General features: G+C 71.5%; 51 protein-coding genes and 1 pseudogene (2 of these 52 running past the window's edge). 25 read left to right on the top strand and 27 right to left on the bottom strand.

Annotated features, from left to right (window positions below):
- Positions 1-17, top strand: the 3' portion of a protein-coding gene (locus ACVN90_RS05515; protein ID WP_475101156.1) for an FAD-binding oxidoreductase. Its footprint begins 1,666 nt before the window's first position; the window shows 17 of its 1,683 coding nt (coding positions 1,667-1,683); its start codon lies off the left edge, out of view; the stop codon is at positions 15-17.
- Positions 14-919, top strand: coding sequence for a diacylglycerol kinase (locus ACVN90_RS05510; RefSeq protein WP_475101155.1), 906 nt, complete (start codon positions 14-16; stop codon positions 917-919). The genes ACVN90_RS05515 and ACVN90_RS05510 overlap by 4 nt, the downstream gene beginning before the upstream one ends.
- 16 nt (positions 920-935) lie before the next feature.
- On the opposite strand, the gene ACVN90_RS05505 is transcribed toward ACVN90_RS05510, so the two are convergent.
- Both ACVN90_RS05505 and ACVN90_RS05500 read right to left on the bottom strand, forming a co-directional pair.
- Positions 936-1,178, bottom strand: a complete 243-nt coding sequence (locus ACVN90_RS05505; RefSeq protein WP_045297433.1) for a zf-HC2 domain-containing protein — start codon at positions 1,176-1,178, stop codon at positions 936-938.
- On the bottom strand, positions 1,175-1,897 hold the full coding sequence (locus ACVN90_RS05500) for a sigma-70 family RNA polymerase sigma factor (RefSeq protein WP_475101154.1): 723 nt from the start codon (positions 1,895-1,897) through the stop codon (positions 1,175-1,177). Before ACVN90_RS05500 ends, ACVN90_RS05505 begins: the two co-directional genes overlap by 4 nt.
- 62 nt (positions 1,898-1,959) lie before the next feature.
- On the opposite strand from ACVN90_RS05500, the gene aroA reads away from it, so the two are divergent.
- The 3 genes from aroA (at position 1,960) to bcp (ending at position 4,976) form a co-directional block, all read left to right on the top strand.
- Positions 1,960-3,333 (top strand): 3-phosphoshikimate 1-carboxyvinyltransferase, encoded by a 1,374-nt coding sequence (gene aroA / locus ACVN90_RS05495; RefSeq protein WP_475101153.1) that lies wholly within the window; start codon positions 1,960-1,962, stop codon positions 3,331-3,333.
- Between the two features lie 83 nt (positions 3,334-3,416).
- Positions 3,417-4,496 carry a ribosome small subunit-dependent GTPase A gene (gene rsgA / locus ACVN90_RS05490; RefSeq protein WP_475101152.1) on the top strand — a complete coding sequence of 360 codons (1,080 nt, stop codon included), beginning with the start codon at positions 3,417-3,419 and terminating at the stop codon, positions 4,494-4,496.
- A 9-nt stretch (positions 4,497-4,505) separates the two neighbouring features.
- Positions 4,506-4,976 carry a thioredoxin-dependent thiol peroxidase gene (bcp, locus tag ACVN90_RS05485; protein ID WP_475101151.1) on the top strand — a complete coding sequence of 157 codons (471 nt, stop codon included), beginning with the start codon at positions 4,506-4,508 and terminating at the stop codon, positions 4,974-4,976.
- Here the strand turns inward: bcp and ACVN90_RS05480 are convergent.
- Positions 4,973-5,395 carry a histidine kinase gene (locus tag ACVN90_RS05480; RefSeq protein ID WP_475101150.1) on the bottom strand — a complete coding sequence of 141 codons (423 nt, stop codon included), beginning with the start codon at positions 5,393-5,395 and terminating at the stop codon, positions 4,973-4,975. The two genes, bcp and ACVN90_RS05480, sit on opposite strands and share 4 nt — an antisense overlap.
- Before the next feature lie 247 nt (positions 5,396-5,642).
- On the opposite strand from ACVN90_RS05480, the gene ACVN90_RS05475 reads away from it, so the two are divergent.
- The gene (locus tag ACVN90_RS05475) at positions 5,643-5,891 is read left to right on the top strand and encodes a WhiB family transcriptional regulator (RefSeq protein WP_018171995.1); all 249 of its coding nucleotides are present in this window, start codon (positions 5,643-5,645) and stop codon (positions 5,889-5,891) included.
- Between the two features lie 62 nt (positions 5,892-5,953).
- Here the strand turns inward: ACVN90_RS05475 and ACVN90_RS05470 are convergent, their stop codons facing one another.
- The 3 genes from ACVN90_RS05470 to ACVN90_RS05460 are packed head-to-tail and all read right to left on the bottom strand — an operon-like array spanning position 5,954 to position 9,404.
- Positions 5,954-7,438 (bottom strand): sensor histidine kinase, encoded by a 1,485-nt coding sequence (locus ACVN90_RS05470; RefSeq protein ID WP_475101149.1) that lies wholly within the window; start codon positions 7,436-7,438, stop codon positions 5,954-5,956.
- 23 nt (positions 7,439-7,461) lie between these two features.
- Positions 7,462-8,775: a CpaE/TadZ family protein gene (locus ACVN90_RS05465; RefSeq protein WP_475101148.1), complete on the bottom strand. Its 1,314-nt coding sequence runs from the start codon at positions 8,773-8,775 to the stop codon at positions 7,462-7,464.
- The gene (locus ACVN90_RS05460; protein WP_475101147.1) at positions 8,772-9,404 is read right to left on the bottom strand and encodes an SAF domain-containing protein; all 633 of its coding nucleotides are present in this window, start codon (positions 9,402-9,404) and stop codon (positions 8,772-8,774) included. The genes ACVN90_RS05465 and ACVN90_RS05460 overlap by 4 nt, the downstream gene beginning before the upstream one ends.
- Before the next feature lie 98 nt (positions 9,405-9,502).
- Between ACVN90_RS05460 and ACVN90_RS05455 the strand changes: the two genes are divergently transcribed.
- Positions 9,503-9,784 (top strand): helix-turn-helix domain-containing protein, encoded by a 282-nt coding sequence (locus tag ACVN90_RS05455; protein ID WP_475101145.1) that lies wholly within the window; start codon positions 9,503-9,505, stop codon positions 9,782-9,784.
- Between the two features lie 48 nt (positions 9,785-9,832).
- Here the strand turns inward: ACVN90_RS05455 and ACVN90_RS05450 are convergent, their stop codons facing one another.
- Positions 9,833-10,441, bottom strand: coding sequence for a hypothetical protein (locus tag ACVN90_RS05450; RefSeq protein WP_475101144.1), 609 nt, complete (start codon positions 10,439-10,441; stop codon positions 9,833-9,835).
- A 129-nt stretch (positions 10,442-10,570) separates the two neighbouring features.
- Here ACVN90_RS05450 and ACVN90_RS05445 point away from each other — a divergent pair, with 129 nt between their 5' ends.
- The gene (locus tag ACVN90_RS05445) at positions 10,571-11,011 is read left to right on the top strand and encodes an Rv3235 family protein (protein WP_475101143.1); all 441 of its coding nucleotides are present in this window, start codon (positions 10,571-10,573) and stop codon (positions 11,009-11,011) included.
- Between the two features lie 104 nt (positions 11,012-11,115).
- Here the strand turns inward: ACVN90_RS05445 and ACVN90_RS05440 are convergent, their stop codons facing one another.
- The 3 genes from ACVN90_RS05440 to secA all read right to left on the bottom strand — a co-directional run bounded on the left by ACVN90_RS05440 (position 11,116) and on the right by secA (position 15,689).
- Positions 11,116-11,472, bottom strand: a complete 357-nt coding sequence (locus ACVN90_RS05440; RefSeq protein WP_475101142.1) for a hypothetical protein — start codon at positions 11,470-11,472, stop codon at positions 11,116-11,118.
- Between the two features lie 74 nt (positions 11,473-11,546).
- On the bottom strand, positions 11,547-12,773 hold the full coding sequence (locus ACVN90_RS05435; RefSeq protein ID WP_475101141.1) for a pyridoxal phosphate-dependent aminotransferase: 1,227 nt from the start codon (positions 12,771-12,773) through the stop codon (positions 11,547-11,549).
- An 81-nt stretch (positions 12,774-12,854) separates the two neighbouring features.
- Positions 12,855-15,689, bottom strand: a complete 2,835-nt coding sequence (gene secA / locus ACVN90_RS05430) for a preprotein translocase subunit SecA (protein WP_475101140.1) — start codon at positions 15,687-15,689, stop codon at positions 12,855-12,857.
- A gap of 236 nt (positions 15,690-15,925) precedes the next feature.
- Between secA and ACVN90_RS05425 the strand changes: the two genes are divergently transcribed.
- From ACVN90_RS05425 to ACVN90_RS05395, 7 genes are all read left to right on the top strand, one after another.
- Positions 15,926-16,855: an efflux RND transporter periplasmic adaptor subunit gene (locus ACVN90_RS05425; RefSeq protein WP_475101138.1), complete on the top strand. Its 930-nt coding sequence runs from the start codon at positions 15,926-15,928 to the stop codon at positions 16,853-16,855.
- Positions 16,852-17,679, top strand: a complete 828-nt coding sequence (locus ACVN90_RS05420) for an ABC transporter ATP-binding protein (protein WP_475101137.1) — start codon at positions 16,852-16,854, stop codon at positions 17,677-17,679. The genes ACVN90_RS05425 and ACVN90_RS05420 overlap by 4 nt, the downstream gene beginning before the upstream one ends.
- Entirely contained in the window at positions 17,676-18,884 is a 1,209-nt protein-coding gene (locus ACVN90_RS05415) for an ABC transporter permease (protein WP_475101136.1), read from the top strand. The genes ACVN90_RS05420 and ACVN90_RS05415 overlap by 4 nt, the downstream gene beginning before the upstream one ends.
- Before the next feature lie 22 nt (positions 18,885-18,906).
- Entirely contained in the window at positions 18,907-19,524 is a 618-nt protein-coding gene (locus ACVN90_RS05410; protein ID WP_475101135.1) for a PadR family transcriptional regulator, read from the top strand.
- On the top strand, positions 19,521-20,240 hold the full coding sequence (locus ACVN90_RS05405; RefSeq protein ID WP_475101134.1) for an ABC transporter ATP-binding protein: 720 nt from the start codon (positions 19,521-19,523) through the stop codon (positions 20,238-20,240). The genes ACVN90_RS05410 and ACVN90_RS05405 overlap by 4 nt, the downstream gene beginning before the upstream one ends.
- A complete protein-coding gene (locus ACVN90_RS05400) occupies positions 20,237-23,056 on the top strand; it encodes an FtsX-like permease family protein (protein WP_475101133.1) in 2,820 nt (939 codons plus the stop codon). The genes ACVN90_RS05405 and ACVN90_RS05400 overlap by 4 nt, the downstream gene beginning before the upstream one ends.
- Positions 23,057-23,176: 120 nt before the next feature.
- A complete protein-coding gene (locus ACVN90_RS05395; RefSeq protein ID WP_475102067.1) occupies positions 23,177-24,976 on the top strand; it encodes a DEAD/DEAH box helicase in 1,800 nt (599 codons plus the stop codon).
- 45 nt (positions 24,977-25,021) lie between these two features.
- Here the strand turns inward: ACVN90_RS05395 and ACVN90_RS05390 are convergent, their stop codons facing one another.
- Together ACVN90_RS05390 and ACVN90_RS05385 are read right to left on the bottom strand one after the other, a co-directional pair.
- On the bottom strand, positions 25,022-25,369 hold the full coding sequence (locus ACVN90_RS05390) for a sodium-independent anion transporter (protein ID WP_475102066.1): 348 nt from the start codon (positions 25,367-25,369) through the stop codon (positions 25,022-25,024).
- Between the two features lie 240 nt (positions 25,370-25,609).
- Positions 25,610-26,612 (bottom strand): annotated as a pseudogene (locus ACVN90_RS05385) (SulP family inorganic anion transporter); the annotation flags it as partial.
- A 318-nt stretch (positions 26,613-26,930) separates the two neighbouring features.
- Between ACVN90_RS05385 and ACVN90_RS05380 the strand changes: the two are divergent.
- Positions 26,931-28,289 (top strand): coiled-coil domain-containing protein, encoded by a 1,359-nt coding sequence (locus tag ACVN90_RS05380; protein ID WP_475101132.1) that lies wholly within the window; start codon positions 26,931-26,933, stop codon positions 28,287-28,289.
- Positions 28,290-28,435: 146 nt separating this feature from the next.
- Here ACVN90_RS05380 and ACVN90_RS05375 read toward each other — a convergent pair whose 3' ends face one another.
- The 6 genes from ACVN90_RS05375 to mtrA form a co-directional block, all read right to left on the bottom strand.
- The gene (locus ACVN90_RS05375) at positions 28,436-29,647 is read right to left on the bottom strand and encodes an amidohydrolase family protein (RefSeq protein ID WP_475101131.1); all 1,212 of its coding nucleotides are present in this window, start codon (positions 29,645-29,647) and stop codon (positions 28,436-28,438) included.
- A gap of 170 nt (positions 29,648-29,817) precedes the next feature.
- Positions 29,818-30,477: a ribosome hibernation-promoting factor, HPF/YfiA family gene (gene hpf / locus ACVN90_RS05370; RefSeq protein WP_475101130.1), complete on the bottom strand. Its 660-nt coding sequence runs from the start codon at positions 30,475-30,477 to the stop codon at positions 29,818-29,820.
- 122 nt (positions 30,478-30,599) lie between these two features.
- The gene (locus ACVN90_RS05365; RefSeq protein ID WP_475101129.1) at positions 30,600-31,259 is read right to left on the bottom strand and encodes a phosphoribosyltransferase family protein; all 660 of its coding nucleotides are present in this window, start codon (positions 31,257-31,259) and stop codon (positions 30,600-30,602) included.
- A 95-nt stretch (positions 31,260-31,354) separates the two neighbouring features.
- On the bottom strand, positions 31,355-33,067 hold the full coding sequence (locus ACVN90_RS05360; RefSeq protein ID WP_475101128.1) for an LpqB family beta-propeller domain-containing protein: 1,713 nt from the start codon (positions 33,065-33,067) through the stop codon (positions 31,355-31,357).
- Positions 33,064-34,788, bottom strand: coding sequence for an MtrAB system histidine kinase MtrB (mtrB, locus tag ACVN90_RS05355; RefSeq protein ID WP_475101127.1), 1,725 nt, complete (start codon positions 34,786-34,788; stop codon positions 33,064-33,066). The genes ACVN90_RS05360 and mtrB overlap by 4 nt, the downstream gene beginning before the upstream one ends.
- Before the next feature lie 6 nt (positions 34,789-34,794).
- Complete coding sequence (gene mtrA / locus ACVN90_RS05350) at positions 34,795-35,475, bottom strand: MtrAB system response regulator MtrA (protein WP_045297395.1); 681 nt, start codon at positions 35,473-35,475, stop codon at positions 34,795-34,797.
- 242 nt (positions 35,476-35,717) lie between these two features.
- Here mtrA and ACVN90_RS05345 point away from each other — a divergent pair, with 242 nt between their 5' ends.
- From ACVN90_RS05345 to aqpZ, 6 genes are all read left to right on the top strand, one after another.
- Positions 35,718-37,238, top strand: coding sequence for a DUF7847 domain-containing protein (locus ACVN90_RS05345; protein ID WP_475101126.1), 1,521 nt, complete (start codon positions 35,718-35,720; stop codon positions 37,236-37,238).
- On the top strand, positions 37,229-37,915 hold the full coding sequence (locus ACVN90_RS05340) for a DUF4129 domain-containing protein (protein WP_475101125.1): 687 nt from the start codon (positions 37,229-37,231) through the stop codon (positions 37,913-37,915). Before ACVN90_RS05345 ends, ACVN90_RS05340 begins: the two co-directional genes overlap by 10 nt.
- Positions 37,916-38,021: 106 nt before the next feature.
- On the top strand, positions 38,022-39,194 hold the full coding sequence (locus tag ACVN90_RS05335) for a DUF4350 domain-containing protein (protein WP_475101124.1): 1,173 nt from the start codon (positions 38,022-38,024) through the stop codon (positions 39,192-39,194).
- Positions 39,191-40,207: an AAA family ATPase gene (locus ACVN90_RS05330; RefSeq protein WP_475101122.1), complete on the top strand. Its 1,017-nt coding sequence runs from the start codon at positions 39,191-39,193 to the stop codon at positions 40,205-40,207. The genes ACVN90_RS05335 and ACVN90_RS05330 overlap by 4 nt, the downstream gene beginning before the upstream one ends.
- A 5-nt stretch (positions 40,208-40,212) precedes the next feature.
- Positions 40,213-41,514, top strand: a complete 1,302-nt coding sequence (locus ACVN90_RS05325; RefSeq protein ID WP_475101121.1) for a DUF58 domain-containing protein — start codon at positions 40,213-40,215, stop codon at positions 41,512-41,514.
- A 163-nt stretch (positions 41,515-41,677) separates the two neighbouring features.
- Positions 41,678-42,475 carry an aquaporin Z gene (aqpZ, locus tag ACVN90_RS05320; RefSeq protein WP_475101120.1) on the top strand — a complete coding sequence of 266 codons (798 nt, stop codon included), beginning with the start codon at positions 41,678-41,680 and terminating at the stop codon, positions 42,473-42,475.
- Between the two features lie 70 nt (positions 42,476-42,545).
- On the opposite strand, the gene katG is transcribed toward aqpZ, so the two are convergent.
- The 3 genes from katG to ACVN90_RS05305 all read right to left on the bottom strand — a co-directional run bounded on the left by katG (position 42,546) and on the right by ACVN90_RS05305 (position 46,441).
- On the bottom strand, positions 42,546-44,855 hold the full coding sequence (katG, locus tag ACVN90_RS05315; RefSeq protein ID WP_475101119.1) for a catalase/peroxidase HPI: 2,310 nt from the start codon (positions 44,853-44,855) through the stop codon (positions 42,546-42,548).
- 40 nt (positions 44,856-44,895) lie between these two features.
- A complete protein-coding gene (locus ACVN90_RS05310) occupies positions 44,896-45,381 on the bottom strand; it encodes a Fur family transcriptional regulator (protein ID WP_475101118.1) in 486 nt (161 codons plus the stop codon).
- A 64-nt stretch (positions 45,382-45,445) separates the two neighbouring features.
- On the bottom strand, positions 45,446-46,441 hold the full coding sequence (locus ACVN90_RS05305; protein ID WP_475101117.1) for a stage II sporulation protein M: 996 nt from the start codon (positions 46,439-46,441) through the stop codon (positions 45,446-45,448).
- A gap of 16 nt (positions 46,442-46,457) precedes the next feature.
- Between ACVN90_RS05305 and ACVN90_RS05300 the strand changes: the two genes are divergently transcribed.
- Complete coding sequence (locus ACVN90_RS05300) at positions 46,458-47,330, top strand: RDD family protein (protein WP_475101116.1); 873 nt, start codon at positions 46,458-46,460, stop codon at positions 47,328-47,330.
- Positions 47,331-47,343: 13 nt separating this feature from the next.
- Here the strand turns inward: ACVN90_RS05300 and ahcY are convergent, their stop codons facing one another.
- Together ahcY and ACVN90_RS05290 are read right to left on the bottom strand one after the other, a co-directional pair.
- Positions 47,344-48,843, bottom strand: coding sequence for an adenosylhomocysteinase (ahcY, locus tag ACVN90_RS05295; RefSeq protein ID WP_475101115.1), 1,500 nt, complete (start codon positions 48,841-48,843; stop codon positions 47,344-47,346).
- 46 nt (positions 48,844-48,889) lie between these two features.
- Positions 48,890-49,096, bottom strand: coding sequence for a DUF3499 family protein (locus ACVN90_RS05290; RefSeq protein WP_045301176.1), 207 nt, complete (start codon positions 49,094-49,096; stop codon positions 48,890-48,892).
- Positions 49,097-49,301: 205 nt separating this feature from the next.
- On the opposite strand from ACVN90_RS05290, the gene ACVN90_RS05285 reads away from it, so the two are divergent.
- Positions 49,302-49,742: a metallopeptidase family protein gene (locus ACVN90_RS05285; protein WP_475101114.1), complete on the top strand. Its 441-nt coding sequence runs from the start codon at positions 49,302-49,304 to the stop codon at positions 49,740-49,742.
- Positions 49,743-49,755: 13 nt separating this feature from the next.
- Here ACVN90_RS05285 and ACVN90_RS05280 read toward each other — a convergent pair whose 3' ends face one another.
- The 4 genes from ACVN90_RS05280 to manA form a co-directional block, all read right to left on the bottom strand.
- On the bottom strand, positions 49,756-51,162 hold the full coding sequence (locus ACVN90_RS05280) for a DUF5719 family protein (protein ID WP_475101113.1): 1,407 nt from the start codon (positions 51,160-51,162) through the stop codon (positions 49,756-49,758).
- The gene (locus tag ACVN90_RS05275; protein ID WP_475101112.1) at positions 51,159-54,035 is read right to left on the bottom strand and encodes a glycosyltransferase; all 2,877 of its coding nucleotides are present in this window, start codon (positions 54,033-54,035) and stop codon (positions 51,159-51,161) included. Before ACVN90_RS05275 ends, ACVN90_RS05280 begins: the two co-directional genes overlap by 4 nt.
- 87 nt (positions 54,036-54,122) lie before the next feature.
- Positions 54,123-54,449 (bottom strand): WhiB family transcriptional regulator, encoded by a 327-nt coding sequence (locus ACVN90_RS05270; RefSeq protein WP_082497093.1) that lies wholly within the window; start codon positions 54,447-54,449, stop codon positions 54,123-54,125.
- Positions 54,450-54,647: 198 nt separating this feature from the next.
- Complete coding sequence (gene manA, locus ACVN90_RS05265; RefSeq protein ID WP_475101111.1) at positions 54,648-55,796, bottom strand: mannose-6-phosphate isomerase, class I; 1,149 nt, start codon at positions 55,794-55,796, stop codon at positions 54,648-54,650.
- Between the two features lie 82 nt (positions 55,797-55,878).
- Between manA and ACVN90_RS05260 the strand changes: the two genes are divergently transcribed.
- A protein-coding gene (locus tag ACVN90_RS05260; protein ID WP_475101110.1) for an O-antigen ligase family protein crosses the window boundary here: on the top strand, positions 55,879-56,489 show its 5' end (the start). Its footprint extends 868 nt past the window's final position; the window shows 611 of its 1,479 coding nt (coding positions 1-611); it begins with the start codon at positions 55,879-55,881; its stop codon lies off the right edge, out of view.

The raw sequence follows: 56,489 nt of genomic DNA, 5'->3' as shown, positions 1-56,489 counted from the left end.
CGGCGGAGCGCACGTGAAGGTCGCGCTGCTCGTCAATCCCGCGGCGCGCGCCGGCGCGCATACGGGCGCCGGCACGCATGCCGCCGAGCGCCTTCGTGCCCACGGCGTGCAGACCTCGATCCTGAGCGGCGGCAGCGCGGCGGAGTCGTCCGCGCTGCTGCGAGCCGCGATCGAGGTCGGCGTCGACGCCGTGGTCGTCGCAGGCGGCGATGGCACCGTGAACCTGGCGATCCAGGAGGTCGCCGGCACCGGCGTCCCCCTCGGGATCGTGCCGTCGGGCACCGGCAACGACTTCGCGGCGACGCTCGGACTGCGCGAGCTCGACGTCACTGCGGCGGCCGACGCGATCGCGGGAGGTCTCACACGGTCGATCGACCTCGCCCGCGTCACGCGCGAAGACGGGTCGACGCGGTATTACGGGTCGGTGCTCGCGAGCGGGTTCGACTCCAAGGTCAACGATCGCGCCAACGCGATGCGGTGGCCACGGGGCGGCTCCCGGTACAACATCGCGATCCTCGTCGAGTTCCTGACCCTCGCCGGCATGCCGTACCAGGTGGAGCTGGAGCTGGCAGACGGCTCCCGCGAAGAGGTGCAGGGCGACCTCGTGATGGCGACGGTGGGCAACGGGCGCACATACGGCGGCGGCATCCCGATCTGTCCCGATGCCGACCCGGCCGACGGCCTGCTCGACGTCGTCCTCGTGCGCCCTGCCGGGCGGCTGCGCCTGCTGCGCCTTCTCCCGCGTGTGTACCAGGGCACGCACGCGGGCGTGCCGGAGGTCGCGATGCGACGAGTGCGATCGGTGCGACTGTCGTCGCCGGGAGTCACGGCCTACGCCGACGGCGACCCGATCGGTGCGCTGCCGCTCACGATCGATGTCGTGCGCGGCGCGCTCACGATCTTCACGCCCGCCGGCTGATCCGGCGGCGACGGCGTCAGTGCGCCGCCTGAACCGCCCGGAGCTTGGCCAGCACCTGGTCGCGCAGCTCTTCGGGCGCGCTCTCCTTGCACGCCCGGGCGAGCACCTCGGTCAGCGTGGTCGCGACGAGCGCCTCGTCACGGCAGCCCTCGCAGTTCGCCAGGTGCTCGGCGATGTCGCTCTGCTCGGTCTTGCAGACCTCGTGGCGCAGGTACTCCTCCAGGTCGCGCCGCGCCTTCTCACAGCCGCAGTCCGTCATTTCGTGCTCCTCGTGGCGGCGGGGGTGATGCCGCGCTCTTTCGCGTAGTCGGCCAGCAGCTCACGCAGCATCCGTCTGCCACGGTGCAGACGGCTCATGACCGTGCCGATGGGGGTCTTCATGATGTCGGCGATCTCCTGGTAGGCGAAGCCCTCGACGTCGGCGAGGTACACCGCCAGCCGGAAGTCCTCCGGGATGGACTGCAGCGCGTCTTTCACGACCGACGCGGGCATGTGGTCGATCGCCTCGGCCTCGGCCGAGCGGGTGCTGGTCGCCGTCGTGGACTCGGCACCGCCCAGCTGCCAGTCCTCGAGATCGTCGATCGTGCCCTGATACGGCTCGCGCTGCTTCTTGCGATACGTGTTGATATAGGTGTTCGTCAGGATGCGGTACAGCCACGCCTTGAGGTTCGTGCCCTGCGTGAAGGTCTTCCACGAGGCGAACGCCTTGACGAAGGTCTCCTGTACGAGGTCCGCCGCGTCGGCGGGATTGCGCGTCATGCGCATGGCCGCCGCGTACAGCTGGTCCATGAAGGGCAGCGCCTGCTCTTCGAACTGCGCGCGGGGATCCTGGGCCTGGTCCGCCTCAGCAGCCTGATCGGTCGAGTCGCTCATCACGCGCCAGTCTACGGCGGGCTCTTGCGGGCTGCCTGGGACGAGCGCGTCACGCCCGGCGAGGAGGGGCGCCTCGTGGTCGAGGCGCTCGAGAGTGGCGAACATCCGGCTCCGCTCAGTAGGTTGCTCCCGGCTCGTTCCCACCGGGTTCAGTAGGGTAGAACCCGATGACAGCCGAAGCGTATTCCCCGCCCTCCGCGCCGATGGGGCGCGGTCACTGGCCTGCGCCCGTCGCCGACGGCGCGCTGCACGCCACGGTGACCGTTCCCGGGTCGAAATCGCTGACCAACCGCGAGCTGATCCTGGCCGCCCTCGCCGACGGCCCGAGCCGCCTGATCTCGCCGCTGCACTCGGACGACTCCGCCCGCATGATCGACGCACTGCGCTCGCTCGGCGTCGGCATCGAGCTCGTCGACGGCGCCGGACTCTACGGCGACGACATCGAGGTGACACCGGTGTGGCCGCTGCGCGGCGACACCGTCGTGGACTGCGGCCAGGCCGGCACCGTCATGCGCTTCGTCGCCGGCCTCGGCGGCTTCGCCCGCGGCGACGTCACGCTCACGGCGCACGAGAGCGCGCTGCACCGCCCGATGGGCGCCATGATCACCGCGCTGCGCGACGTCGGCGTCGACATCGACGACGGGGGCCACTGGGCACTCCCTTTCATCATCCGCGGCCACGGTCACGTGCGCGGCGGCGAGGTCACCATCGACGCGAGCGCGTCGAGCCAGTTCGTGTCGGGCCTCCTGCTGGCCGCGCCCCGCTTCGACGTCGGCCTGCAGCTGCGCCACTCCGGCGAGCGCCTGCCGAGCATTCCCCACATCGATATGACCGTCGAAGTCCTCGGGCACCGCGGCGTGCACGTCGAGCGTCCTGGCGTCGGCGAGTGGATCGTGCCGGCGGGCCCGATCCGCGGCAAGGACGTGGCGATCGAGCCCGACCTGTCGAACGCGGCGCCGTTCCTCGCGGCCGCGATGGTCGCGGGCGGCTCGGTCTCGGTCACCGGCTGGCCCGCGCACTCCACGCAGCCCGGTGCGATGCTCACCGAGATCCTGTCCCTGATGGGTGCCCGCGTGGTGCGCCGCGGCGGCGCACTCACCGTCACCGCGGGCTCCGCCATCCAGGGCGTCGATCTCGACCTCTCGGCCGCCGGCGAGCTGACCCCCACGATCTTCGCGCTCGCGGCCTTCGCCGACTCCCCGTCGACCCTGCACGGCATCGGCCACATCCGCGGCCACGAGACCGACCGCATCGCGGCGCTCGTCGCGGAGCTGCGCGGCCTCGGCGGCGAGGCGGAGGAGCTGCCCGACGGCATCCGCATCGTGCCGCGCCCGCTCCACAGCGGCACCTGGCACGCGTACCACGATCACCGCATGGCGACCACCGGTGCCCTCATGGGCCTCGCCGTGCCCGGCGTCGAGGTCGACGACATCGGCACCACCGCCAAGACGATGCCTGAGTTCCCGCAGATCTGGCAGCGGATGCTCGACGGCGAGCACGCCGACGGCGGGCTCCCCGAGGAGACGATGCGCGCCTCGTGAGACGGCGCGTGCAGGCACTCGCGGAGCGATCGGGGAGACCTGCGTGAACCGACCCGGGATGACCCTATGAGCGGGACGACACCGTGAGCTGGCTCGACGACCTCGATGACGACGACGAACCGGAGTTCGACGAGGCCGACGTCCGGGTGCGGCCGAACCCGAAGGCGAACCGCCCCCGCACCAAGCGCCGCCCGGCGCACAGCGACGCGGAGATCGCGCGCGTGCTCGGCGTCGACCGCGGCCGGTACACCGTGCTCGTCGACGAGGACCTCCCGACCGAGCGCACCGTGCTCGCGGCCCGCGCGCGAGAGCTGCGCAAGACGCCGATCGTCACGGGCGACCGTGCCCGCGTCGTCGGCGACGCGTCGGGCGACGAGGGCACGCTCGCGCGCATCGTCGGCATCGAGGACCGCACCTCGCTGCTCAGGCGCAGCGCCGACGACACCGACCAGGTCGAGCGCGTCATCGTCGCCAACGCCGACCAGATGCTCGTCGTCGTCGCGGCCGCCGATCCCGAGCCGCGCCCGCGCCTGGTCGACCGTTACCTCGTGGCGGCGCTGGATGCCGGCGTCCGTCCCCTCCTCGTCGTCACGAAGACCGACCTGGCCGATCCCGCCGAGTTCCTCGCGCACTTCGATGGCCTCGACCTCGAGGTGTTCACGAGCGGCCGCGAGGAGATGCCGCTCGAGCGGATCGGCGCGGCGCTCGTCGGCCACTCGACGGTGTTCGTCGGGCACTCGGGCGTCGGCAAGTCGACGCTCGTCAACGCGCTGGTGCCCGACGCGAAGCGGGCGACCGGCCACGTCAACGTCGTGACCGGACGCGGGCGCCACACCTCGAGCTCGACGGTGTCGCTGCGCTACCGCGGCGAGGCGCTCGATGGCGCCGTGCGGGGCAACGGCTGGGTCATCGACACCCCTGGCGTGCGGTCCTTCGGCCTGGGCCACGTCGACCCCGCGAACATCCTCCGCGCTTTCACCGACCTCGACCAGATCGCCGAGGAGTGCCCGCGCGGCTGCACGCACCTCCCCGACGCGCCGGACTGCGCCATCGTCGAGGCGGTCGCGGAGGGCCGGCTCGGCCCGGGCGGAGCCGCCCGCCTCGACTCGCTGCAGCGCCTGCTCGAGACGTTCGCCAAGAAAGCCCAGGAGCCCGGCGCCTAGAGTGGAGCGGTGACCACGACGCGCCTCGAACCCGGTTCTCTCGCTCCCGCCTTCACGCTCCCCGACCAGGACGAGCAGGCCGTGACGCTCAGGGACCTTCGGGGCGGACGCGTGATCCTCTTCTTCTACCCCGCGGCGATGACGCCCGGGTGCACCAAGGAGGCGTGCGACTTCCGCGACAGCCTCGCCCCCCTCCAGGCGGCCGGCTACACGGTGCTCGGCATCTCCCCCGACGAGCCCGAGAAGCTGCGACGGTTCCGGGAGCGCGACGGCCTCACCTATGACCTGCTCAGCGACCCCGCCCACAAGGTGCTCGAGAGGTACGCCGCGTGGGGCGAGAAGATGAACTACGGCAAGACCTTCATGGGCGTCATCCGCTCGACGATCGTCATCGACGAGAAGGGCCGCATCACGCACGCGCTGTACAACGTGCGGGCAACGGGCCACGTCGCGCGCGTGCGCACGCTGCTCGGCGTCTAAGCGCCCGGGAGCTGTCCGCCGGCTTCCTCGTCGCGCTGACGGCGAGCCGCGCGGCCGGCGTCGCGCACCGCGATCATGAGCAGCACCAGCACGATCAGGGCCGGGGCCGCGAGCACGAGGGCGACCGTCGCGTCGGCGAACGCGCCGGTGGCGGCGCCGAAGGCGACGGCGAGGATCAGCAGCTGCGTGACGATGCCGCCCGAGCGCCCCCACGACTGATCGCGCCAGATCGCGAACGCGAACGCGATGACCGCCGCCGCGCCCACGAGCGTCAGCACCGCCAGTGCGATCGCGCTCTCGATCGAGCCGGTGTCGCCCGAGGCGATCGCGACGATCTCCCGCACCGTCAGTGCTGCCAGCCCGAGGCCTTCGAGCCCCACCAGCACCGCGGCGATCCTTCCGGACAGGTTTGTCCGCATTCTCCGTCGACTCCTTCTTCCACCGACAGCAGTTTGTGCGAACTCTCCATACGCCCCGGGGAACACTCAGCAAGTCCTACACAAACCCGCCGATGAACCCTTGATTCAGGTAAACCGCTATGGGACGATTGGTGAAGCCGTGTGCTCCCACAGCGACGTGGGGCGAGATTCTTCTCGCACATCCCACAGGGTACCGGACCCGAACCGGGCCTTTATTCCCCACCCCTCTGTCACAAGGAGCACCACCATGGACTGGCGCGACAAGGCCGCCTGCCTGACCGTCGACCCCGAACTGTTCTTCCCTGTCGGGAACACCGGTCCGGCCGTCGATCAGATCGAGAAGGCCAAGTCGGTGTGCGCACGCTGCACCGTCACCGAGATCTGCCTGCAGTACGCCCTCGAGACCGGCCAGGACTCGGGCGTGTGGGGTGGCCTCTCCGAGGACGAGCGCCGCGCACTCAAGCGCCGCGCCGCTCGCGCGCGCCGCGCCTCCTGACGCCTGGCGCCACAGCGCTTCACTGAGCGGATGCCGCGAGCCGCGGCATCCGCTCAGTGCTGTCAGTTCTTGGAGCGCTCGATATAGCGCAGCGGGATGTCGATCGTGACCTCCGTGCCGCTGCCCATGATGGTGTGCCAGTCGATGGTGCCGCCGAGCTCGCCCTGGATGAGGGTGCGCACGATCTGCGTGCCGAGGCCGCGGCCGACCTGACCCTCGGGCAGCCCGGAGCCGGTGTCGCGCACGCGCACCTCGAGGCGGTCGTCCGTGCGCTCGGCGATGATCTCGACGTCGCCCTCCTGCCCGGCGAGCCCGTGCTCGACGGCGTTCGTGACGAGCTCGGTGAGGGCCAGGGCAAGCGGCGTCGCGTACTCGCTGGGCAGGGTGCCGAAACGCCCCGTGGAGTGCGTCTTCGCGCGCGTGTTGGGCGCCGCGGCGACCTCGGCGACGAGCTTGAGCACGCGGGCGAACACCTCGTCGAAGTCGACGTTCTGCGCGAGACCCTCCGAGAGCGTGTCGTGCACGACGGCGATCGCCGACACGCGGCGCATGGCCTGCGTGAGCGCGTCGCGCGCCTCCTCGGTGTGCGAGCGGCGGGCCTGGATGCGCAGCAGCGACGCGACAGTCTGCAGGTTGTTCTTGACGCGATGGTGGATCTCGCGGATCGTCGCGTCCTTGGTGATGAGCTCTTGCTCCTGGTGGCGGATCTCGGTCACATCGCGGCAGAGCACGATCGCGCCGATGCGGGTGCCGTGATCGCGCAGTGGAATGGTGCGCAGCGACACCGTCACGCCACGGGCCTCGAGGTCGGCGCGCCACGGCGCGCGCCCGGTGACGACGACCGGAAGCGACTCGTCGAACTGCCGCTTCGTCGGGAGGATGCCGGTCACGACCTCGACGAGCGACTCGCCCTCGAGCTCGTCGTCGAAGCCCAGCCGGTTGAACGCCGACAGCGCATTGGGGCTCGCGAACGTCGTGATGCCGTCGACGTCGAGGCGGACCAGACCGTCGGACGCGCGCGGCGCGCCGCGTCGCGGCGACGTCGGCGCCGTCAGGTCGGGGAACTCGCCCGACGCGATCATGCCGAACAGGTCGTCGGCGCAGTCGTTGAAGGTGATCTGCTGCCGCGAGGGCGTGCGCGCCTCGCCGAGGTTGGTGTGGCGGGTGATCACGCCGATCACCGTCGCCTCTTTCCCGCTCTTGCGGGCCACCGGCACCGCGCGCACACGCGTGGGCGTCTCTTCGAACCAGTCGGGTGAAGCCGAGTCGACGATGCGGCCCGTCTGAAACGCCTCGCGGACCTGCGTGCGCCACTGCGGCCGCACGCGGTCGCCGACGATGTCGCGGTAGAAGAGCGTCGCCGCGCCACCCGGACGCGTGTGGGCGACGGCGACGAAGGAGTCATCGGATGTCGGCACCCAGAGCACGATGTCGGCGAAAGCCAGATCGGCGAGGAGCTGGCCGTCCCCCGCGAGACGATGCAGCCACTCCACGTCCTCTTCGCTGGAGCGGCCCTGGGCGTAAACGAGATCGCTGAGGGTCGACACGGACCTAGCCTAGAGCGCGCGGCTCACACGACCCGTTCGCCGACGCGTGCCATGTCGTCGGCGCCGGCGTGCGCGGGTCGTCCGGAGCCGGCGCGGTGGACGCCGCGGCGCCGCGGCTTCCCGGCGCGCTGCGGCTCGGGTACAGGCACGATCGCCTCGCCCACGAAGCGCCGCAGCGCGAGGGTCAACGGCGATCGGGGAGCGACCTCGGCGATCGGCTGCGACGCGAGGATCGCAGCATCCGCTGATCTCGGGTCCTGCGGGAGGAACCAGACGTCCTCGATGCCGCCGAAACGGTCGAGCGTGCGGCGCACCTGCCCGCGGGCATCGATGCCGAGGGTTCCCGGGCGGAGCCGGTTGGCGACGACGGCCACCGGGGTCGCGCCGATCGTGGCACGCAGGTCGGCGTGTCCGCGGAGGAACCGTGCGACACCGACGGGATCTGCCCCGACCACGGCCACCACGAGGTCCGCGGCGCGCAGCGCGGCAAGTGTCGCGGCGTTGCGGCGCGGGCCGTCGAGGTCGCTCATGATCTCTTCGTCGCGCTCGAGCGACGAGGCGACGTCGACCACCGTGTAGTCGGCCCACTCGCGGCAGGCGGCGAGGGCGGCGACCACGCGCCGGTCGCTCAGCTCCGGCCAGCGGGAAGGCCGGTTGATACCCGTCAGGACGTCGACCCCGGTGCGCCCGAGCGGCACGGCGATGCGGGTGAGTTCGCGCGCGTCGAGGCCGCCGAGCTCGGCCTGCCGGCACGCGGCGGCGAACCCGGGGCCCTCGTCCGCGAGGCCGAGCGTGAGCGCGAGGGACGGCGCGTGCGTGTCGGCGTCGACGAGGGCGACGTGGCGTCCGCCGCGGGCGAGTTCGACGGCGAGCTCCGTCGCCACGGTAGAGCGCCCCGGTGCTCCGGCAGGACCCCACACCGCGATCACGCGCGGCTGCTGGCGCGCTGGCGCTGCCGGGGCCGAAGCGCGGGGCGTGGCCGAGAGCGCCTCGGCGATGCGCCACGGCTCGGCGTGCAGGCTCAACGGAGCTTCGAGTCCGCACGACGCGGCGATCCGCTCCCCCGCCGCGTCTTCGACGAGCGGCACGACGCGTGTGCCGGCGCGGTCGCAGAGCGCGACGACGGTCGGCGACATCGTTGCACGAGACACCGCGACCACCAGTGCGTCGGCGTCGGCGAGCGCCCGGAGCATCGCCTGCGCGTCGGCGCCCAGCATCTCATCCGCCGCCGCAAGGGCGGGAGCGGATGCTGCGACCTCGGCGATCACCTCGATCCCCTCGCGCCGCAGTCCCTCGGTGACGAGCCGGGCGTCGTCGACGGCGACGATGACCCTCACGAGCCGGATCCCGTCGTGGGGACGATGGACAGTGCGGACTCGTCGGCCATCGCGGCGAGGGTGGCGGGAACATCCGCCCGAGGGATGACGAGTTCGAGCGCGGCTGCGCCGCCGCCGATCATGGAGTCGTCCCGCGTGACCGACACGACCGTGGCGTCGGCGACGAGGATGCGCGGCTCGTCGTAGGCCCCCTGCTCCAGGAGCGGGGCAGACCAGACTTCGACGACGCTGCCCGCTTCGACCGACGCCGGCACGTCGACGGCGCTGCGGACGACGACGCTCGTGGTGCGCCCGGACGCGGGATCGCCCACGGAGGCTGCGGGCACCAGTTCACCCGCCTCGATCGTGCGGGTCGCGACCACGGGATCGTCGAGGTCGTCGGCCGTGAGGTACGTGCCGGCGAGGGCGCCGAGTGCGACGTCGACGACCTTCAGGTCGCCGGTGCCGATCGCCTCGCCGGGGACGATCGTGTGCGCGGCGGCGTAGACGGGAACGGTCTGTCGTGCTGCCGACACGACGAGCCAGACGCCGACGACGGATGCCGCCACGAGGAGCACTCCGAGGAAGAACCGCGCATCGCCCCAGAAGGCTCGGCGCGGCGTGCGGACGGGGTCGTGGTCGGTGGTCATGCGTCCATCGTCGCCGACTCGGCGCGAGGGCGTCGGGCGTTATCCACAGGGGTGAGGGGGCCAGGCCCGCACCGGGGAGGCAGGTCCATAATGGGGGCATGTCAGATGACCCGACGTCCGACGTGCGGCTCTACGCACCCGCCCAGGTGGGTGAGGTGCTCGGCGTGTCGGTCGACGAGGTCATGGCTCTGGTCAACGAAGGGCGGCTTCGCGGCCTTCGCGTCGGCACGCCCGCGCGCTGGCGGATCGATGCGGCGAGCGTCGGCGAGTACCTCGACGATCAGGCCGAGGAGGCGCGGCGCATGGCGCTATGGCGTCAGTCTCAGAACGCCAGCTTCCCCGAGCTGTGGGGCGGCCGCATCGTCCGCCACCCGGACTGAGCCGGCGGCCTTCACACGCACGCACCGGCCGCTCGAACCGGCCGAGGGTCACGGGATCGCGGGCGCCTCGTCGGCCCTGATCCACGCGATGGCCGCGAAGGGCACGAGCCGGTAGCCCGACACGGCATCTGCGCGCCGCGGCGCTCCCTGGTCGTGCACCGCGAGATCGAGGTGGTCCGCCCCCGCGCGGTCGATGGTCCCCGTGAGGACCCGCCCCGAGACGAGGTGCACGGCGACGCCCGCCCGCCGGCGCACCAGGTCGCGCAGCACGAACCCGAAGGTGAGCCGGTCGGCCAGGGGTGAGCGCGGCGGCGCCGGGCGCGCGGTGCGCAGGAGGTCGGCATGCGGCATCCCGATCGCGCCGATCGATGCGAACGGCACGATGACCGCGCCGCCGGGTCCGTCGGCGAGTGCCAGGGCGACCCAGTCGGCGCCCACGCCCGTCACCGCCGCGCGGAGGATGGCACCGTCGGCGAGGTCGAACGACCCGACCGTCGGCGCGGAGCCGTCTCGCGCGGCGAGCAGTGTGAGCCGCTCCGAGAGCTGCACCCGCGAGAGCCGCAGGCGCTCGGCCTCGGTGTCGAGCGCGGCGCGCTCGGCCTCCCATTCGGAGGCGAGCTGATCCTCGAGGTCGTCGAAGAAGCGGTCCCAGCGCACTCAGCGAGAGTAGGGCACCACGGCCGATCGGCCCTGGAGTTATCCACAGCCGACCAGGCCGGATTTTCCTGAGAGTTCGCTGTGTGGTCTACTGTCCGGGAAGACATCCCCCTGTCGAGATTGGCACCCATGGCAACGACGCCCGCGGGCACCGCCCGCGTACCGTATGCGTCCCGCAGCAGCGCGCAGGTCGCAGAGTTCTTCGCGCCGCAGCGGACCCCGTCCACCGCGCTCCCCGATTCGGAGACGTTCCTGCGCAACCTCACCGTGGGTGTGCTCGAGGTCTTCGCGGGTGTGCGCGAGGTCGACCAGCTCGCGCGCTGGCTCACCGAGGACGCCTACCGCAAGCTCCTCACGCGCGCGAACCTCGCCACGCGCGCGCGCAGCGCGCGCGGTGTGGCGGCGAAGCGCCCCGTGCACGCGATCATGTCGGTGCACGAGTTCTCCCCCGCCGACGGCATCATCGAAGCGGTCGTCATCGTCCGCGGGCCGGCCCGCACGCGTGCGCTGGCCGTGCGGATCGAGGGCATGGACGGTCGCTGGCGCGCGACCTCGCTCGCTCTGCTCTGACCCCGCCGCCGCGACGCGCGCACGCCTGGCGGCGACGCGCGGGGTGCGACGGCGCGCATGACCCGGCGACGGAACCGGCCCCGACGATGCGGCCGGTCCCGTCGTCAGCTCTTGTCGTCCTTGTCGATGAGGTCGAGCAGCGAGCGGAGGGCGTCGCGGATCTCGTGGTGGTCATGCTGACCCGCGCGACTCTCCGCCGAGATCACCCCCGACCGGTGGACTTTCTTGAAGTCACCCACGGGAAACGAGTACGCGCCCTTCGTCTCCTCGTTCTCGCGATGGTCGATCCCGATGTGCCAGTGGGAGTACTCGGTCCATCCCTCTCGCTTGATGTACGCGTTCTCCTCGTCGGCGGTCGGCGCGGCCTCCGACCAATCGTCACGTTCATCGCGCACGACCTTGCCGTCCCGGACGAGTGCGCGCATGTGGCGCAGCGCCGGCTGGTTCAGTTCGATGGACATGCCGCGACGCTACGACGCCGTCCCGCGTCACACGAGGGGGTTGACGGATGCCGCGGGGCGCGGCATCCGCTCCCTCACTGCTTGTACGACGAGAGGAAGTTGCCGAGTCGCTCGACGGCCTCCGACAGCACGCGAGCCTCGGGCAGCGTGACGATGCGGAGGTGGTCGGGGGTCGGCCAGTTGAAGCCGGTCCCCTGCACCAGCAGCACGTGCTCGGCGACGAGGAAGTCGTAGACGAGCTTGGCGTCGTCGCGGATCTCGTACACATTCGGGTCGAGGCGCGGGAACGCGTAGAGCGCGCCCTGAGGCTTGAGGCACGTCACGCCGGGGATGCTCTCGAGGCCCTCCCACGCGGCGTCGCGCTGCTCGTGGAGGCGCCCCTCGGGGGCGATGAGCGCGTCGATCGACTGCACGCCGGAGAGCGCGGCCTGCACGGCGTGCTGCGCCGGGACATTGGGGCACAGGCGCGTCGAGGCGAGCAGCTGGATGCCCTCGAGGAAGCCCGCGGCGTGCTTCTTCGGACCGGTGACGACCATCCATCCGGAGCGGTAGCCGGCGACGCGGTAGGTCTTCGACAGCCCGTTGTACGTGAGGCACAACAGATCGTGCGCGAGCGTCGCGAGGGGGATGTGCCGCGCCTCGTCGTACAGGATGCGGTCGTAGATCTCATCCGAGAGCAGCAGCAGCGAGTTCTCTCGCGCGATCTCGATGATCCCCTGGAGCACTTCGCGGCTGTAGACGGCCCCCGTGGGGTTGTTCGGGTTGATCACGACGATCGCCTTGGTGCGGGGCGTGACCTTCTCGCGGATGTCTTCCAGCGAGGGCTGCCAGCCGTCGTCGGGGTCGCAGCGGTAGTGCACCGGCGTGCCGCCGGCGAGGCTCGTCATCGCCGTCCAGAGCGGGTAGTCCGGCGCCGGGATGAGCACCTCGTCGCCCTCGTCGAGGAGCGCCTGCATCGTCATCGTGATGAGCTCGGACACCCCGTTGCCGAGGTAGACGTCGTCGGGGTCGAACTGCGGGAAGCCGGGCACCTGCTCGTACCGCGACACGACCGCGCGCCGCGCCGACATGATGCCCTTGCTGTCGCTGTAGCCGTGCGCGTGCGGCACGGCCTCGATCATGTCGCGCACGATCTGGAAGGGCGCTTCGAATCCGAACACCGCCGGGTTGCCCGTGTTGAGCTTGAGGATCGTGTGACCCTCGTCCTCCAGCCGGTCTGCCTCTGCCAGTGCCTGCCCGCGGATCTCGTAGAGAACGTTCTGGAGCTTGCTCGACTGGTCGAGGGGGCGGAGGGGACTCATCGCTTCAGGATATCCGCGGGCGAGGAGGGCCAATGAACGCCAGGTGGCCCGCACTCGCGCGCGGGCCACCTGGTCATCGTCCTACTTCTTGCGCTGCTCTGCCGCGCGACGCTGCGCGCGATTCAGCGGCGCCGCCGGCGCGGCCGGGGCCTCGGCATCCGTCCGCTGGCCGAAGGCGCCCCGCTGCTGCTCGGCGGCGGGCGCCTGCTGCGCGGGTGCCGCCGAGGCTGCGGCCGCCGCCTGACGCAGACGCGAGGTCGCGGCCTGCTGCACCTGGCCGCGATCGTTGCGCACCTCGACCTCGCCGGCGTCGTTCGACGCCGAGTACTGCAGGCGCTGGGTCTCGACGGGCTGCGCGCCGAGGCCCTTGGCCTCGACCTGGGTGACCTGCTCGGCGCCGGCCTCGCCCTGCCGGCGCACCTCGACCTCGAGGTTGTAGAGGTAGCCGACCGACTCCTCCTTGATCTGCCCCATCATCGCCTGGAACATCTGGTAGCCCTCGCGCTGGTACTCGATGAGCGGGTCGCGCTGGGCCATGGCGCGCAGGCCGATGCCGTCCTTGAGGTAGTCCATCTCGTAGAGGTGGTCGCGCCAGCGGCGGTCGAGCACCTGCAGCACCACGCGGCGCTCGAGCTCGCGCGTGGCCGCCTCGCCGAGGGTGTTCTGGCGCGTGTCGTACGCGATGCGCGCGTCCGACAGGATCTCGCGCTTGAGGCCCTCCGAAGTGATGCCGCCCTTGCGGCCCGCGGCCTCGGCCACGACCTCGTCGATCGTCACGCCCACCGGGTACAGGGTCTTCAGCTCCGTCCACAGAGCGTCGAAGTCCCAGTTCTCGCTGTGACCGGCGCCGGTGTGGTCGTCGATGACGGCGTTGATGGCGTCTTCGATGAAGTGCTGAACGCGGTCGGCGATGTCGTCGCCCTGCAGGATGTGACGACGATCGGAGTAGATCGCCTCACGCTGGCGATTGAGGACGTCGTCGTACTTGAGGACGTTCTTGCGGATCTCGGCGTTGCGCGCCTCGACCTGGCTCTGCGCCGACTTGATCGCCCGCGTGACCATGCCCGACTCGATGGCGACGTCGTCGGGGAAGTTGGTGCGAGCGATGATCGCCTCGGCCGCGCCCGACTGGAACAGGCGCATGAGGTCGTCGGTCAGCGACAGGTAGAAGCGGCTCTCGCCAGGGTCGCCCTGACGACCGGAACGACCGCGGAGCTGGTTGTCGATGCGGCGCGACTCGTGGCGCTCGGTGCCGAGGACGTACAGGCCGCCGGCCTCGACGACCTTCGTGCCCTCCTGGGCGACGCGGTCGCGCGTCTGCTCGTACACGGAGTCCCACTCGGCCTCGTACTCGTCGGGTGTCTCGACCGGGTCGAGACCCTTGGTCTTGAGCTCCTGCACGGCGAGGAACTCGGCGTTGCCGCCGAGCATGATGTCGGTGCCGCGGCCGGCCATGTTGGTGGCGACCGTGACGGCGCCCAGGCGCCCGGCGCGGGCGACGATCTCGGCCTCACGTGCGTGGTTCTTCGCGTTGAGGACCTCGTGCTTGATGCCCTTCTTCGCGAGCAGGCGCGAGAGGTACTCGCTCTTCTCGACGCTCACCGTGCCGACGAGCACCGGCTGACCGACCTCGTGGCGCTGGGCGATGTCTTCGACGACCTGCGCGAACTTCGCGGTCTCGTTCTTGTAGACGAGGTCGGGCTGGTCCTTGCGGATCATCGGCTTGTTCGTCGGGATCGGCACGACGCCCAGCTGGTACGTCGACATGAACTCGGCCGCCTCGGTCTCGGCGGTACCGGTCATGCCCGCGAGCTTGTCGTACAGACGGAAGTAGTTCTGCAGCGTGACGGTGGCGAGCGTCTGGTTCTCGGCCTTGACCGGCACGGCCTCCTTGGCCTCGATGGCCTGGTGGATGCCCTCGTTGTAGCGTCGCCCGACCAGGATGCGGCCCGTGTGCTCGTCGACGATCATGACCTCGTCGTTCATCACGACGTAGTCTGTGTCGCGCTTGAACAGTGCGAGCGCCTTGATCGAGTTGTTGAGGAACGAGATGAGCGGCGTGTTGGCCGACTCGTACAGGTTGTCGATGCCGAGGTAGTCCTCGACCTTCTCGATGCCGGGCTCGAGCACGCCGATGGTGCGCTTCTTCTCGTCGACCTCGTAGTCGACGCCCGACTCGAGCGTCTTGGCGATCTTCGCGAACTCGACGAACCAGCGGTTCGCCTCGCCCGACGACGGCCCCGAGATGATGAGCGGCGTGCGGGCCTCGTCGATGAGGATCGAGTCGACCTCGTCGACGATGGCGTAGAAGTGGCCGCGCTGCACGAGGTCCTCCTTGCGCCACGCCATGTTGTCGCGCAGGTAGTCGAAGCCGAACTCGTTGTTCGTGCCGTAGGTGATGTCGCAGTTGTACTGCTCGCGACGCACCTCGGGCGTCTGCCCGGCGACGATCGTGCCGGTGGTCATGCCGAGCGCGCGGTAGATGCGGCCCATCAGCTCGGACTGGTACGACGCGAGGAAGTCGTTGACGGTGACGACGTGCACGCCCTCGCCGGCGATCGCGTTGAGGTAGACGGGGAACGCGCCGGTCAGCGTCTTGCCCTCACCGGTCTTCATCTCGGCGATGTTGCCGAGGTGCAGGGCGGCGCCGCCCATGATCTGCACGTCGTACGCGCGCTGACCGAGCGTGCGCTTCGCGGCTTCGCGGACGGCCGCGAACGCCTCGGGCATGAGCTGGTCGAGGGTCTCGCCGGCCTCGTAGCGGGCCCGCAGCTCGGCGGTCTCCCCGCGGAGCTCCTCGTCGGTGAGGTGCTCATAGTCCTCTTCGAGGGCGCCGACGGCCTTCACGACCTGCTGGAGCCGCCGGAGGATGCGACCCTCACCGGCGCGAAGCAGTTTCTCGAGGGGGTTGGCCACGGAGTGTCTCCATCTTCTGGCTTTCGGGAGCGGCGCAACGGCGCCAGTGCCGCCCGGGTGCATGGCCCCAGGCATACCTGCCTATGTTATCCACCCGTGACCTTGGTGTGCGCTGGGTGCGCGTGCCTCGGCGCAGCGCGACACGCGCAGGGGCGCAGCATCCGTTCGAATGCATTCCGGGTATGCATATACTCGGTGACTACATACTCGGTATGCCCCCTACGGAGAGGTGCGACATGGTTGTCTGGCGTCGATGGGTCTTCCCGATCCTGCTGGTGCTCGTGCTGGGAATCGCCGCGGCAGCGCTGGTGAAGATCGCCTTCTTCCCCGACACCGCGCCGACCGCCGTCGCGCAGCCGTCCGCGCAGATCGCCGATCCGGTCGTCCCCGTCGAGCGCGGCGCCGTCACCAACGCGCTCAGCCTGCCGGGCACGATCGCCCGCGACACCGCCTACCCGGTCCGGTCGGAAGTCGACGGCATCGTCACCGCAGTCCACGTCGGCGAGGGCCAGGCCGTCACCGCGGGGCAGAAGCTCTTCACCGTCAAGCAGACCGACCCGGTCAAGAACATCGACGTCCTGGCCCCCGAGGCGGGCGACGTGACCGAGATCGCGGTCGTGAAAGGGCAGCCCGCATCGATCGGCGGCGACCTGGCGACACTCACGCCCGCACGTTTCCACGTGCAGGCCACGGTCGACCCGGTGCAGCTGTACCGCCTGCAGGGTGCGCCGTCGGAGGGATCCGTGACGATCCAGGGAGGCCCCGCGCCGTTCACGTGCACCGGCCTCGAAGTCGCCGTCGCCGAGGACGGCACCACCACCGTCACGTGCGCGGTGCCGGCCGACCAGGTCGTGTTCGCGGGGCTGCAGGCACAGCTCGACATCGACCTCGGCACGGTCTCCGACGTGCTCGTCGTGCCCACCACCTCCGTCAAGGGCGGGTCGGGAACAGGAGTCGTCTGGGTGGATGCCGGCACCGGCGAGCTCGAGGAGCGGGACGTCGCGCTCGGGGTCAGCGACGGCGCCATCGTCGAGGTGACCACCGGCCTCGAGGAGGGCGAGCAGGTGCGTCAGTACGTGCCCGGCGTCCTCGCGGGCGAGGACCCTGTCTGCTACGACGACGGCATGGGCGGCGAGTACTGCGAGCCGGCGGGGTGGAGCTGGTGACCCTCGTCCGCCTCGAGGGCGTCGCAAAGCACGTGCTGCTGCCCGACGACAGCCGACTCGACATCCTCCGCGGCATCGACCTGGCGGTCGCCGCCGGCGACCACGTCGCGATCGTCGGGCGCAGCGGCTCGGGCAAGTCCACGCTCCTGAACCTCATGGGCATGCTGGACCGCCCGTCTGACGGCGCGGTCTGGTTCCGCGGCGAGCCGGTCCGCAAGATGCGGCGCGGCAAGCTCGACAGGCTCCGCGGGCGCAACGTCGGCTTCGTCTTCCAGCAGTTCAACCTGCTCGCCGGGCGCACGGCGCTCGAGAACGTCGAGATGCCGCTCGGCTACGCGACCGGCCGGGAGTTCTGGCGCCGCCGGCGCACCGCGACCGAGATGCTCGAGCGCGTGGGCCTCGGCCACCGCATCGAGTCGACGCCCGAGCAGATGTCGGGCGGCGAGCAGCAGCGCGTGGCGATCGCCCGCGCCCTGGTCCGCCGCCCCGCGCTCATCCTCGCCGACGAGCCCACCGGCGCCCTCGACGTCGAGACCGGTGCGACCGTCATGGAACTCCTCGACGACATCGCCTCGGAGGCGGACGCCGCGCTCGTGACGATCACGCACGACCTCCACGTCGCCGCCCGCGCGCGGCGGCACTACCGCCTCGACGCCGGTGTGCTCACCCCGTTCGACCTCGGTGGCGCGCCGACGCCGGCCGCGGCGAGCGCGTCGGCGCCGGAACTCGCGGCCAGCGTGGAAGAGGCACCCGCCGGGGACGCAGCATCCATCGCCTCCGCCTCCTGGCAGGACGAGACCGAACCCGCGGAGGTGGCCTCGTGAGCGGCTTCATCGGAGCACTGGGCGAGGCGTGGTCGGAGCTGCGCCACCACAAGCTGCGGGTGCTGCTGAGCCTCATCGGCATCGCGGTCTCAGTCGGGGCTCTCACAGCCGTCGTGGCCCTCAGCGAGTATCAGCGTCAGCAGATGGCCGAGCAGTCCGACCAGAGCGGCGGGCGGCCCGCGACGCTGTCGATCACGGCGTCCCGCACCGACGGCGCGCCGATGGACTGGGAATCGTTCGACGCCCACGTCGACCGCGTCGCGGAGCGGTACTCGTTCTCGCACCTCACACGCATCGTGGACCCGGTGCAGCTGCAGGTGCAGACGCCGGAACAGGTGCGGCCGGTGATGGCGCGCCTGGTCGACCCCGCGTACGCGGTGATCCACCGCTCCCCCGTCCTCGAGGGGCGCTGGTTCCAGGACGCGGACTCCGAGCTGCTCGCTCCCCCGGTCGTGATCACCGAGGCCCTGTGGGACGTCTACGGGCGCCCCGCACTCGGCCCGGGGTTCGCGGTGAGCCTGCAGGGCGACCTCGCCGGGCAGTACACGGTCGTCGGCGTCACGCCGCGGCAGTATGCCGGCGACGAGGAGAAGCGCGTGACGCTCATGTTCGACTCCTACGCCGCGCGCCGCGACGCGCTGCCGGCGGACGCCATGATCGCGTGGGAGACGTGGGTGCCGGAGGACGGCGTCGCCGACCTCGGGCCCGCGCTCGCGGCGGATCTGCGTGCCGGCCAGGACGACATCCAGGTCACCGTCAACCGCACGGATTGGGCCTCGCGACCCGACGCGCAGAGCTCGATGGCCGCGTTCGAGGTCGTCACCGGCGGCATCGCCGGCCTCGTTCTCCTGCTCGGGGGCCTGGGACTCGTCAATATCCAGCTCGTCGCGATGCGCCAGCGGATCCGCGAGATCGGCGTGCGCCGCAGCTTCGGCGCGACGCAGGGCCGCATCTTCACATCGGTGCTGCTCGAGAGCGTCGTGGCGACGGCGGTCGCGGGAGTGATCGGCATCGCGATCGCGGTCGCGGTCCTCAGGGCGCCGTTCGTGATGGACATGTTCTCGGGGCTGCAGGACATCCCGCCCTTCCCGGTGCGCGCCGCGATCACCGGACTCGTCGCCGCCGTCGCGATCGGCGCGCTCGCCGGCTTCATCCCGGCACTCATGGCCGTGCGCTCCAACGTGATCGACGCGCTGCGCTTCTGACCCTCACCCGAAGGAGAACCCCATGTCCGTTCGGCAGAGCTTGCTCGCGATCCTCGATCAGGGCCCGTGCTACGGCTACCAGCTGCGCGCCGAGTTCGACCGGCGCACAGGATCGACCTGGCCGCTGAACGTGGGCCAGATCTACAACACCCTCGACCGCCTGGAGCGCGACGGACTGGTCGAGAAGGGCGACGTCGACGAGCACGGTCACGTCTACTGGGAGATCACGGATGCCGGAGCCGCCGAAGTGCGGGACTGGCTGGCCTCCCCGGTGCAGCGTTCGCAGGGCACCCGCGACGAGCTGGCGATCAAGCTCGCGGTCGCCGCGACCCTGCCGGGCGTGGACGTGGCGGACATCATCCAGACCCAGCGCCGCGCCTCGCTCGTGCAGCTGCAGGAGCTGAACCGCGCGAAGTACGCCGGGGCGAGCCCGGACGGCCCGGAGGAGCTGGCGTGGTCGCTCGTCGTCGACTCGATGATCTTCGCCGCCGAGGCGGAGGTCCGCTGGCTCGACCACTCCGAGCAGCGCCTGGCGCTGCACCCGCATCATGCCATGGCGCTCGAGCTCTCGACCGACAAGCCCAAGCGCGGCCGCCCGGCTCGGGCCGGGGCATCCGCCATCGGTGAGAAGCCGCGATGACCGAGTGCGTGCTGCGCCTCATCGGGGTGACGCAGCAGTACGGCACCGGCGCGACGGCCGTCTCGGCGTTGTCGGGCGTCGACTTCGAGGTGAGCCAGGGCGAGCTCGTCGCGGTGATGGGGCCGTCGGGTTCGGGCAAGTCGACGCTGCTGTCGATCGCGGGCGGGCTCGCGATCCCGACGACCGGCGAGGTCATCGTGGAGGGGCAGTACCTCAGCGAGCAGACGCCCGCGCAGCTGGCACGGCTGCGGCGCCGGTCGCTCGGCTTCGTGTTCCAGGACTTCAACCTCATCCCGACGCTCACGGCGCTCGAGAACGTCACGCTGCCGCTCGAGCTCGACGGGTTCCGGTCGCGGGTGGCGCGACGCGCCGGGCGCGACGCCCTCGCGTCGGTCGGCCTCGAGGGCAAGGCTGACGCATACCCCGACGACCTGTCGGGCGGCCAGCAGCAGCGCGTCGCGATCGCCCGCGCCGTCGTCGGCGGGCGTCGCCTGATCCTCGCCGACGAGCCCACCGGCGCCCTCGACTCGGTCACCGGCGAGATGGTGCTGAAGATGCTGCGCGCGCGAGTGGACGCCGGGGCCGCGGGCATCCTCGTCACACACGAGGCGCGCCACGCCGCCTTCGCCGACCGCATCGTGTTCCTGCGCGACGGCCGCATCGTCGACGAGTCGCGCCGCTCGAGCGCGGACTCGCTCCTCACCGGATCGCGATGACGGAACTGCTGGAAGCGCCGCGTCTGCAAACGACGGACGGAACGGATGCTGCGTCCCGGCGTCGTGCACCGGGCTGGGGGCGCTGGCGGGTCGCGGCGCGCCTGGCGCGGCGTCAGACCTGGCGCACGAAGGGGGCGAGCGCGCTCGTCGTGGCGCTGGTGGCGCTGCCCGTCGCGGGGCTGGCAGGCACGGCAGCGTTCTGGGAGTCGCACAACGGGTCGCCGCAGGAGCGTGTCGGGCTCGAACTGGGCGCGAACGAGGCCTGGCTGGAGGTGACCGGCGGGCCCGATCCGACGCGGTGGCAGGCGGTCGATCAGCCCTACGAGAACGGCGTCGCCACCGACGGGTCGGGAAACCCGCTGAACCCGTTCCTCCCACTCCCGACGGACCTGCCCGACGTCGTCCCCGGCGATGCGACAGTGCTGCCGGTGCAGCAGTACGGATCGGCCGCGGTCGAGACCGCGGACGGCGTCGCGTGGCTGACGGCAACGTCGGGCGAGGTCTGGGCGCCGTCGTTCGCCGGCCTGTATGTGCCGATCGACGGCGCCCCGCCGACGCGCCCCGACGAGTTCATGGCCACGCCCGGCGCGCTGGAGCGCATCGGCGCGGAGATCGGGGATGCGGTCGACTTCCCTGACGCGGACGTCACCCTGACCGTCACGGGCACGATGCGACCCGTGGGCGCCGAGGCGACGAGCGTCACGCTGTTCCTTCCGCCGAGCATGGCGACCACCGACGGACCGGCGACGAAACGCTGGTACGTGGCGGACTGGCAGCCCGGCGTCGCGGAACTCGCCGCTCTCAACCGCGAAGGGTTCATCGCATACGCCCGCGACCTCGTGCTGGATCCGCCGGCCGGAGCCGCGCGCACCACGTGGGGCGACGGGTCGCTGCCGTTGTGGAACATCCTGCTCGTCGGCGCGATCGCGGCCGCGATCTGCGGATACATCACCGTCCTCCTGTCGGGCGCCGCCTTCTCGGTGACCGCCCGCCGGCAGCAGCAGGCGCTCGCGGTCGCGGCCAGCGTGGGCGCGGCCCGCGGCGACGTCTTCCGTGTCGTGCTGCTGCAGGGAACGGTCCTCGGCGTCGTCGGAGGGCTCGTGGGCACCGCGGTCGGGCTCGGAGGCGCGGCGATCGTGCTCGCGGCCACCGACCGCGGCGCGCTCGGCACCTTCTGGGGCAACTTCGGCTTCACCGTGCCCTGGCACCTGATCGTGCCGATCGTCGTCTTCGCCGTGCTGATCGGCACGATCGCGGCCGTCGCACCCGCACGGGCGGCGATGCGGGGCGACACGCTCGCGGCACTGCGCGGCGCCCGGCGCCCCGCGCGGCTCAGACCGCACCGGCCGCTGTGGGGCCTGGTCGTCATGATCACCGGCATCGTCGCGCTCGTGCTGGGCGGGATGTACATGGCGGCGACGGTCATGACCGGGGGCGACACCGACACCCCGGTCTTCTACGTCGCCGTCTATGCGGTCGCGCTCGGGCCGATCATCTTCCAGATCGGCCTGCTCATCCCGTCGCATTGGGTGCTCGTGCAGCTCTCGAGGGCGGCATCGCGCGTCGGGCTCGCGCCGCGACTCGCCAGTCGCGATGCGGCCGCGCACCCCTCGCGTGTGGTGCCGGCGTTCGCCGTCATCGGCGCGAGCATCTTCGCCGCCTCGTTCGTGCTCTCGCTCACCGCGATGACCGCGGCGGGCAATGCCCGTCAGCACTGGTACCAGGCGCCCGAAGGCGCACTGTCGGTGCAGCTGTGGCAGACGGGCACCGAGGCGACCGACGAACTGATGGCGGCGGCCGAGGAGATCGTGGCGTCGACGGCGCCGCGCTCCACGGCGCTGGTCGAGACGCCCGCATGGCCGGCGGTCGATGCGACGGGCACTCCCTCCGATCCCGGGGCGAACACGTTCGCCGCCGCGCGTCAGAGCTATGACTGGTGCGCGCCGGACTGCGACCTCGAAGCCCACGAGCTCGCCCAGGGCACGCTGTCGATCGTCGACGCATCCGACGTCGAGACGCTGCTCGGCATACCGCTCGACTCCGCGGCGCGTGCGACGCTGCGAGACGGCGGCGCGATCGTCACCGATCCCGGCTACCTCGCGGCAGACGGCCGGCTGGTCGTGACGGAATGGGCGGTCGCGGATTATCTCGAGCTGATGCAGATGGGCGGTTCGACCGCGCAGCCCGCGGCGCAGCATCGACTCTCCGCAGCACTGGTCGATCCCGGCCACCAGCAGCCGTTCCAGATCATCATCGCGCCCGACACGGCGGCCGCTCTCGGCGTGACGCTGCAGCCGAACGCGATCGTCGCGACCTACGACGAGCCCCTGCCCACCGCGACGGTCGACAAGCTGACGGGGCAGACTGTCGACCTTCGCGTCTCGGCCGAAGCCGGGCTGTACGCCCACGTCGAGACCGGTCCCGCTCCGATCGATCCGTGGCTCTGGCTCATCACGGCGGTCGCGGTCGCACTGGTCGTCGGCGCCGCGGCGGTGAGTCTCGGCCTTGCGCGGTTCGAGCGCCGCCCCGACGACGCGACGCTGACAGCGATCGGCGGCAGCAGACTTCTGCGCCGCAACGTCAACGCGTGGCAGGCCGCGATCATCGTCGGCGTCGGAGCGGTCATCGGCACGGCCACCGGGGCGCTGTCGGTCTGGGGCTATGCCAAGGCGAACCCGCAGTCGTACCTCCTGGCCGATACGCCCTGGCTGTGGCTGGCCGTCCTCGGCGTCGCGCTGCCGGCCGCCGTGACGGTGGTCGCGTGGCTCGCGCCCCCGCGGCACCCCGATCTGACCCGCCGGACGGCGATCACCTGACCGGCCGCGCAGGCGCAGGGAGGCGGCATCCTGTCGCCTCACAGGCGCGCCGCGCTACGGTTGACTGTGCACACGAACGCCGACCAGATCGAAGCCGAGGCTCAGACCGAGCCCGCAGCGATGACCTTCTCCGACCTCGGGCTGAGCCAGCCCGTCCTCAAGGCCCTCAAGGACATCGGCTACGAGACCCCCTCGGCGATCCAGGCGGCGACGATTCCCACGCTGCTCGGCGGTCGCGACGTCGTGGGCATGGCGCAGACCGGAACCGGCAAGACTGCCGCGTTCGCCCTGCCGATCATCGACCGGCTCGACCTCGGTCAGAAGACCCCGCAGGCGCTCGTGCTCGCCCCCACGCGCGAGCTCGCACTGCAGGTCTGCGAGGCGTTCGAGAAGTACGCGGCCCACCTGAAGGACGTGCACATCCTTCCCGTCTACGGCGGACAGGGCTACGGCGTGCAGCTGTCCGCCCTCCGACGCGGCGTGCACATCGTCGTCGGCACCCCCGGCCGCATCATCGACCACCTCGAGAAGGGCACGCTCGACCTCTCGGAGCTCCAGTACCTCGTGCTCGACGAGGCCGACGAGATGCTCAAGATGGGCTTCGCCGAGGACGTCGAGACGATCCTCGCCGAGACCCCCGAGACCAAGCAGGTCGCGCTGTTCTCTGCGACCATGCCCGCCACGATCCGCCGCATGTCGAAGCAGTACCTGCACGACCCGGAAGAGATCACGGTCAAGTCCAAGACGCAGACCTCTGCGAACATCTCCCAGCGCTACCTCATCACCGCGTGGCAGCAGAAGATGGATGCGCTCACGCGCATCCTCGAGGTCGAGAACTTCGACGGCATGATCGTCTTCGGCCGCACCCGCAGCGTCACCGAGGAGATCGCCGAGAAGCTCCGCGCCCGCGGGTACTCGGCCGCCGCCATCAACGGCGACATCGCCCAGCCGCAGCGCGAGAAGACCGTCAACCAGCTGAAGTCGGGCAAGCTCGACATCCTCGTGGCGACCGACGTCGCCGCGCGGGGTCTGGACGTCGAGCGCGTCTCGCACGTCGTCAACTACGACATCCCGACGGATGCCGAGTCCTACGTCCACCGCATCGGCCGCACCGGTCGCGCCGGGCGCTCGGGCGACGCCATCAGCTTCGTCACGCCTCGTGAGCGCGGCCTGGTCAAGATGATCGAGCGCGCCACCCGCCAGGAGCTCACCGAGATCCCGCTGCCGAGTGTCGACGAGGTCAACGTGACCCGCCTGTCGCGCTTCGACGACCGCATCACGGCCGCCCTCGGAGAGGCCGAGCGCATCGAGGCGTTCCGCGACATCGTCGCCCACTACGTGCGCAACCACGACGTTCCCGAGGCCGACGTGGCCGCGGCCCTCGCCGTCGTCGCCCAGGGCGACACCCCCCTCCTCCTCGAGCCCGACCCCGAGCCGGCCCCGCGCCGCGAGCGCGCCGAGCGCACGGACCGCGGCGAGCGCCCCGCGTTCGGCGACCGCGGCGACCGACCCGAGCGTCGCACGCCGCGCGAGGGCTTCGCGACCTACCGCATCAACGTCGGCAAGCGTCAGCGCGTCGAGCCGCGTCAGATCGTCGGGGCGCTCGCGAACGAGGGCGGCCTTCGGCGCGACGACTTCGGCGCGATCAAGATCATGCCCGACTTCTCACTCGTCGAGCTGCCCGCGAACCTGCCGGCCGGTGCCCTCGACCGCCTGGCAGACACCCGCATCTCGGGCCAGCTCATCGAGCTGCGCCCCGACACCGGGCGACCGCAGCGCCGGAAGGATGTCACGGGCGGTTCCTACCGCGACAACCGCGGCTCGGGCGACCGCGGCTACGGCGACCGCTCGCGGGATCGCGGCTCGTACGGCGACGACCGTCCGGCCCGCAAGCCGCGGCACAAGCGCAGCGACGGCTGACCCGGCGCCTGCGCCGGGGGCGCAGCATCCGTTCCCTCTCCTGCGTCAGGCGGGCGAGCCGGACGCGCCCCGCTGTGCGGGGAACGCCCGCACCGCCTCGTCGAGGTCGTTGAAGATGCGGTCGGCCGGGATCCGCGCCCTCATGCCGTAGGCCGTGAACTCCTGCAAGACCGCTGTCTCGGGTCGCGCGAGCACGAGGTCGACGCCGCGGGCGTCGAGCCAGTCGAGGAGACTCGAGAACGCCTCGCCGGCGGAGTAGTCGATGTCGGAGATGCCGGCGCAGTCGAGCACCAGCCAGGTCACCGGATCGGGCGCGTTCTGCACCACCTGCTGCACGTCGTCGACGAACCGCGACGCGTTGGCGTAGAACAGGTCGGCGTCGTAGCGGAACACCACGAGCCCCGGCGCGGTCTGCGCGCCGGCGGCCACGGTCGTGTACTCGTACCCCTGCTTGCCGCGCACACCGAGCACGAAGTCGCGCGGGCGGTACTGCCGCTGCACGACGTCGAGGAGCGACAGCGCGAGCGCCAGGATCACGCCCGCGCCGACGCCGACGATGAACACGGTGAGCGCGGTCGCGAGCGCGATGAAGAACTCGCGGCGGCGCACGCGCGACACGCGCACCAGTCCCTTGATGTCGATGAGCTCGAGACCGATCACGAACACCACGCCGCCGAGCACCGCCTTCGGCAGATCGGTGAGCAGGTTGGTGAGGAACAGCAGCACGATGAGCACCACCACGACGACGGTGAGGTTGGCGACCTGCGTGCGCCCCTTCTGCCCATCGAGGATCTGCGTCTTGGTGGGCGATCCGTTGACGACGAACGTGCCGCTGAAGCCGGCGGCGAGATTGGATGCTGCGAGCCCGACGATGTCGCGATTCACATCGGCGCGGTCCCCGTGCTTGGCCGCGAAGCTGCGTGAGGTCGCCGCGCTCTGGGCGATGATGATGATGAAGCACGCGAAAGCGGTGGACAGCACCGCCGGAACGTCGTTCCACGTGACTCCAGCGGGGAAGCCGATCGGCGGGAATCCGCCCTGGATCGCGCCGATCACCTCGACGCCGTAGCTCGACGCGTTCGTTGCCGTGGCGAGGATCAAGAGGCCCACCACCGCGATGATCGCCCCGGGGCACCTTCGGCAGGAACGCCTTGAACGCGAAGATGATGCCGATCGTCGCTGCCCCGTAGGCGAGCGTCGGCCACGACACCTCGCCCAGCTCGGTGATCCACGCCCACTGCTGCTGGAACCAGTTGCCCGAACCCTTCGGCACCCCGAGGATGTCGGGGATCTGGCTCGTCGCGACCTGGATGCCGACACCCGTGAGGAACCCGATGAGCACCGAGGCCGACAGGAAGTCGCCGATGAACCCCAGGCGCAGCACGCGGGCCAGGATCAGGAGCAGACCGCAGACGAGCGCGGTCAAGCCGCACAGCGCCACCCACTGCGGCGATCCAGGGTTCAGCCCGGCGATACCGGCGGTGAGCAGGCCTCCCGCCATGATCGCCGCCGTCGCCGAGTCGCCGCCGACGACGAGGAGCTTCGACGCACCGAGCAGGGCGAACGCGAGCAGCGGCAGCAGGATCGTGTAGAGGCCGGTGACGATCGGCGTCTGCGCGATCGAGGTGTATCCCATCACTTCCGGGATCGCGACGGCCGCGAGCGTCACGCCCGCGATGACGTCTCTGGGAAGCCACGGCATCTTGTAGCCGCGCAGCGAGACCGGAACGAGGAAGGTGGGCAGGGCCATGACGACTCCCTTGGGCGAGGATCGCGCCGGCCCCTCCGTCGACGGGGAGGTGCCGCGAGGGCCCCAGGCACCCGGCCACGCGACGTGTGCGCTCATTCTGGGGCACCGGAGCCCGCAGGCGCCAGAGCCACGCTCTGCGCGAACAATCCCCCGTCGCGGCCGCCCGCCTCAGCCCGCTCCCCGCGGCCCCCGTAGGATCGATTCATGGCCGGATTCTGGGGCAGACGCAAGCGCGAGCAGGAAGAACTGAACACGCAGGACGCCGATCTGGCGCGCCGCGCGCAGCAGGCGCTGGTCGCGGCCGACGAGCGCATCCGCCTCACGACGGACGAACTGGCCTTCGCCGACGCCGAGCTCGGCGCCGGCCCCACCGCTGAGCTGCGCGAGGCGCTCGCGTCGGTGCGCACGCACCTGCAGGAGGCGTTCCACCTCCACCAGCTCAACCACGACGAGATCCCCGACACCCCCGAAGAGCTGCGCACCCGCAACGCGCGCATCGTGCAGCTGTGCGAATGGGCCGAGGACCTCCTCGACGACCGCACCGAGGCGCTCGCGGCGCCGATCGAGCGAGCTCGTCGCGCTCCCGAGATCATTGCGAAGGTGCGGGCGGATGCTGCGCGCCTGCGCCTGCGGCTCCCCGACGCCCGCTCGACCGTCGACAGGCTGGCGATCCGCTACTCGTCGCACGCCCTCTCGCAGATCGACGCGAACCCGGCCGAGGCGGAGCAGCTGCTCGGGTTCGCCGAGCACAGTGCCGGCGTCGCCGAGCGCCGCCGCGAGGCGGGCCAGCGCGAGCAGGCGAACATGGCGCTCGAGGCATCCACCGAATCCGTCCGCCGCGCCGAGACGCTGCTCGACGCCGTCGAGACCTTCGAGGTCGAGGCGCTGCGCGCCGAGTCCACACTCGCCGCGATCGTCGAGGACTCCCGCGGCGACCTCGTCGTCGCACTCAAGGAGCCCCACTCCCCCGCCGTGCAGACCGCGATCGAGGAGCTGCAGGCGGCGCTGGCCGCGCTGCCGGCCGCCGGCGTGAACACCGACCCGTTCGAACAGCTCTCGCGGCTGCGCGAGGCGAACGCGGGGCTGGATGCCGCGATCGCGACCGCTCGCGAGCGCGCCGCGCGCCCGATCCCGCCGCTCGAGCACGTGCGTCACGCGATCGACGACGCCGACCGCCAGCTCGCCGTCTCGCGCGACGTCATCGCCGGGCACCGCGGCTGGATCGGCGCCGACGCCCGCACGCGGTTCGCCGAGGCCGAGCGCGTGCGGCTCGACCTCGACCGCTACCTCGGCTCCTCAGCGTCCGCCGTCACCGCGATCGACGAGGACCACCGCGAGCAGGCGTTCGCGATGGCCCGCCGCGCCGCGTTCCTCGCGAGCGAGGCGCTGCAGCTCGCCCAGCGCGACATCGACGCCGCCCGTCCGCAGCCCGACCAGTGGGGTGGTCCGGGCTACGGCCAGCAGGGATGGGGCGGCGGCCGCCGCAGCGGCGGCAGCGACCTCATGGGCGGCATCCTCGGCGGCCTCGTCATCGGCAGCATCCTGGACGGCTTCATCGACTGACCTCCCGTCTCGTCGCCCCCACCGCGTCCTCACGCCGAAACACGGGCCGGTAACGGCGACACGCCGGGTGGCAGCATCCGTCCCCGGCGTGTCGCGTGACCGACCCGTGTTTCGGCAAGGAGAACCGGGGTGGGACGGGGCCGGGGTCAGAGAGGGACGACCTCGAGCGCGTCGGCCACCACGCGGCCGTCGTGGAGCACCGTGCGATCCGAGCCCCGGTCCATCACGACGCTCGTCGGCGTCTCGCCGTCGACCAGCACCAGGTCGGCGCGGTCGCCGACCGCAATGCCCGGTCGATCGCCGACACCGGCCACCCGCGGCGATGCATGGCTCATGATCGAGGCGCCGCCCATGGTGGCGACGGCGAGCGCGAGCTCGATGTGGTCGTCGCGGCGGAAGCCGTTGACGAAGGCGAGCTGCCACGTGCGGTCGAGCATGTCGCAGTTGCCGTACGGGCTCCAGTAATCCCGCTGGCCGTCTTCACCGAGGCCCACCCGCACTCCGGCCTCAGCGAGGTCGACGAGCCGCAGATGCCCGGTGGTCGACGGCGCCACCGTCGCCATGGCGATGTCGAGCTCGGCGAACTCGTCGATGAGGCGGCGGCTCACGGCCTCCGACACCGAGCCGAGGTCGTAGGCGTGCGACATCGTGACCTTCCCCTGCATGCCGAGCGCCCGCGTGCGCTCGAGCACCAGTTCGGTGCTGAACACACCCAGGGCACCGGGCTCGTGCAGATGGATGTCGATCTCGACCTGATACTTCTCCGCGAGCGCGAACACGATGTCGAGGTGCTTGACCGGGTCGCGGTCGAGCTGGCTCGGGTCGATGCCGCCCATCACGTCGGCGCCCAGCTTCAGCGACTCCTCGAGGTACTCGACGGTGCCCGCCTCGCGCAGGATGCCCGCCTGCGGGAACGTCATGATCTGGACGTCGGCGTGCTCGCGGAACCTCTCCTTCGCGGCGAGCACCGATTCGAACTTCTCGAGCTTGCAGTCGACGTCGACCTGCGCGTACGTGCGCACCCGCGTCGTGCCCTTCGCGATCATCTGCTCGAGGGTGCCCGCGACGATCTCGGCGTGCGGCACGTCGGTGTCACGCCAGTTGTTCCGGTCGTTGAGCATCATGCCCCACACTCCGGGAGCTCCGGTGTGAGGGCGGAACGGCAGACCGATCCGCGACGAGTCGAGGTGCACATGCACGTCGCTGAACGACGGCAGCAGGAGCCTGCCCCGGCCGTCGACATCGTCCGCGCCGGCCGGTGCAGAGCTGTCGTGGGACCGGACCTCGGTGATGCGGTCGCCCTCGAGGACGATGTCGGCGGCGTCGGCGCCCCACGGGCGGGCGTTGCGGATGATCACGTCAGGTACCTCTCGACGGAAGGACGGATGCCGCGGCCACGAGTGCGCGACCCGTCGATGGTATACCGAATACCAGCGCCATCCGGCGAGCGCCGGCGGCATCCCGGTCGCACCTTGGACATGCACAAGGGGTGCGGCCGCCGAAGCGACCGCACCCCTCGGAGTCTGTGTCAGGACGCGAGCTCCTCCGGCTGCGCCAGCGTGGTCAGTGAGATCACACCGTAGTCCCAGCCCTTGCGGCGGTACACCACGCTCGGGTGGTCGGTGCGGGCGTCGATGAACAGGAAGAAGTCGTGGCCGACCAGCTCCATGCGGTCGACGGCCTCCTCCACCGACATCCACTCGGGGTGGAACTCCTTCGTGCGGATGACGACGGGCGTGTAGCCCTCCTCCTCCTCGTTGCCCGTGACGATGGGGATCTCACCGGTGGCGACGGCACGGAGCACGTCGACGGATGCCGGCTGCAGATCGATCCCCTCGAGCGCACCGCTGCCCTTCTCGAACTTGGCGCCACGGGGGTGGTTGCGCGCGTCGACGCGCTTGTCCTTCGCGCGGCGCAGTTGTTCGCACAGCTTGTCGACCGCGAGGTCCAGTGCGGTGAACTTGTCGCCGTCGGTGGCCTCGGCCCGGATGACGGGTCCCTTGCCGTTGACGGTGAGCTCGACGGTCTCATCTTCCATGCGACCGTTGTGATACGCGCGGTGTGTGACCTTGACCTCCACGCGTTGAGCGCGCGGAGCGAGGTTCTCGATACGGAGGGCCTTCTCCTCGACGACACCGCGGAAGCGATCTGTGATGCCCACTCCCACGCCGACGATGCTGGTTTCCATCCTTGACCTCCTTGTTCCGGTCCGCCCGGCCAAGGGCGGACCATCAGTCGCCTTGTCAGTCCCACGGTAGCCGGGCGTTCGGACTCTGTCACCTGTGAGTTTCGAATGCGTCACAACGCCGTTCACCGGCCTGTGGGTCGCCTTCTCGGAGTGGCCGCGACGGTGACCGCGGCCACCACATCGGCACCCGCGGCGCGCAGCGCGCGGACCGCTTCGGCGAGGCTGGCGCCGGTTGTCACGACGTCGTCGACGACCACGACACGCAGCCCCGCAGCATCCACCGCCACCAGGCTGCCGGCGACGTTCCGCGCCCGCGCATCGCGGTCGAGGCCGCGCTGGTCGGACGTGCGGCGGGCGTGGCGCAGCAGGCGACGGGGACGGCGCCCGCTGCGCCGCACGAGGAGATCGGGTACGCGGTAGCCGCGCCGGCGGTAGGCCCGGCGAGACGTGGGCATCGGCACGGGCACGGCGTCCGCAGCGCCCGCGCGGGCGAGGGCCGCCGTCAGCGCCGGCGCGAGCGCGGTCGCGAGGCCCGTGCGCCCGTCCTCCTTGATCGCCCGCAGCACCCGCGCGGCCACCCCGTCGAAGGGGATCCCGCTCCACACCGTCACGGCACCGCCGGCCGCATCGATCACCTGCTGCTGCGGATCGGGAGCGAGCGCGAACACGCATCGCTCGCACAGGGCGACGTCGGGTTCGTCGCACCCCGCGCACGAGACAGGAAGGAGCAGCGCCAACGCGTCCGCGCAGGCCTCTCGCACCGCGAGCACGATCTCCGACATCACCGCCCCAGGATCCTCGGCGCAGGAGACGGTCGGGTCGTCACCGCCGGCGATCCGTGGACGACCCGCGCGCGCAGGCCGGTGTGGAGGAGCCGCTACTGCGGCGCGCCCTGCTGGGTGGCGAGGACCAGGACGCCGGTCGCCGTCGGCTGCCAGCTCGTGCCGCGCTTGACGTAGAGCGTGCCGTCCTCGGCCCGCAGGCGCAAGCTCGAGATCCCCGTGCCGCCGGCGATCGAGGCGATGCCCGAGGGTGCCGTCGAGGCCGCGGTCGGTGCGCCGACCACCTGCTCGATGACCGTCGAGTCGGTATCGGCACCGCTGGTCAGCACGCCGACCGAGACGTCGTCGATCCACGTGACGCCGATCCGCGTCACGCCGACGACGGCACCTCCCGCCACCGCGAGCTGCATCGGCTGCTGGCCGATGCGTGCCGGCACGCCGTCCTCGTGGACGACACCGGCCACCGACACCACCGTGCGGCCGCCCGCACTCACCACGGCGGCGAGGCGCGTGCCGTCGCGGGACAGCGCCATGCCGGCGATGGCCGTCGCGTCGCCCCACGCGTCGGCGACGTCGATGACATCCCCGTTGGGAAGGTAGGCGCGCAGAGCCGACGGGTCGTCCTGGGGGACGCTCCACACAGTCCCGGAAGGGTCGATCACCGGATCAACCAGGCCCGGACGCGTGTCGAGCACCTCGGGTTCGGTCCCGGCGGAGTTCAGCCGTACGACCGCGCCCGAGGCCAGGCGCGCAGCAGCGAGGTCGCGCTCGGCCCCGACCTGCACGCTGACGGGCGATGTGGCCTCGACCGCCTCCGAGAGACCGGGGATCTTGTCGATCTCGTCCCCGGTGAGGAAGCCGAAGCCGGCCTGCGTCAGCACCAGGGGCGCCGCCGGAACGCGTGTCGAACGCACGGTCACGGGCTCCGCGTCGATCGGGGCGGAGTCGACGGTCATCACGACCTCGGCCACGCCTGCGGCGCGCAGGCTCTCCTCGAGCTGCGTGAGCATCCGGTTGCGGGCGTCGCTGTTCGCCGCGAGCATCGCGTCGCCCGTCAGCGCGACATCGGAGACGCCCTCCTCGGCCGTGGGCACCACCGTGACCGCAGACACCCCGTCTGGGAACGCGGTCTGCACCGACTCCGCGAGCCACTCGCTGATCGGCTTGTTGACGAGGGCGCTGGCGATGCTCCTCGCCGCCTTGGTCACGGGGAACCAGCGAACGTCGGGCACCAGGTACTGGTACGAGGGGTCGAAGTACATGAGCGGGTACCGGTGGAACACCTGCGGGAACTGCGCCTCGTCGAGCCAGATGCCGTCGGGCGCCTCCGTGATGCGCCATTCGCCGTCTTCCTGCTGCTCCAGACGGAACGTCCAGTTCCCCGGTGAGAGATCGGCGCGCTGGTAGGCGCCCTTATCGTCGACCGATCCGACGACCTCCGACGCGAAGTCGACGACGCCCTCGCCGGTTTCGACGTAGTCCCGCTCCGCTCGCTCATCGACGATCACCTGAGCATCGGGATTCCACGTGCCACGAAAGGATGGCGCCAGGAACTCCTGGGCGACGGCCCAGTTGCCCAGCACGCCGGGGCCGGAGCCGGCGTCGATGAATCCCTCGACGATCTGCTGAGGCGTGGCGCCAGGCTGCGGACTGTTCGGGATGAACACCACGTTCTGCGACCCGTTGCCGGTGTTGCCGTTCTCGAGCCCGTATTCGGGCGGTCCGCTCGTGGGGAAGCCCGCGCAGCCGGTCACGACGACCGCGCACAGAGCGAGGATGAGGGCCAGGATGCCGCGTACCCGGGTCATGCGGATCCTCCTCGGTGCGCAGCATCCGTTCCGCTCCCGCCATTCGCACCGTCCGCGTGAGGCAGGTCGATCGCAGCGGTGAGACCGAGATCGTCGAGGGCGGCGACGGCATCGTCGCCCGGGTCGACGGCGATGGGCGATTCGCCGTCGAGCGGTGCGGCCTGCCGCGGGAGGGTCAGGACGAAGTTCGTGCCGCGGCCGACCTCCGACCAGACCGCGAGTTCGCCGCCGTGGAGCTTCGCGTCACCCAGGGCGATGGACAGGCCGAGGCCGGTGCCGCCGATCGTGCGCTTGCGGGAGGGGTCGGCGCGCCAGAAGCGGTCGAAGACGTGTTCGGCGTCCTCGGGCTTCATCCCCATGCCGAAGTCGCGCACGCCGATCGCCACCGCCTGCTGATTGCTGTCGACGGTGACCACGATCGGACGGCCCTCGCCGTGCTCGATCGCGTTGCCGAGCAGGTTGCGCACCACGCGGCGCACGCGCCGCGGGTCCATGTCGACCGGGGAATATCCCCCGGGCGCGACCAGGCGCACGTCCGTGCCGTGCTGCTCGGCGAGCTGCTGCATGGAGCCGATCACGTCTTCGGCGAGGTGCGCGAGGCTCGTCGGCTCGAGTTCGAGCTGCACCGAGCCCGCGTCGTAGCGGCTGATCTCGAGCAGGTCGGTGAGCAAGGTCTCGAACCGCTGCACCTGGGCGTTGAGCAGCTCGGCCGCGCGAGCGGTAGCCGGATCGAAGTCGTCGCGCTGGTCGTTGATCATGTCGGCGGCGAGGCGGATGGTCGTCATCGGCGTGCGCAGCTCGTGCGACACGTCCGACACGAAGCGCTGCTGCACGAGGGAGAGGTCGGCGAGCTCCTTGATCTGCGACTCCATGCTGTCGGCCATCGCGTTGAACGAGCGGCCGAGCGTCGCCAGTTCGTCCTCCCCCCGCACCTCGAGGCGCACGTCGAGACGCCCCGACGCGAGTTTGGCGCTCGTGTCGGCGGCCTCGCTGATCGGGGTCGTCACGGATCGCAGGACGAACCAGGCGATGCCGCTGATCAGCAGGACGAGGCCGATGCCGACCACCCACAGCGTCCGCTGCACGAACGTGAGCGTCTCGGGGGCGTTGGCGAGGTCGTACGCGAGGTACAGCTCGTACGACGCGACTCCCTCGATGGTGAGCTGCTGGCCGACCAGGATCCCCGGCACCGTCGCGTCGTCAGCGTCGGGCAGCGCGACGGGCTGCCAGATCTGCTGGTCGGGGTTGGTGCGAACGAGCGCCCGCATCGGGGTGGTGAGCAGCTCGTTCATCACCTCCTCGTTGGTGCTGAAGTCCTGCGGCGCGTTGGGCACGAGGGGCCCGATCCGGTAGGCGCCGACGACCACGGCCGACGACTGGTCGCGAACGGCCGTGAACGCCAGGGTCATGACGTTCTGCAGCTGGATGGAGTCGTTCTGCACGGAGGCGTCGAGGGTTCGCTGCGCCGCGGCGCGCGCCTGCTCGGCGTCCATCAGCACCTGGTCCTTGCGGGAGGCGAAGAGGTCGTTCTGGATCGCGAGGGCCATCCACACGCACGCGACCACGACGGCGAGCGCGGTCAGGCCGATCGTCACGAGGATCGTGCGGAACCGCAGCGAGCGACGCCAGAGTCCGGCGATGTCACCCGGCCAGGCCCGCCACAGGCGCCACCAGCGGATGCGGGCGCGCGCCGGCGTCACGGCCGTGATCGGCGCGGTCATGGCTGCCTAGACGACGGCGCCGGCGCGGTATCCGACGCCGCGCACCGTCGTCACGATCTTGGGGTTGTCGGGGTCCTTCTCGACCTTCGCCCGCAACCGCTGGACATGCACGTTGACCAGGCGCGTGTCGGCCTTGTAGTGGTAGCCCCACACCTGCTCGAGCAGCATCTCGCGCGAGAACACCTGCTGCGGCTTGGATGCCAGGGCGACGAGCAACTCGAATTCGAGAGGCGTCAGGGCGATGGGCCCGTCACCGCGGCGCACCTCGTGCGCGGCGACATCCACGGTGAGGTCGCCGATGCGCAGCGAGTCGTTCGCCGGCTGGCTCGCCGGGCGCAGTCGCGTGCGGATGCGGGCGACCAGCTCCTTCGGATTGAAGGGCTTGACGATGTAGTCGTCGGCGCCCGACTCGAGGCCCTTCACGACGTCGGCCGTGTCGGTGCGCGCGGTCAGCATGATGATCGGGATGCCGGACTCGGCGCGGATGCGGGTGCAGATCTCGATGCCGTCCATGCCCGGAAGCATCAGGTCGAGGAGGATGAGGTCGGGGCGCTCGGTGCGCCACGCGTCGACGGCCTCGGCGCCGTCCGCGCAGAAGACCGTCTCGAATCCCTCCGTGCGCAGCACGATCCCGATCATCTCGGCAAGGGCGGTGTCATCGTCGACCACCAGGATGCGTGAAGTCATCGCGCGCGTTCGTTCCTTCTGTCCAGGCGCAGAGGACGACGTGCGCGTCCCCATGCGCTTCCCACAGAGTAGTCGACCAGGGCTGTGGACCGGCCGAAGCTCGCCCGAACGGACGCCGAGAGCTTCATCCCCACGGCGGCTGCGGCATCCGCGCGATGTGGAACGATAGGGGCGAGCGCCGTCCTGAGGGCGCGGCCGACGCGCCGCCCGCCCACGACGCGCCGCCGACCGAGAGGGGAATCGTGTCCGCATACCCGGCCTGGACGCCGGCGTCACGCCCCGGGATCATCCCGCTGCACCCGTTGTCGTTCGGCACGATCCTGGCCCGCTCGTTCTCGGCGCTGCGGCAGAACCCGCGCGTGCTGCTGGGCTTCGCGCTCGTCGTCCAGACGCTCGCCTACATCGTGGTGCTGGGCGGGGTGCTCGCGATCGGGTGGGCGTCGTTCTCGCGCCTCGACACGCTGCGGCCGGGCACGGAGGAGTACGACACGGTGATGGCGGGGTCGATCGCCCTCACCGCCGTCGCGGGCATCGTGCTCTCGCTCGCCGCTGGCGCCCTCAGCGTCATCGTGCAGGGCATCGTCGTCGTCGAGGTGACGCATGCCGCCGTGGCCGAGAAGCTCACCCTCGGCGCCCTCTGGCGCCAGGTCAAGCCCATCGCCTGGCGCCTCATCGGCTATTCGTTCCTCGTGATCCTGGCGATCGTCGCGCTGGTCGCGGTCGTCGTGCTCGCCATCGTCGGCATCGCGATCGCGGCGCCGCCCGCGGCGATCGTGCTGACGATCCTGGTCATCCTCGCGTCGATCCCCCTCACGTGGTGGCTGATGATCAAGCTGCTGCTGGTGCCGGCGGCCATCATCGTCGAGCACGCCACCATCGTCCAGGCGCTGTCCCGTTCGTGGAGCCTCACGCGCCGTCGCTTCTGGCCGGCGCTCGGCATCATCATCGTGATCAGCGTCATCTTCGCCGCCGTCGCGCAGGTGGTGAGCCTCCCGATGAGCTTCCTCTCGATGGGGCTGACGACGATCATCGCGCCGACGGGCGACCCCGAGCCGACAGCCATCATCGGCTTCGTCGCGGCGACCCTCCTCACGCAGGTGCTCACACTGCTGCTGCAGTCGGTCGCCGTCGTCGTGCAGTCCACCGCGACCGCGCTCATCTACATCGACTGCCGCATGCGCCGCGAAGGGCTCGACCTCGATCTGCTCGCGTACGTGGAGCGACGGGATGCCGGAGCCACCGCCCTCGCCGACCCCTATCGCGAGCACATCGGGCGCGAGATCGCGCCGCGCGGCGTTCCGGGGGCGTATCCGGTGCCCGGTTACGCGCCCTACCCACCCGGATACCCGGCGCCGGGCTACCCGCCCGCACCGGCCGGCGCGGTGTTCTCCGCGCAGACGCAGTCGGGCTACGGCCCGCCGGCGGGGTACGCACCGCAACCCGGGTACGGAGCGCAGCAGGCGTACGGACCGCCGCCCGGATACAGCGTGCCCGCCCAGCCGGGGTACGCGACGCCGGCGCAGCCCGGGTACGCGACGCCGGCGCAGCCCGGGTACGGCGCCCAGCCGCCCGCGTACGGCGCCCCGCAGCCCGGCCCCGTGGCGCCGGCACCCGCTCAGCCACCGGCGCCCGCCCAGCCACCGGCTGCTCCGCCCGCCGCGGACCCCGCGACTCCTCCGCCGTCGGACGAACCCTCCCCCACCCGCTGGACCGCCCCCGGCGCCGCGCCCGACGGCACCGACCGCGAGTCGCCGTGGGCCTGACCCCCGCCGCGCTCCGCGCGCTCGCGCGCGCCTCCGACGCCGTCCCGCCGCTCACGCCGGACGGCGACGAAGCGCGGCGGTGGGCGCAGCAGGAGCTGTCGGACCCCGCCTACGACATCGCCGAGCCGACCCCGTTCGACCGCATCGCGCGCGCCGTAGGCGACTTCATCGCGTCGCTGCTCAACCCCGACCTCTCGGGCGGCTGGGGCTCGACGTTCGCGCTCATCGCCGCCATCGTCGTCGCCGTCGTCATCGTCGCCGCATTCCTGCTGTGGGGCGTGCCGCGGGTGAGCCGCCGCGCGGCGCCGCGGACGCCGCTGCTGTTCGGCGAGGCCGAGCACCGCTCCGCCGCCGAACTGCGCTCCGCTGCAGCCGAGCGCGCCCGCGCGTCGGACTGGGACGCCGCGATCGTGCTGCGGTTCCGCGCCCTCGCGCGCGGCTGCCTCGAACGCGGTGTCGTCGACCCCCCGCCGGGCGCGACCGTGCACGCGTTCGCCCGCGCCGCAGGCGCCGCCTTCCCGGCGCTCGAACCCCGGCTCGAAGCCGCGGCGACCGCCTTCGACGACGTCCGCTACCTGCGCCGCCCCGGCACCGAAGAGCTCTACCGTCTCGTCGAGTCCGCCGACGACGCCGTCTCCGCGGCCCGCCCGGTCGTCCGCGAGGAGGTCTCCGCGTGAGCACGGCGCGCGCAGAATCGGAGACTCTCGTCGACACGCCGCGTCAGAGGGTCGCGAGGCGGCGTGTCGCCAGCGACCTCCGATTCTGTGCACGCGGAGGCGCCGCATGAGCACCGAGACGCCGGCGAGGACGGATGCTGCGCCCCGGCGCGGCCGGCGGATCGCGGCGTGGGTCGCGATCGGGCTCGCCCTCCTCGTGATCGGCGGCATCGGCGGTGCGATCTCGGCAGCGAACCAGTGGGGTCAGCGCGATGCGCTCGATCCGGATTCGGCCGGTCCTGGCGGGACCCGCGCACTCGCCGAGATCCTGCGCGACCACGGCGTCGAGGTGCGGATCGTTCGCGATCGCACGGCGGCTGCCGACGCCCTCGCCACCGGACCCGCCACCCTCGTGCTCCCCGACGCACCGGCGCTCTCGGACGACGCCCTCGCCGCCCTCGTCGCCGAGGCCACCGACGTCGTGCTCGTCGAGCCCCGCGCCCGCACGCTCGATCTGCTGCTCCCGGGGTCCGCCCCCGCCGGGGTCGCGCCCGATACGGCGATCGAACCGGACTGCGACGTCGAGGACGCGATCCGCGCCGGCGCTCTCGCGCCGGGGGCCGTCTACAGCGGCGACGACGGGTGCTATCCGGCCTCCGACGGATTCGGGCTCCTCGTCGACGTCTCCGACGGTGGCCGCATCGCCGCGGTCGACGCCCGACCGCTCTTCACCAACGAGCACCTCGCCGAGAACGGCAACGCCGCGCTCGCCGTGAACCTCATGGGGCGGCATCCGCTCGTCGTCTGGTACGTGCCGATTCCCGCCGACACCGATCTCGCCGACACGAACCCCGCGCTCGGCGATCTCACACCGCCCTGGGTGAGCGCCGTCATCGTGCTGCTCCTCGTCGCGGGCGTCGCGGCGGGCGTGTGGCGCGGCCGCCGGTTCGGCCCCCTGGTCGCGGAGCGCCTGCCGGTGACGGTGCGCGCGTCCGAGACGACCGAAGGCCGTGCGCGTCTCTACGCGCGTGCAGGCGATCCCCTGCACGCCGCGGACCGGCTCCGCATCGGCGCCTTGCGCCGCATCGCCGCACTTCTCGGGCTTGCCGCAGGCGCCGCCGCGCCCGAGATCGCCGACGCGGCCGCGGGCCGCACCGGGCTCGACCGGCGGGCCGTGCGGGGCATCCTGATCGACGACATCCCCCGCGGCGACGCCGACCTCGTCGCCCTGAGCACACGCCTGAGAGATCTCGAGGACGCCGTCCGCGCGGCCGTCCGCCCCGAAAGGAATCCCCGATGACGGACACTCCCGCCACCGCGAACACCCCGGCACCCGCCGCGACGCACAACGCACCCCTCGACGACGCCGCGCTGCGCGAGGCGATGAACCGCGTGCGCCTCGAGGTCGGCAAGGCCGTCGTCGGGCAGGACGGCACGGTGACGGGCCTCCTGATCGCGCTGCTCTCGCGGGGCCACGTGCTGCTCGAAGGCGTTCCCGGAGTCGCCAAGACCCTCCTCGTGCGGGCGTTCTCGACGGCGCTCGGCCTCGACACCAAGCGCATCCAGTTCACGCCGGACCTCATGCCCGGCGATGTGTCGGGCTCGCTCGTGTACGACGCGAAGGCGGGCGAGTTCGAGTTCCGCGAGGGCCCGGTCTTCACGAACGTCGTGCTCGCCGACGAGATCAACCGCACGCCGCCCAAGACGCAGGCGGCACTGCTCGAGGCGATGGAGGAGCGTCAGGTCTCGACCGACGGCGTGACCCGGCCGCTCCCCGACCCGTTCCTCGTCGCGGCGACGCAGAACCCGATCGAGCACGAGGGCACCTACACACTCCCCGAGGCGCAGCTCGACCGGTTCCTCCTGAAGCTCATCGTCGAGGTGCCGGCACGGGATGCCGAACTCGCCGTGCTGCGTCGCCACGCGAGCGGATTCGATCCCCGCGACCTCGCGGGGGCGGGGCTGCGTCGCGCCGCCACTGCCGATGAGATCCGCGCGGCGCAGCGGGCCGCAGCATCCGTCACCGTCTCGGACGACGTGCTCGGCTACGTCGTCGATCTCGCGCAGGCCACGCGCCGGAGCCCGTCGGTGCAGCTGGGGGTGAGCCCCCGCGCGGCGACCGCGCTGCTCGCCGCGTCGAAGGCGTGGGCGTGGCTCGGCGGGTATCCCGCGATCACGCCCGACCACGTGCAGACGATGCTGCTGCCGACGTGGCGCCACCGCATCCGCCTGCGCCCCGATGCGGAGCTCGAGGGCGTGTCCGTCGATGCCGTGCTGGGCTCGGTGCTGCAGCAGACCCGCGTCCCGATCTGATCCCGATGTACGTCACCGGTCGTCTGCCGCTGCTCCTCGCCGTCGGAGCGGTGCCGGTCGTGCTGCTCTCGGCGGCGGGCGTCGACGCGTGGCTCGCGGTCGCGGGGTGGGTGCTGCTGTGTCTCGTCGCCACGCTCGGTGATGCGGCGGCGGCACCTGATCCGCGCCGGATCACGGTGACCCGACGGATGCCGCGGCGCGTGCTCCTCGGACAGCCCGTCGCCGCCGAGCTCACGCTGCGAAACGGCGGCGAGCGCGCACTTCGGGGAAGGGTCCGCGACGGATGGCAGCCCACCGCGGGCGCGCCGGCGGAACGCACCGCCGTCGCGATCCCGGCCGGCGAGGCCCGTACGATCGCCGTTCCGCTCCTCCCCCGCCGCCGCGGCGAGCTGCGCTCCCGCTTCGTCGTCGTGCGCTCCGACGGGCCGCTCCGCCTCGCCGGACGCCAGGCGCGCCTCGACGAGCCGGGCGCGGTGCGCGTGCTGCCGCCCTTCACCGCGCGGCGCCACCTGCCCTCCCGGCTCGCGCGACTGCGCGAACTCGACGGCAACACGAGCGTGCAGGTGCGCGGCCAGGGCACTGAGTTCGATTCGCTGCGCGAGTACGTGCGCGGCGACGATGTGCGCTCGATCGACTGGCGCGCGACGGCCCGCGCGAGCACGACCATGCTGCGCACGTGGCGCCCCGAGCGCGATCGTCACGTCGTGATCGTGATCGACACCGGACGCACGGCCGCCGCGCGCGTCGGCGACGGCGTGCGGATGGATGCCGCGATGGAGGCGGCGCTGCTGCTCGCCGCGCTCGCAACCCGTGCGGGCGATCACGTCCATCTCTTGATGTTCGACCGGACGATCCGCGCCCGCGTCACGCGCGTGGACGGACCCGGGCTGCTGCCCGCGATGGTCGACGCGATGGCGCCGGTCGAGCCGCAGCTGATCGACACCGACTGGGACGCGGCCTTCGCGCAGGTGCGCGCGCTCACCTCCCGCCCGTCGCTCGTGGTGCTGCTCACCGCGCAGGACGCCGCCGAAGCGGCGCGCGGGTTCCTCGGTTCGCTCCCGGCGCTCGCCCGCGGCGCGCACGTGCTGGTCGGCGCCGTCACCGACGAGCAGGATCCCCTCCCGGAACGCCCCGATGCCGGCGACGTCTACCGTGCGGCCGCGATCGAGCAGAGCGCCCACGACGCCGCGGTCGTGGCCGCCGCGATCGGCAGGGCCGGCGGCGAGGCGATCGCCGCGACCCCCGAGGACCTGCCGCCGCGCATCGCCGACCGCTACCTCGCGCTGAAGGCGGCCGGCCGTCTCTGACGCCTCGGGGCGCAGCATCCGCTCCCGCAAACGGGCGGAAACCGGCGGCTGAACCGCCGGGGAAACTTGTGGAGATCAGGCGTTATACGCGGACACTCCGCGTCCGGTTCCTGGGAAACCGCTGAACATGACGCTAGCCTCACGGCGAGGAAAGGAGTCCGCCATGTCGGATACCACCATCCCGCCCACCACGGTGAACAGGCTCGTCGCGGAGGCACTGGGAACGTTTCTGCTCGTCTTCGGCGGTGTCGGCGCGGCCCTGTTCGCGGCCAACTTCCCGGCCGGGGACGATGGCAATCCGCTCGGCATCGCGTTCGTCGGCGTCTCGCTGGCGTTCGGTCTGACGGTCGTGGCGGGCGCCTACGCGTGGGGGCCGATCTCGGGCGGCCACTTCAACCCCGCCATCACGCTCGGACTCGCCGCGGCCGGCCGCTTCGAGTGGAAGAACACGATCGGCTACATCATCGCCCAGGTCATCGGCGGCGCCCTCGGCACGACGCTCATCGTGCTGATCGGCATCTTCGGCACCGACAACTGGCTCGCCAATGCGCAGGACAGCGGCTTCGCGTCCAACGGCTACGGCACCGGCGACTTCGGCTCACCCGGCGGCTTCCAGCTGGGTGCGGCGATCATCGCCGAGGTGCTGCTGACGGCGATCTTCGTGCTCATCATCCTCGGTGTCACGCACTCGACGCGCGGCACGGCGGCGCTCGCGCCCCTCGCGATCGGTCTCACGCTGACGCTCATCCACCTGATCTCGATCCCGATCGACAACACGTCGGTGAACCCCGCCCGCTCGATCGCGGCGGCGATCTACGGCGGCCCCGGCCCGCTGTCGCAGCTGTGGGTGTTCATCGTGTTCCCGATCGTCGGCGGCCTCATCGCCGGGGTCCTGCACCGCGCGCTCTTCGAGCCGAAGGGCACGCTGCCCCCGGTCCAGGCCGAGGCGCGCGTCAAGTAGCCCCGATCCGAACGCGAGAGCGGCCCGCCCCCTTCCGGGGACGGGCCGCTCTTCTGCGTCTGCCGAGGTGTCAGACGAGGTCGAACCGGTCGAGCTCGGTGACCTTGCCCCACGCCTTGACGAAGTCGCGCACGAACTTCTCGTTCGCGTCGTCCGAGGCGTACACCTCGGCCACGGCGCGCAGCTCGGAGTTCGACGAGAACAGCAGGTCGACGCGCGTGCCGATGCCCACCGGCGCGCCCGAGCCGTCCTTGACGCCCGCGAACGCGTGTGCGCCCCGGTCGAGCGGCTTCCACGTGGTGCCGAGGTCGAGCAGGTTCACGAAGAAGTCGTTCGTGAGCACGCCCTTGCGGTCGGTGAACACGCCGTACTCCGAGTCGTCCCAGTTCGCACCGAGGACGCGCAGGCCGCCGACGAGCACCGTCAGCTCCGGCGCGCTCAGGGTGAGCAGGTTCGCACGGTCGATGACGTGGTGCTCCTCGGGCATGAACGCCTGCGGTCCGTAGTAGTTGCGGAATCCGTCGGTGGTCGGCTCGAGGAACGCGAACGACGTGACGTCGGTCTGCTCCTGCGTGGCGTCGGTGCGGCCGGGGTGGAAGACCACCTCGGCGTCGACACCGGCGTCCTTCGCCGCCTTCTCGACCGCCGCGTTGCCCGCGAGCACGATGAGGTCGGCGAGCGACACCTTCTTGCCGTCGGTGCGGCCGTCGTTGAACGAGGCCTGGATCTGCTCGAGCTTCGCGAGCACGGTGGCGAGCTGGGCGGGCTTGTTGACCTCCCAGTCCTTCTGCGGGGCGAGGCGGATGCGGGCGCCGTTGACGCCGCCGCGCTTGTCGCTGCCGCGGAAGGAGGATGCTGCCGCCCACGTGGTCTCGACGAGCTGCGACACGCTCAGCCCGCTGTCGAGGATCTGCGCCTTGAGCGCCGCCCCATCCGCGGCGTCGATGAGGTCGTGGTCGACCGCGGGCACGCGGTCCTGCCACAGGAGCTCCTCGGCGGGGACCTCGGCGCCCAGGTAGCGCTCGATCGGGCCCATGTCACGGTGCGTGAGCTTGAACCAGGCGCGCGCGAACGCGTCGGCGAAGGCCTCGGGGTCGTCCTTGAACTTCCGCGAGATCGCGTCGTACGCCGGGTCGGTGCGCAGCGCCAGGTCGCTCGTGAGCATGCGGGGCTCGCGACGGCCGTTCGAGTGCGCCATGGGCACCATGTCGGCGCCGCCGCCGTTGATCGGGCGCCACTGGTGGCCGCCGCCCGGGCTGCGCATGAGCTCCCACTCGTAGGCGTAGAGGATGTGGAAGAACTCGTTGTCCCAGCGCGTCGGGTGGTAGGTCCAGGTGACTTCGAGACCCGACGTGATCGTGTCGTCGCCGTGACCGGTGCCGTGGTTGTTCTTCCAGCCCAGACCCTGCTGCTCGAGGCCGGCGGCCTCCGGGTTGTGCTCGATGTTGGTGTCGGGCGCGGCGCCGTGGGTCTTGCCGAACGTGTGGCCACCGGCGATGAGCGCGACGGTCTCCTCGTCGTCCATCGCCATGCGGCCGAACGTCTCGCGGATGTCGCGCGCGGACTTCAGCGGGTCGGGCTCGCCGTTCGGCCCCTCGGGGTTCACGTAGATGAGGCCCATCTGCACCGCGGCGAGCGGGCGCTCGAGCTCACGATCGCCCGAGTAGCGCTCGTCGTCCAGCCACGTGGTCTCGGGACCCCAGTACACGTCGGCGTCCGGCTCCCACACGTCGGCGCGGCCACCCGCGTAGCCGAACGTCTGGAAGCCCATCGATTCGAGCGCGACATTTCCGGCGAGGATCATGAGGTCGGCCCACGACAGCGACTGGCCGTACTTCTTCTTGACCGGCCACAGGAGGCGACGAGCCTTGTCGAGGTTGACGTTGTCGGGCCAGCTGTTCAGCGGCGCGAAGCGCTGCTGACCGGCGCCGCCGCCGCCGCGACCGTCCGTCACACGGTACGTGCCGGCGCTGTGCCACGCCATGCGGATCATGAGGGGGCCGTAGTTGCCGAAGTCGGCGGGCCACCAGTCCTGCGACGTGGTGAGCGTCTCGGCGATGTCGGCCTTGACCGCGGCGAGATCGAGCGACTCGAAGGCCGCCTTGTAGTCGAAGTCCTCACCCAGCGGGTTGGCGACCGCCGGGTTCTTGGCGAGGATCTTGAGGTTCAGCTGGTTCGGCCACCACACGCTGTTGGCGTTGCCGGTGGTCGGGTGCGGCTGACCGCCGTGGATGACCGGGCAGCCTTCGGATTCGTTCGGGCGCGGGCGGGTCTCGCCGTCCTCGCGCTCGTCGACCGGGGTGTCGATCGGGGTGACCGCCTGATCGGCGTCGGTCGGGTTCTCACCGATCTCCGGGATCGTGTCGTTCTTGTCGGTCATGGCTTCCTTCCAATCGGATGGGCTGGGGAATCGGACGGGATCAGGATGCTGCGGCCTCGGCCCGTGCGCCGGGGCCGGCGTCGGCGACGGCCGTGCACGCGGGGCACACGCCCCAGAAGGTCACCTCGGCCACCTGGACGGCGTAGCCGTGGGCGTCGGAGGGTGTCAGGCAGGGCGCCGCGCCGACGATGCAGTCGACATCTTCGACCGCGCCGCACTGCGAGCAGATGAGGTGGTGGTGGTTGTCGTCGACGCGCAGCTCGAACAGGCCGGGGCGGCCCGCGGGCTCGATGCGGCGCGCGAGGCCGGCGTCGACGAAGTCGCCGAGGGCGTTGTACACCGACTGCAGGCTCGTGCCGGGAAGCGTCCGCGCGACGACGGTGAACAGATCGTCGGCGCTCGCGTGGGGCCGTTCGATCAGCGCATCGACGACGGCACGCCGCGAATCGGTGACCCGCAGGCCGGCGGCGCGCAGTCGCGCCGCCGTGTCGACGGCGCGTTCGTCGGCGTGCGTGTGCGGGGTCATACCCCGAGCCTAGCGTTGTTTTGAGTGATTCAAAACAGTGGTATGCGGCATCCGTCCCGGGAATTCACCCGGCGACGAGCGTCGGCGTGCCGGTCTCGTACTCGGTGAGATCCCCGGTCTCCCCCAGCCGGTGCGCGCGGCGCCCGACCACCAGCATGTAGACGAGGAACAGCGCGAGCGCCGCCGCGCCGATGCCGATCTTGACCGGCCACGGCCACGGCTGCGCCGTCACGAAGCCCTCGATCACGCCCGATACGCCGAGCGCGATCACGAGGCCGATCGCGATCGTCGCAAGAGACCGCCCCGCCGAAGCGAGCGCTTCGCCGCGCGAGCGGGGGCCGGGGGCGACCCATGCCCAGAAGATCTGCAGACCTGCAGCCCCGGCCACGAAGATGCACGTGAGCTCGAGCAGCCCGTGCGGGAGGATGTACAGCACGAACACGTCGCCGCGGTCGAACGCGGCCATGACCGCCGCCGCGGTACCCACGCCGACGGCGTTCTGCACGAGCACCATGATCGGCCAGATGCCGGTGATCCCGAACAGCACGCACTGTGCGGCGATCCAGGCGTTGTTCGTCCACACCGTGCCGGCGAACACCGCCGCCGGGTTCTCGCTGTAGTAGTCGGTGAACTGGTTCTCGGCGTACTGCTCGAGCTGCGCCCGGCTGCCGAGGCTCGCGATGAGCGCAGGGTCGCCCGACACCCACAGCGCCACGACGACCATCACGATGACGAAGCCGATCGCGATCGCGAGCGTCGTCCAGCGCACGCGGTACAACGCGGCAGGCAGCTGCAGCGCGAAGAAGCGCGGGATCTGGCGCATGACGTTCTCGGGCGCACCCGTCAGCCGCAGCCGGGCGCGGCCCAGCATGGTCGAGATGTGATCGCCCTGGATGCTGCGCCCCGCGGACGTCTTCGCATCGGCGAGGTCGGCGGAGGCGGCGCGATACCGGGTGACGAGCTCGTCGACCTCTGCGCCGGACAGGCGGCGGGCGCGGCTGAGCTCGTCGAGGCGCGCCCACTCCTCGCGCCGAGCGGCGGTCAGCGCGTCGAGGTCCATGCGCTTTACTGTAGCCATGAGCGCTCCGAACGCTGCCCCGGCCACGAGCGGTACGCGCCCCGCGATCGTCGACATCCACCAGGACGAGGTGCTCACCGGCGAGGCCGTCGCGCTGGATGTGCAGCCGCTCGGGTTCTTCATGCGGGCGCTCGGGGTGCTCATCGACATGATCCTCGGCGTCGTGGTGTTCCTGCTGCTGGTGTGGGGCATCACCTGGCTCGCGGGGATCGGCGCCGTGGACGAGGCGGTGATGCCGATCCTCACGATCGTGCTGCTCGTGCTCGTCATGGTCGTGATCCCGACCGTCGTCGAGACCACCACTCGCGGGCGCAGCCTCGGCAAACTCGCCGTGGGTGGGCGCATCGTGCGCACCGACGGCGGCGCCTCGGGCTTTCGTCACGCGTTCATCCGCGCCCTCGTCGGCGTCTTCGAGCTGTGGTTCACGCTGGGCGCCGTCGCCGCGCTCGTCGGCGCCTTCACGCCCCGGTCGCAGCGTCTCGGCGATCTGCTCGCCGGCACGTACTCGGAGCGCACGCGCACGCCGCGCCTGCCCGACCCTCAGCTCGGCATCCCGCCTCAGCTCGCCGAGTGGGCCGCCGTCGCCGACGTCGCACGACTTCCCGAGCGCCTCTCTCGGCGCCTGGCCCAATTCGCCCGGTCTGCCGCGAACATGGAGCCCACCGCACGCGCGCGGGTGGCGGCATCCCTCGCCCGCGAAGCCGCCGAGCACGTCTCACCGGTGCCGTCCGTCGACCCCGAGACCTTCCTCATCGGCGTCGTCGCCGTGCGCCGCGAACGCGAGCTGCGTGCGCTGCGGCTCGAGACGGCGCGCGCCGACGCACTGGCGGGACCGGTGTCGGCGCCCCCGCGCGGCTTCCCCGAGCGCTGACTCCGAGCCGCTCTCAGTAGCGGTAGTGCTCCAGCTTGTACGGGCCCTCGACCGGCACACCGATGTACGACGCCTGCTCGGGGGTCAGCTCCGTCAGCTGCACGCCCAGCGCGTCGAGGTGCAGGCGCGCGACCTTCTCGTCGAGGTGCTTGGGGAGCACGTAGACCGCGGTCGGGTACTCGTCGCGCTTCGTGAAGAGCTCGAGCTGCGCGAGCACCTGGTTCGTGAACGACGCGCTCATCACGAACGACGGGTGGCCCGTCGCATTGCCCAGGTTCAGCAGTCGGCCTTCGCTCAGCACGAGCACGCTGCGCCCGGTCGGAAGGCGCCACTCGTGCACCTGAGGCTTGATCTCGATCTTCTCGACACCGGCGAGGGACTCGAGACCCGCCATGTCGATCTCGTTGTCGAAGTGGCCGACGTTGCCGACGATCGCGAGGTGCTTGAGCTTCAGCAGGTCGTCCACGGTCACGACGTCCTTGTTGCCGGTGCCCGTGATGACGATGTCGACCCGGTCGGCGACGTCGTCGAGGCGCGCGACCTGGTAGCCGTCCATCGCGGCCTGCAGCGCGCAGATCGGGTCGACCTCGCTCACGATGACGCGCGCGCCCTGACCGCGCAGCGCCTCGGCGGCGCCCTTGCCCACGTCGCCGTAGCCGCACACGAACGCGACCTTGCCACCCATCAGCACGTCGGTGGCGCGGTTGATGCCGTCGGGCAGCGAGTGGCGGATGCCGTACTTGTTGTCGAACTTCGACTTCGTCACCGAGTCGTTGACGTTGATCGCGGGGAACAGCAGATCGCCGGATGATGCGAGCTCATAGAGACGGTGGACGCCCGTGGTGGTCTCCTCCGTCACGCCGAGCAGGCCCTCCGCCATGCGCGTGAAGCGCTGCGGGTCGCGGGCGAGGCTCGCGCGCAGGGTCTCGAGGACGATGCGGTACTCGGCGGAGTCATCGGCCGCAGCATCCGGAACCGACCCCTCCTTCTCGAACTCGACTCCCTTGTGCACGAGAAGTGTCGCGTCGCCGCCGTCGTCGAGGATCATGTTGGGGCCGTCGAAGCCCTCGGCGGTCCAGTCGAAGATGCGGTCGGCGAGGCGCCAGTACTCCTCGAGCGTCTCGCCCTTCCAGGCGAAGACCGGGACGCCCGCGGGAGCGTCGACCGTGCCAGCCGGGCCGACCACGACGGCGGCGGCCGCTTCGTCCTGCGTGGAGAAGATGTTGCAGCTCGCCCAGCGCACCTGCGCGCCGAGGGCGACGAGCGTCTCGATGAGCACCGCGGTCTGCACCGTCATGTGCAGCGACCCGGCGATGCGTGCGCCCTTCAGCGGCTGAGACGCGCCGAACTCCTCGCGCAGCGCCATGAGCCCCGGCATCTCGTTCTCGGCGAGGCGCAGCTGATGGCGTCCCGCTTCGGCGAGCGAGAGGTCGGCGACCTCGTACTCGAAGCCCTTACTGGACTCGGTGGCCGTGGAGTCGGCAGGCGTGGCGACAGGCGTGGAGGTCGGCATCCGCCCATTCTCCCACGGCCGCCGCAGACCGGGGAAAGGCGCCGGGTCAGGCGCGCAGAGTCTCGTGCCTGACGACGACCCAGCCCTTGGGCACCGAGAGACGGTCCGTGTGGATCGCGCAGAGGTCGTGGGCGTGCGGGTCGCCGGCGGCGCCGAGCGGGCCGAGGGCCGCCATCTGGTCGCCGTAGTCGTAGGTGAGCGTGGACACCGCCTCACGGGCGCATCCGACCTTGGAGCAGACTCTCTCGCGCATCGGGTAGACGCTATCGCGGACGACCGACACGGGAACGGATGCCGCGCCGCAACGTCTCCGCCAAACGCCGGCGCCGCGCCACCCGCCGAGACCGCATCCTCGTGTGAGGGCGGTTGCCGAGATGAGGGCCGATCCCGGCGCGCCGCCCCGCGTTCCGGCAACGCTCCTCGGCTGAGGACGCGGTCCCGCGACCTAGGATGGGGGCATGGCGTGGCGTCGGAGCAAGACCAGCGAGCGCGCGGGGCGGCGCGCGTCCCGTCACGGACGCCACGGACGCGAGGGGCGCAGCTCCGTCGTCCGTCCGCCGCTCCCCCCGCTCGACACGCGCGTCGACCGGTTCGACCTGTCGGTCGGCACCGCGGCCGAGTTCCTGCGGTCGGCGTGGCCGGAGCTGCGCGACGTCCGCTTCGAGGTCGCCGACATGCCCGCCGCGACCGACGACGACGGCATCCCCCGGTGGACGGTGCTGCCCGATGCGGGCCGCATCATCCTGTACCGCCTGCCGATCGAGCGCCTCAGCCACATGCATCGCGATGACGAGCTGCACCGGCGCATGCTGGTCGAGGGCGCCGTCTTCCGCGCAGCGGCCGAGTACCTCGACCGAGACCCGTGGGACCTCGGGCCGGAGCGCTTCCGGTACTTCTGACCCCTGTGACGCGTCAGGGGTAGACGACGATCTCGGGCGTCGCGACGTCGGCCGGCCACACCGGCACGCCGGCGAGCGCGCCGTCGCCCGCGAACGACAGCCCGGCGCGCACCGGCGCCTGCGGATCGAACAGGTACACCGTGCGGGTCGCCAGGCGCACCGCCACCGACCCGTTCGCCGGAACCGTCAGGTTGAGCGCCGAGCCGCCGTCTGTCGGGGTGACGTCGACCGTCACCGGCTCGCCGGACGGGTTCACGAGCGTCAGCGAGGGCGTCGGGCCACCGGGCGTCGCGAACAGGGACGGCACCGTCACCTCCGGCGCGGGCGTGTACCAGGCGAAGTCGTCGCCCGCCGAGATGCCCGTCGCCTGCCATACCGCCGCGACCACGGGGGCGTCCGCCTCGACCGTCACGGTGTAGGCGCCGGGCGTGAGTCCGTTCAGGGCCAGCTCGAGCGGCTTGCCCGCCTCGAGGGACACCTCCTGCGGTTCCCCGATCGCCTGCGTGCGTCCCGCGGAGTTGACCGACACGCGAGCGGTGCCCGCAAGCGAGGGCGACAGCATCCGCAGCACCGTCGTCTCGTTGGCCGCGCCGTCGGCGTCGGCCTGTCGCGTGACCGTGATGCCGGTGATGACCTGCGTGTTCTCGGTGCTGGCGATCGGGCCGACCTGATCGACACCGGCGGGGGTCAGTGTGCGGGTGATGCTCGCCTGGAGCGATGCGTGGATCGGCGCGCCGATCGCCGACACACGGACGACCGGGGTCTCCTCACCCAGCGCGAGACCCGCGAGGGGGACGACGCGCTGCGTGCCGGGCGCGATCACGAGGCCGTCCCCGCCGGGCGGGGTCTCCGGGCCGTCCACGCCGTAGACGGTCAGCTGCACGGTGGCGGGGACGGTGCCCGGGTTGGCGAGCAGCACCAGATCGGCGGCGCCGGTCGCTCCCGATCCGCCGACGAGCCACGAATCGAGGAGCGGCGGGCGGCAGGCGGAGGCCGCGAAGCCCGAGAGGTCGTCGGCGTTCGCCGTCGCGGCACCCGTCGCTGCGATGTCGACCGCCTGGTCGTCGCGGGGCTCGGCGGTGTACGCGAGCGGGCCGGATCCGACGCCCGTCGTCAGCAGCTGCTGCTGCGCCGCTCCTTCGCCATCGGCGGTGCCTCCGATGACCGACTGCGGCGCGGCGAGGGTCACCGTCGAGGCTGCGGTGGGATTGCGCCCGATCGACAGCAGTCCACCGTCGCAGGCGATCACGGATGCGGCGGGGGCCGGGGTCGCGGGGATGCTCAGCGGCTCCCGCACGAGCGTGGGCCACGGCACGGACACTGCGGTGACGACCGCGATCACCGCCAGCACCGACACGGCGGTGCCGATCAGCAGGCGGGCGCTCGTCGTCGCCCAGCGGAACACGCGGCGGTCGCTCATCGGCCCTCCTGCCAGTGGGGTCCCACGACTCGCGGCGTGCGCCTGGCCTCGCGGATCGAGGCGGCGGTCGGCACGGCGAGCAGCAGCGCGATGCCGAAGATCGCGAGCTGCCCGAACGCGATCCAGCGGCCGAGCACCGCGGCGGATGCCGCCTCCTCCGGTCGCGGGGCGATCTGGTCGACGACGCGCCACAGCTCACCCTTGGCGGTGTCGCCGACCACGACGAGCGTGTCGCGCTGGCCGAGCGCGGTCATTGCGGAGAGCCGCATCGTGCGCGCAGCATCCGTCTCGGGTTCCGTGCTCGGCGCGAGCAGGATGAAGCCGACGCCCCGGTCGGCGAGCTGTCCCACGACGTCCTGCGAAGACGGAGTGACCAGGTCGGCGGCGAGCGCGGCGAGCTCGTCGTCCTGCGGGGTCGCCTCGGTGCGCGTCGACAGCTGTGTGGTCTGTCCGCCGATCGTCTCGCTGGCGCCCCACACCACCTGCGCCGCGACGCCTGCGTCAGCCTGGGGTGTGAGCACGATCGTCCCGACGTCGGGATCTTCGCGTCCTTCCGCGGCGACGAAGGCGGGAAGCGTGCTGGCCGGGCCGTCCGAGATGGTCGCGGTGCCGCGGGTGAACGCGGTGAGCGAGGGAACCGCGAGCGTCGCCGCGGCCGCGAAGACGAGGGTCGCCGCGATCCCCCGCACGAGGCCCACTCGCGGAGCGAGGCCCGCGTCGAGCGCCACGAGCGCGCCGCCGACGCCGCCGAGCCAGGCGAGGCTCAGCCCGGTACCCGGCCAGAGTGGCACGGTGATGGACTGCACGAACGCGACCGAGATCCCCACCACGGCGAACGCCGTGCCGAGCCCGAGGGCGGTGATCACGAGCAGCGCGATGCCGGCCGCCCAGCGCTGCGTGAGCGGTGCGGCGAGGGCGAGCAGCGCGAGCGGCACGCTGAGGAGCGGCACCCACCACGTCGGACCGTCGGGCAGAAGTGCCGCCCAGCCCGCGAGGTCGGGGGTCGGGATCCCGGCGGCGAGCAGCGCGCGCCCGGCGGCGTCAGCCGCCACCTGGGGTCCTGCCCACGGCACACCGGGGTCGGCCACCAGGCCCCACGCCTGACCGTTCGCGAGCGCGTTCCACACGAGCGGCAGGGCCAGCGCGGCCGACGGGATGAGCGTCCAGATCAGACGGGCGACGCCCCGGCCCGCGCGCAGGATCAGGGCGACCAGCATCGCGCCGACCCACACCACGACCATCGCGGGTGCGAGCGAAGGGGCCGTGGCGAGCACGCCGGCCAGGAGGATCGACGCCGCACCGGCACCGGCCCACGAGCGATGCGCGACGGCGCCGGCGTAGAAGAGCCACGGCAACAGCAGGTGCACGATCACGCCGGTCGGGCGTCCCTGCGTGAGCGCGACGAGGAGGGTCGGCGACAGCGCCCAGAGAGCTCCGCCCAACAGGCGCAGGCCGGCCCGCTCGGTCACCCGCGTCGCGGCGAACCATCCGCCGAGCGTGGCGAGGGGAAGCGCCAGCACCCAGAGCAGCACCAGCGCGCGGGACGGCGCCCACGCCCAGAGGGAACCGAGCACGGCGACCACGGCCGCGAATGGATCGGCGGGGCCGATCGTGTCGAGGCCGAGCGCGCGTTGGCCGAACATGGCGTCGTCCCACAGCTGCCCGACGGTGGTCGCGAGCGGCTGGAGCGCTCCCCCGCCGAGCACCGGCCAGGCCAGCAGCGCCGGGAACGCGGCGACCGAGACGGCGAGTGCAGCGAGGACCAGCCACGCACCGCCGCCGGCGAAGAACCGCAGGTCGCTGCGGCGGTGACCCCCGAGGTTGACCTCGGGGTCGTCGTCGAGTCGCTCCCGCAGTTCGCCCTGCGTCGTGCGCAGCGGAGCGATCTGCGCCCAGGATGCGGTGCGGGCGTGTGCGATTCGACGGCGCGCGTGCCAGACCGACACGAGGCGCGCGAGGGCGACGGCGGCTGCCGCCCACTCCGCGGCGATGCGTCCGGGTTGCTTGCGGGCGAGATCCACGATCGATCGCCACAGTGCGAGCGGAAGAATGGTGAGCCAATGCAGCGGAGCGGCGACCGCCGGCGCGTACACGAGTCGCCGGTGCAGCTGCGCGACGCGCTGGGCGTAGACGGCGCGGCGCTGACGCTGCGGGGTGAGCGGCGCGGGCAGGCCGGCGACGCCGTCGCCCGCTGTCGCGACCAGAGCACTCGGCACGAGCGAGACTCGCCCGCCCGCGAGGCGGGCGCGCACCCCGAGATCCAGTCCCTCGTCGGCGCCGGACAGTCCCCGATCGAGGCCGCCGAGCCGATTCCAGGCGTCGGCGCGGACCAGGATGCCGCGGACATCCGCGCCGAGCACGTCCTCCCGCGCATCGTGCTGACCCTGATCGAGCTCGTCGTCGGCGAGGCCGACCGTGCGGCCGAACCGCGTCATCCCCACCCCGAGCGACACGATCTCGGTGCGGTCGTCCCAGCGCACCAGCTTGGGCGCGACGAAGGCGACCGACGGCGAGAGCTCGAGCGCGCCGGCGAGGCGCGCGAGCGCATCGGGCTCCGGCGCCGTGTCCTGCGCCAGGAGCCATACGGCGTCGCCGTCGAGACGCGGCTCGACGAGAGCCGTCGCCGCCGCGTAGCCCGTCGACGCCGGCGCCCGGAAGACGAACTCGGCGCCCGCAGCATCCGCGATCTCGAAGAGATGGTCGTCGCCACCGCACATCACGATCGTGAGGACGTCGGCGGGGCGCGTCTGCTCGTGGAGCGCCGCGAGTGTGCGCTTCAGGTGGAATGCCGCCGGGGTACGACCATCGGGACGAACCACCAGGATGGCGTGGACGCGGTTCGAGGTGACGGTGTTCGACGTGGCGGTGGGCATGTCCTGGTCAGCCTAGGTCGCGCTCGAAGGTCACGCCGGGCGCACGCGCCGGGTCGGCCGGATCGAACCGGCCGACCGGCGTGCGCGTCAGCCCGCTCGACGCTTCAGCTTGCGACGCTCGCGCTCACTGAGACCGCCCCAGATACCGAATCGCTCGTCGTTCTGCAGCGCATACTCGAGGCATTCGCCTCGCACGTCGCACGACGTGCAGATGCGCTTCGCATCACGCGTGGAGCCGCCCTTCTCAGGGAAGAACGCCTCCGGATCGGTCTGCGCACACAGTGCGTCGGTCTGCCATGCGAGCGGATTGTCTTCTTCCGCATCGATGTTGCGGCGTACCCCCGGAACCCCCAGTTGAACCGGATCGACGAACCAGTCGTCGGGAACGCCGGAACGGAATTGCGAAACCGTCATGTCGTTCTCACCCCCCGTGATCCTGCTCCACGCTGGTGCGTGTTGTACGGCTAATTACACCCGTGTAGTTCGACGAGGTCAAGTCGCAGATAGTAAATGCTCAACCGGTTCTTGAACCTTCACGACGCGCCGACGGCGTGTCGCTCTGTCATAACGGTCCGATGAGAAACCGATGAGGCGGTGATGAGGTGCGGCGTGTCAGCGGCCGGGCAGAGCGACGAAGAGCTCACCCGAGCCCGACACGCGCAGGCCCCCTTCGTTCGGCGTGACGAGCACGGCGGCGCCCGGGGCGAGCACCGCGGCTTCGTCGCTGGCGAGCCCCGCCACCGCCGGAGACCCCGCTGTCGCGACGGCGATCGCCGGTCCCTCGAGCGCTACGTCGACGCCCTCCCCGCTCGGCGACACCGCGAGCAGCGCGAAGTCGGCGACCGGGACGTCGTACTGGCGCACCCCCGCCGCAACCTCACGGGGCCGGATCACCGGCGGAAGGCCCGGCGTCGCGTCGAGCACGCTCACCAGCTCCGCCGCGTCGACGTGCTTGGGTGTGAGGCCGCCGCGCAGGACGTTGTCGCTCGCCGCCATGAGCTCCACACCGAGACCCTCGAGGTACGCGTGCAGCACACCCGCCGGAACGAAGAGGCCCTCGCCCCGGTGGAGGGTCACGAGGTTCATGAGCAGCGCGACGACGATTCCGGGATCGCCCGGGAACGCGGCATCCAACGTGCGCGCGAGCGCGAGCTCGGCGGCGAACTCGTCGGAGGAGGCCGAGACGGCGGCCGCGATCACGTCGCGCGCGGCGTCGGCCCCGTCGGACAGCAGCCAGCCGATGACGGCCGAGAGCGCAGCATCCGATCCCTCCAGACGCTCGGCGAGAGGAGCCGCCCCGGGCCCGAGCGAGGCGATGAGGCGACGCGTGGCGTCGAGGTCGCGGAGGCCGGCGAGCGCGCGGAACTCGTCGCTCAACGCGACGATGAGCTCGGGCTTGTGATTCGCGTCGCGATAGGTGCGGTCGCCGGCGTCACGGGGGATCCCCGCGGCCTCCTCGCGCGCGAAGCCCTCCTCGGCCTGAGCCTTCGACGGGTGCGCCTGGATGGAGAGAGCGGATGCTGCGGCCAGCAGCTTGAGCAGATAGGGCAGCGGTTCGTCGACACCCGACGCCGCGCCGTCTTCCGCGATCCAGCGGTCGAGCGTGCGACCGTCGGCCGTCTCGGAGGGATCGCCAGGGTGGTCGCCGAACCACACCTCCGCCTCGGGACGACCGGACGCCTTGCGCCCCTCGAGATCGGCGAGCAGGGAGGTCGAGCCCCAGGCGTAATCACGGGGGTCGTTCGCGAGCGGGATCAGCACCCGAACAGCCTAGCCAGGCGGGGTTGCGACCCTGCCTTCAGGGCTCACGGATCGCGCGGGCGCGCGGGGTAACCTGAGTGCGATGGCCGTCCATTCGAAGCATCCGGCGTCGGCGCCGCCGGAACCGCCGGTCCGCGAGAAGACCGGCCACCTCATGCTGCGCGGCTGGTGCATCTTCGTGCTCTTCATGTCGTTGTCGGGCACCGCGTGGGTGAACGCCTTCGGTCAAGCGGCGGCCACCGTCATCACGATCGCGGGAGGCGTGCTCTCGGCCGTCCTGTGGATCGTGCTGCGGCCGCCCGTGCAATGGCGGCGGCTGCCGTGGTTCGCCGTCGCCTATGTCGCGTGGGCGACGCTTTCGCTCACGTGGTCCGCGTGGCCCGGAACGACCGCGCTCACTCTTCTTCTCCTCTGGATCACCACACTGCAGGCGCTCTTCATCGGCAGTGTGCTGACCTGGCGCGAGCTCGTGCGCGCCGCCGCCTCGGCGCTCAAGTGGGTGATGGCGCTCTCGTTCGTGTTCGAGCTGTGGGTGTGGGTGTTCATCCGCGGGCCGATCATGCCGGGTTGGATCATCGAGAAGGCCGACGACCCGATCGAGTACTGGTCGCGCGGCAACCTCTTCGAGTGGGACAAGCGCATCCAGGGGATCATGGGCAACGCCAATCTGCTCGCGCCGGTGGCCCTGCTCGC

Source organism: Microbacterium sp. F01 (genome assembly GCF_056156365.1).
This window is presented reverse-complemented; position numbering and strand designations above follow the sequence as displayed.

What these genes read in the sequence shown, in the direction of transcription:
- ACVN90_RS05505 (WP_045297433.1), bottom strand. Translation starts at nt 1,178, where the DNA reads ATGACGGACTGCGGCTGTGAGAAGGCGCGGCGCGACCTGGAGGAGTAC.
- ACVN90_RS05500 (WP_475101154.1), bottom strand. Translation starts at nt 1,897, where the DNA reads ATGTTCGCCACTCTCGAGCGCCTCGACCACGAGGCGCCCCTCCTCGCC.
- aroA (WP_475101153.1), top strand. Translation starts at nt 1,960, where the DNA reads ATGACAGCCGAAGCGTATTCCCCGCCCTCCGCGCCGATGGGGCGCGGT.
- ACVN90_RS05480 (WP_475101150.1), bottom strand. Translation starts at nt 5,395, where the DNA reads ATGCGGACAAACCTGTCCGGAAGGATCGCCGCGGTGCTGGTGGGGCTC.
- ACVN90_RS05475 (WP_018171995.1), top strand. Translation starts at nt 5,643, where the DNA reads ATGGACTGGCGCGACAAGGCCGCCTGCCTGACCGTCGACCCCGAACTG.
- ACVN90_RS05460 (WP_475101147.1), bottom strand. Translation starts at nt 9,404, where the DNA reads ATGACCACCGACCACGACCCCGTCCGCACGCCGCGCCGAGCCTTCTGG.
- ACVN90_RS05455 (WP_475101145.1), top strand. Translation starts at nt 9,503, where the DNA reads ATGTCAGATGACCCGACGTCCGACGTGCGGCTCTACGCACCCGCCCAG.
- ACVN90_RS05445 (WP_475101143.1), top strand. Translation starts at nt 10,571, where the DNA reads ATGGCAACGACGCCCGCGGGCACCGCCCGCGTACCGTATGCGTCCCGC.
- ACVN90_RS05440 (WP_475101142.1), bottom strand. Translation starts at nt 11,472, where the DNA reads ATGTCCATCGAACTGAACCAGCCGGCGCTGCGCCACATGCGCGCACTC.
- ACVN90_RS05435 (WP_475101141.1), bottom strand. Translation starts at nt 12,773, where the DNA reads ATGAGTCCCCTCCGCCCCCTCGACCAGTCGAGCAAGCTCCAGAACGTT.
- ACVN90_RS05425 (WP_475101138.1), top strand. Translation starts at nt 15,926, where the DNA reads ATGGTTGTCTGGCGTCGATGGGTCTTCCCGATCCTGCTGGTGCTCGTG.
- ACVN90_RS05410 (WP_475101135.1), top strand. Translation starts at nt 18,907, where the DNA reads ATGTCCGTTCGGCAGAGCTTGCTCGCGATCCTCGATCAGGGCCCGTGC.
- ACVN90_RS05405 (WP_475101134.1), top strand. Translation starts at nt 19,521, where the DNA reads ATGACCGAGTGCGTGCTGCGCCTCATCGGGGTGACGCAGCAGTACGGC.
- ACVN90_RS05400 (WP_475101133.1), top strand. Translation starts at nt 20,237, where the DNA reads ATGACGGAACTGCTGGAAGCGCCGCGTCTGCAAACGACGGACGGAACG.
- ACVN90_RS05395 (WP_475102067.1), top strand. Translation starts at nt 23,177, where the DNA reads ATGACCTTCTCCGACCTCGGGCTGAGCCAGCCCGTCCTCAAGGCCCTC.
- ACVN90_RS05380 (WP_475101132.1), top strand. Translation starts at nt 26,931, where the DNA reads ATGGCCGGATTCTGGGGCAGACGCAAGCGCGAGCAGGAAGAACTGAAC.
- hpf (WP_475101130.1), bottom strand. Translation starts at nt 30,477, where the DNA reads ATGGAAACCAGCATCGTCGGCGTGGGAGTGGGCATCACAGATCGCTTC.
- ACVN90_RS05365 (WP_475101129.1), bottom strand. Translation starts at nt 31,259, where the DNA reads ATGTCGGAGATCGTGCTCGCGGTGCGAGAGGCCTGCGCGGACGCGTTG.
- ACVN90_RS05360 (WP_475101128.1), bottom strand. Translation starts at nt 33,067, where the DNA reads ATGACCCGGGTACGCGGCATCCTGGCCCTCATCCTCGCTCTGTGCGCG.
- mtrB (WP_475101127.1), bottom strand. Translation starts at nt 34,788, where the DNA reads ATGACCGCGCCGATCACGGCCGTGACGCCGGCGCGCGCCCGCATCCGC.
- mtrA (WP_045297395.1), bottom strand. Translation starts at nt 35,475, where the DNA reads ATGACTTCACGCATCCTGGTGGTCGACGATGACACCGCCCTTGCCGAG.
- ACVN90_RS05335 (WP_475101124.1), top strand. Translation starts at nt 38,022, where the DNA reads ATGAGCACCGAGACGCCGGCGAGGACGGATGCTGCGCCCCGGCGCGGC.
- ACVN90_RS05330 (WP_475101122.1), top strand. Translation starts at nt 39,191, where the DNA reads ATGACGGACACTCCCGCCACCGCGAACACCCCGGCACCCGCCGCGACG.
- ACVN90_RS05325 (WP_475101121.1), top strand. Translation starts at nt 40,213, where the DNA reads ATGTACGTCACCGGTCGTCTGCCGCTGCTCCTCGCCGTCGGAGCGGTG.
- aqpZ (WP_475101120.1), top strand. Translation starts at nt 41,678, where the DNA reads ATGTCGGATACCACCATCCCGCCCACCACGGTGAACAGGCTCGTCGCG.
- katG (WP_475101119.1), bottom strand. Translation starts at nt 44,855, where the DNA reads ATGACCGACAAGAACGACACGATCCCGGAGATCGGTGAGAACCCGACC.
- ACVN90_RS05310 (WP_475101118.1), bottom strand. Translation starts at nt 45,381, where the DNA reads ATGACCCCGCACACGCACGCCGACGAACGCGCCGTCGACACGGCGGCG.
- ACVN90_RS05305 (WP_475101117.1), bottom strand. Translation starts at nt 46,441, where the DNA reads ATGGACCTCGACGCGCTGACCGCCGCTCGGCGCGAGGAGTGGGCGCGC.
- ACVN90_RS05300 (WP_475101116.1), top strand. Translation starts at nt 46,458, where the DNA reads ATGAGCGCTCCGAACGCTGCCCCGGCCACGAGCGGTACGCGCCCCGCG.
- ahcY (WP_475101115.1), bottom strand. Translation starts at nt 48,843, where the DNA reads ATGCCGACCTCCACGCCTGTCGCCACGCCTGCCGACTCCACGGCCACC.
- ACVN90_RS05290 (WP_045301176.1), bottom strand. Translation starts at nt 49,096, where the DNA reads ATGCGCGAGAGAGTCTGCTCCAAGGTCGGATGCGCCCGTGAGGCGGTG.
- ACVN90_RS05285 (WP_475101114.1), top strand. Translation starts at nt 49,302, where the DNA reads ATGGCGTGGCGTCGGAGCAAGACCAGCGAGCGCGCGGGGCGGCGCGCG.
- ACVN90_RS05280 (WP_475101113.1), bottom strand. Translation starts at nt 51,162, where the DNA reads ATGAGCGACCGCCGCGTGTTCCGCTGGGCGACGACGAGCGCCCGCCTG.
- ACVN90_RS05275 (WP_475101112.1), bottom strand. Translation starts at nt 54,035, where the DNA reads ATGCCCACCGCCACGTCGAACACCGTCACCTCGAACCGCGTCCACGCC.
- ACVN90_RS05270 (WP_082497093.1), bottom strand. Translation starts at nt 54,449, where the DNA reads ATGACGGTTTCGCAATTCCGTTCCGGCGTTCCCGACGACTGGTTCGTC.